54 protein-coding genes (2 of these 54 running past the window's edge) are annotated in these 56,820 nt (G+C 69.4%); 36 read left to right on the top strand and 18 right to left on the bottom strand.

Annotated features, from left to right (window positions below):
• Together prfA and ACT53O_RS00840 are read left to right on the top strand one after the other, a co-directional pair.
• On the top strand, positions 1-479 hold the end of the coding sequence (prfA, locus tag ACT53O_RS00845) for a peptide chain release factor 1 (RefSeq protein WP_112932662.1). 598 nt of this gene lie to the left of the window's left edge; the window shows 479 of its 1,077 coding nt (coding positions 599-1,077); its start codon lies beyond the left edge, outside the window; its stop codon occupies positions 477-479.
• A gap of 45 nt (positions 480-524) precedes the next feature.
• Positions 525-929 carry a hypothetical protein gene (locus tag ACT53O_RS00840; protein ID WP_476150965.1) on the top strand — a complete coding sequence of 135 codons (405 nt, stop codon included), beginning with the start codon at positions 525-527 and terminating at the stop codon, positions 927-929.
• Between the two features lie 18 nt (positions 930-947).
• On the opposite strand, the gene epsC is transcribed toward ACT53O_RS00840, so the two are convergent.
• Together epsC and cysK are read right to left on the bottom strand one after the other, a co-directional pair.
• Complete coding sequence (gene epsC / locus ACT53O_RS00835; protein ID WP_036285880.1) at positions 948-1,553, bottom strand: serine O-acetyltransferase EpsC; 606 nt, start codon at positions 1,551-1,553, stop codon at positions 948-950.
• Positions 1,554-1,561: 8 nt separating this feature from the next.
• Positions 1,562-2,500 (bottom strand): cysteine synthase A, encoded by a 939-nt coding sequence (cysK, locus tag ACT53O_RS00830; protein ID WP_476150963.1) that lies wholly within the window; start codon positions 2,498-2,500, stop codon positions 1,562-1,564.
• Between the two features lie 178 nt (positions 2,501-2,678).
• Between cysK and prmC the strand changes: the two genes are divergently transcribed.
• The 13 genes from prmC to yaaA all read left to right on the top strand — a co-directional run bounded on the left by prmC (position 2,679) and on the right by yaaA (position 13,757).
• Positions 2,679-3,560, top strand: coding sequence for a peptide chain release factor N(5)-glutamine methyltransferase (gene prmC / locus ACT53O_RS00825; protein WP_476150961.1), 882 nt, complete (start codon positions 2,679-2,681; stop codon positions 3,558-3,560).
• Positions 3,561-3,613: 53 nt separating this feature from the next.
• Entirely contained in the window at positions 3,614-4,309 is a 696-nt protein-coding gene (locus tag ACT53O_RS00820) for an L-threonylcarbamoyladenylate synthase (protein ID WP_112932664.1), read from the top strand.
• On the top strand, positions 4,306-5,487 hold the full coding sequence (locus ACT53O_RS00815) for an MraY family glycosyltransferase (protein WP_476150959.1): 1,182 nt from the start codon (positions 4,306-4,308) through the stop codon (positions 5,485-5,487). The genes ACT53O_RS00820 and ACT53O_RS00815 overlap by 4 nt, the downstream gene beginning before the upstream one ends.
• On the top strand, positions 5,484-6,020 hold the full coding sequence (locus ACT53O_RS00810; RefSeq protein WP_112932666.1) for a Cg1360 family ATP-synthase-associated protein: 537 nt from the start codon (positions 5,484-5,486) through the stop codon (positions 6,018-6,020). The genes ACT53O_RS00815 and ACT53O_RS00810 overlap by 4 nt, the downstream gene beginning before the upstream one ends.
• Before the next feature lie 45 nt (positions 6,021-6,065).
• Entirely contained in the window at positions 6,066-6,935 is an 870-nt protein-coding gene (gene atpB / locus ACT53O_RS00805; protein ID WP_112932667.1) for a F0F1 ATP synthase subunit A, read from the top strand.
• A 49-nt stretch (positions 6,936-6,984) separates the two neighbouring features.
• The gene (atpE, locus tag ACT53O_RS00800; RefSeq protein ID WP_005048632.1) at positions 6,985-7,218 is read left to right on the top strand and encodes an ATP synthase F0 subunit C; all 234 of its coding nucleotides are present in this window, start codon (positions 6,985-6,987) and stop codon (positions 7,216-7,218) included.
• A gap of 29 nt (positions 7,219-7,247) precedes the next feature.
• Complete coding sequence (locus ACT53O_RS00795) at positions 7,248-7,784, top strand: F0F1 ATP synthase subunit B (protein WP_476150957.1); 537 nt, start codon at positions 7,248-7,250, stop codon at positions 7,782-7,784.
• Positions 7,784-8,572, top strand: a complete 789-nt coding sequence (locus ACT53O_RS00790) for a F0F1 ATP synthase subunit delta (protein ID WP_036317401.1) — start codon at positions 7,784-7,786, stop codon at positions 8,570-8,572. Before ACT53O_RS00795 ends, ACT53O_RS00790 begins: the two co-directional genes overlap by 1 nt.
• A gap of 15 nt (positions 8,573-8,587) precedes the next feature.
• Positions 8,588-10,228, top strand: coding sequence for a F0F1 ATP synthase subunit alpha (gene atpA, locus ACT53O_RS00785; RefSeq protein WP_039414518.1), 1,641 nt, complete (start codon positions 8,588-8,590; stop codon positions 10,226-10,228).
• Positions 10,229-10,257: 29 nt separating this feature from the next.
• Positions 10,258-11,172, top strand: a complete 915-nt coding sequence (locus tag ACT53O_RS00780) for a F0F1 ATP synthase subunit gamma (RefSeq protein ID WP_036317403.1) — start codon at positions 10,258-10,260, stop codon at positions 11,170-11,172.
• 24 nt (positions 11,173-11,196) lie between these two features.
• Positions 11,197-12,651 carry a F0F1 ATP synthase subunit beta gene (gene atpD, locus ACT53O_RS00775; RefSeq protein ID WP_294946553.1) on the top strand — a complete coding sequence of 485 codons (1,455 nt, stop codon included), beginning with the start codon at positions 11,197-11,199 and terminating at the stop codon, positions 12,649-12,651.
• 1 nt (position 12,652) lies between these two features.
• Positions 12,653-12,913: a F0F1 ATP synthase subunit epsilon gene (locus ACT53O_RS00770; protein ID WP_039414524.1), complete on the top strand. Its 261-nt coding sequence runs from the start codon at positions 12,653-12,655 to the stop codon at positions 12,911-12,913.
• A 94-nt stretch (positions 12,914-13,007) separates the two neighbouring features.
• Positions 13,008-13,757: a peroxide stress protein YaaA gene (gene yaaA / locus ACT53O_RS00765; protein WP_294946558.1), complete on the top strand. Its 750-nt coding sequence runs from the start codon at positions 13,008-13,010 to the stop codon at positions 13,755-13,757.
• Here yaaA and ACT53O_RS00760 read toward each other — a convergent pair whose 3' ends face one another.
• Entirely contained in the window at positions 13,758-14,219 is a 462-nt protein-coding gene (locus tag ACT53O_RS00760) for a DUF4282 domain-containing protein (protein WP_036316030.1), read from the bottom strand.
• A 176-nt stretch (positions 14,220-14,395) separates the two neighbouring features.
• Here ACT53O_RS00760 and ACT53O_RS00755 point away from each other — a divergent pair, with 176 nt between their 5' ends.
• The 5 genes from ACT53O_RS00755 (at position 14,396) to ACT53O_RS00735 (ending at position 22,560) form a co-directional block, all read left to right on the top strand.
• Positions 14,396-15,097 carry a DUF5684 domain-containing protein gene (locus ACT53O_RS00755; RefSeq protein ID WP_036316033.1) on the top strand — a complete coding sequence of 234 codons (702 nt, stop codon included), beginning with the start codon at positions 14,396-14,398 and terminating at the stop codon, positions 15,095-15,097.
• Between the two features lie 120 nt (positions 15,098-15,217).
• Positions 15,218-16,948, top strand: coding sequence for an ABC transporter ATP-binding protein (locus tag ACT53O_RS00750; RefSeq protein ID WP_036316035.1), 1,731 nt, complete (start codon positions 15,218-15,220; stop codon positions 16,946-16,948).
• A 38-nt stretch (positions 16,949-16,986) separates the two neighbouring features.
• Positions 16,987-18,939: an ABC transporter ATP-binding protein gene (locus ACT53O_RS00745; protein WP_476150952.1), complete on the top strand. Its 1,953-nt coding sequence runs from the start codon at positions 16,987-16,989 to the stop codon at positions 18,937-18,939.
• A gap of 9 nt (positions 18,940-18,948) precedes the next feature.
• On the top strand, positions 18,949-19,737 hold the full coding sequence (locus ACT53O_RS00740) for a PP2C family protein-serine/threonine phosphatase (RefSeq protein ID WP_039414538.1): 789 nt from the start codon (positions 18,949-18,951) through the stop codon (positions 19,735-19,737).
• Between the two features lie 66 nt (positions 19,738-19,803).
• Positions 19,804-22,560 carry an FtsK/SpoIIIE domain-containing protein gene (locus ACT53O_RS00735; protein WP_476150950.1) on the top strand — a complete coding sequence of 919 codons (2,757 nt, stop codon included), beginning with the start codon at positions 19,804-19,806 and terminating at the stop codon, positions 22,558-22,560.
• A gap of 26 nt (positions 22,561-22,586) precedes the next feature.
• On the opposite strand, the gene ACT53O_RS00730 is transcribed toward ACT53O_RS00735, so the two are convergent.
• Entirely contained in the window at positions 22,587-23,612 is a 1,026-nt protein-coding gene (locus ACT53O_RS00730) for an asparaginase (RefSeq protein WP_476150948.1), read from the bottom strand.
• A gap of 65 nt (positions 23,613-23,677) precedes the next feature.
• Here ACT53O_RS00730 and ACT53O_RS00725 point away from each other — a divergent pair, with 65 nt between their 5' ends.
• Both ACT53O_RS00725 and ACT53O_RS00720 read left to right on the top strand, forming a co-directional pair.
• Positions 23,678-24,469 carry an MBL fold metallo-hydrolase gene (locus tag ACT53O_RS00725; RefSeq protein ID WP_295818598.1) on the top strand — a complete coding sequence of 264 codons (792 nt, stop codon included), beginning with the start codon at positions 23,678-23,680 and terminating at the stop codon, positions 24,467-24,469.
• Positions 24,466-24,978 carry an OsmC family protein gene (locus tag ACT53O_RS00720; RefSeq protein WP_112932675.1) on the top strand — a complete coding sequence of 171 codons (513 nt, stop codon included), beginning with the start codon at positions 24,466-24,468 and terminating at the stop codon, positions 24,976-24,978. Before ACT53O_RS00725 ends, ACT53O_RS00720 begins: the two co-directional genes overlap by 4 nt.
• Here the strand turns inward: ACT53O_RS00720 and ACT53O_RS00715 are convergent.
• The gene (locus ACT53O_RS00715; RefSeq protein ID WP_112932986.1) at positions 24,947-25,777 is read right to left on the bottom strand and encodes a lysophospholipid acyltransferase family protein; all 831 of its coding nucleotides are present in this window, start codon (positions 25,775-25,777) and stop codon (positions 24,947-24,949) included. The two genes, ACT53O_RS00720 and ACT53O_RS00715, sit on opposite strands and share 32 nt — an antisense overlap.
• A gap of 124 nt (positions 25,778-25,901) precedes the next feature.
• Here ACT53O_RS00715 and ACT53O_RS00710 point away from each other — a divergent pair, with 124 nt between their 5' ends.
• Positions 25,902-26,819 carry an FKBP-type peptidyl-prolyl cis-trans isomerase gene (locus ACT53O_RS00710; RefSeq protein WP_295818594.1) on the top strand — a complete coding sequence of 306 codons (918 nt, stop codon included), beginning with the start codon at positions 25,902-25,904 and terminating at the stop codon, positions 26,817-26,819.
• 24 nt (positions 26,820-26,843) lie between these two features.
• Positions 26,844-27,926 (top strand): 1-deoxy-D-xylulose-5-phosphate reductoisomerase, encoded by a 1,083-nt coding sequence (gene dxr / locus ACT53O_RS00705; RefSeq protein WP_294978884.1) that lies wholly within the window; start codon positions 26,844-26,846, stop codon positions 27,924-27,926.
• 145 nt (positions 27,927-28,071) lie between these two features.
• Here the strand turns inward: dxr and pflA are convergent, their stop codons facing one another.
• From pflA to ACT53O_RS00680, 5 genes are all read right to left on the bottom strand, one after another.
• Positions 28,072-29,010, bottom strand: coding sequence for a pyruvate formate-lyase-activating protein (gene pflA, locus ACT53O_RS00700; RefSeq protein WP_378794568.1), 939 nt, complete (start codon positions 29,008-29,010; stop codon positions 28,072-28,074).
• Between the two features lie 48 nt (positions 29,011-29,058).
• The gene (gene pflB / locus ACT53O_RS00695; protein WP_476150945.1) at positions 29,059-31,320 is read right to left on the bottom strand and encodes a formate C-acetyltransferase; all 2,262 of its coding nucleotides are present in this window, start codon (positions 31,318-31,320) and stop codon (positions 29,059-29,061) included.
• 193 nt (positions 31,321-31,513) lie between these two features.
• The gene (locus ACT53O_RS00690; RefSeq protein ID WP_476150943.1) at positions 31,514-33,151 is read right to left on the bottom strand and encodes a Mur ligase family protein; all 1,638 of its coding nucleotides are present in this window, start codon (positions 33,149-33,151) and stop codon (positions 31,514-31,516) included.
• 128 nt (positions 33,152-33,279) lie between these two features.
• Positions 33,280-33,975 (bottom strand): DUF1775 domain-containing protein, encoded by a 696-nt coding sequence (locus tag ACT53O_RS00685; protein WP_476150941.1) that lies wholly within the window; start codon positions 33,973-33,975, stop codon positions 33,280-33,282.
• A gap of 90 nt (positions 33,976-34,065) precedes the next feature.
• A complete protein-coding gene (locus ACT53O_RS00680; protein WP_476150940.1) occupies positions 34,066-34,662 on the bottom strand; it encodes a hypothetical protein in 597 nt (198 codons plus the stop codon).
• Between the two features lie 99 nt (positions 34,663-34,761).
• On the opposite strand from ACT53O_RS00680, the gene ACT53O_RS00675 reads away from it, so the two are divergent.
• Entirely contained in the window at positions 34,762-36,072 is a 1,311-nt protein-coding gene (locus tag ACT53O_RS00675) for a M50 family metallopeptidase (protein WP_135948387.1), read from the top strand.
• Position 36,073: 1 nt separating this feature from the next.
• On the opposite strand, the gene ACT53O_RS00670 is transcribed toward ACT53O_RS00675, so the two are convergent.
• Positions 36,074-37,993: an anthranilate synthase family protein gene (locus tag ACT53O_RS00670; RefSeq protein WP_476150938.1), complete on the bottom strand. Its 1,920-nt coding sequence runs from the start codon at positions 37,991-37,993 to the stop codon at positions 36,074-36,076.
• Between the two features lie 230 nt (positions 37,994-38,223).
• Here ACT53O_RS00670 and ispG point away from each other — a divergent pair, with 230 nt between their 5' ends.
• Both ispG and ACT53O_RS00660 read left to right on the top strand, forming a co-directional pair.
• Positions 38,224-39,354 (top strand): flavodoxin-dependent (E)-4-hydroxy-3-methylbut-2-enyl-diphosphate synthase, encoded by a 1,131-nt coding sequence (gene ispG, locus ACT53O_RS00665; protein WP_039414575.1) that lies wholly within the window; start codon positions 38,224-38,226, stop codon positions 39,352-39,354.
• Positions 39,355-39,461: 107 nt separating this feature from the next.
• Entirely contained in the window at positions 39,462-40,526 is a 1,065-nt protein-coding gene (locus ACT53O_RS00660; protein ID WP_476150937.1) for a hypothetical protein, read from the top strand.
• Positions 40,527-40,550: 24 nt separating this feature from the next.
• Here the strand turns inward: ACT53O_RS00660 and ACT53O_RS00655 are convergent, their stop codons facing one another.
• Entirely contained in the window at positions 40,551-41,747 is a 1,197-nt protein-coding gene (locus ACT53O_RS00655; RefSeq protein ID WP_476150935.1) for a trans-sulfuration enzyme family protein, read from the bottom strand.
• Positions 41,748-41,860: 113 nt separating this feature from the next.
• Here ACT53O_RS00655 and ACT53O_RS00650 point away from each other — a divergent pair, with 113 nt between their 5' ends.
• Complete coding sequence (locus ACT53O_RS00650) at positions 41,861-42,385, top strand: Lrp/AsnC family transcriptional regulator (RefSeq protein WP_295775073.1); 525 nt, start codon at positions 41,861-41,863, stop codon at positions 42,383-42,385.
• Here the strand turns inward: ACT53O_RS00650 and ACT53O_RS00645 are convergent.
• The 3 genes from ACT53O_RS00645 to ACT53O_RS00635 all read right to left on the bottom strand — a co-directional run bounded on the left by ACT53O_RS00645 (position 42,342) and on the right by ACT53O_RS00635 (position 45,535).
• Positions 42,342-43,376 carry a 1-aminocyclopropane-1-carboxylate deaminase gene (locus ACT53O_RS00645; RefSeq protein WP_476150934.1) on the bottom strand — a complete coding sequence of 345 codons (1,035 nt, stop codon included), beginning with the start codon at positions 43,374-43,376 and terminating at the stop codon, positions 42,342-42,344. The two genes, ACT53O_RS00650 and ACT53O_RS00645, sit on opposite strands and share 44 nt — an antisense overlap.
• Positions 43,373-44,038 carry a GntR family transcriptional regulator gene (locus ACT53O_RS00640; RefSeq protein WP_476150932.1) on the bottom strand — a complete coding sequence of 222 codons (666 nt, stop codon included), beginning with the start codon at positions 44,036-44,038 and terminating at the stop codon, positions 43,373-43,375. Before ACT53O_RS00640 ends, ACT53O_RS00645 begins: the two co-directional genes overlap by 4 nt.
• Before the next feature lie 63 nt (positions 44,039-44,101).
• Complete coding sequence (locus ACT53O_RS00635) at positions 44,102-45,535, bottom strand: RNB domain-containing ribonuclease (protein WP_476150931.1); 1,434 nt, start codon at positions 45,533-45,535, stop codon at positions 44,102-44,104.
• A 117-nt stretch (positions 45,536-45,652) separates the two neighbouring features.
• On the opposite strand from ACT53O_RS00635, the gene ACT53O_RS00630 reads away from it, so the two are divergent.
• From ACT53O_RS00630 to ACT53O_RS00610, 5 genes are all read left to right on the top strand, one after another.
• Positions 45,653-46,132, top strand: a complete 480-nt coding sequence (locus ACT53O_RS00630; protein ID WP_051039645.1) for an RNA polymerase sigma factor — start codon at positions 45,653-45,655, stop codon at positions 46,130-46,132.
• 350 nt (positions 46,133-46,482) lie between these two features.
• Positions 46,483-47,292, top strand: a complete 810-nt coding sequence (locus ACT53O_RS00625) for a hypothetical protein (RefSeq protein WP_378794586.1) — start codon at positions 46,483-46,485, stop codon at positions 47,290-47,292.
• A 31-nt stretch (positions 47,293-47,323) separates the two neighbouring features.
• Positions 47,324-49,081: a proline--tRNA ligase gene (locus ACT53O_RS00620; RefSeq protein WP_135948380.1), complete on the top strand. Its 1,758-nt coding sequence runs from the start codon at positions 47,324-47,326 to the stop codon at positions 49,079-49,081.
• A 189-nt stretch (positions 49,082-49,270) separates the two neighbouring features.
• On the top strand, positions 49,271-50,827 hold the full coding sequence (locus ACT53O_RS00615) for a cellulase family glycosylhydrolase (RefSeq protein ID WP_476150929.1): 1,557 nt from the start codon (positions 49,271-49,273) through the stop codon (positions 50,825-50,827).
• Between the two features lie 57 nt (positions 50,828-50,884).
• The gene (locus ACT53O_RS00610; RefSeq protein ID WP_347418504.1) at positions 50,885-51,940 is read left to right on the top strand and encodes an LOG family protein; all 1,056 of its coding nucleotides are present in this window, start codon (positions 50,885-50,887) and stop codon (positions 51,938-51,940) included.
• Positions 51,941-51,972: 32 nt separating this feature from the next.
• On the opposite strand, the gene ACT53O_RS00605 is transcribed toward ACT53O_RS00610, so the two are convergent.
• The 3 genes from ACT53O_RS00605 to ACT53O_RS00595 form a co-directional block, all read right to left on the bottom strand.
• Positions 51,973-52,473, bottom strand: coding sequence for a pyridoxamine 5'-phosphate oxidase family protein (locus ACT53O_RS00605; RefSeq protein ID WP_294978916.1), 501 nt, complete (start codon positions 52,471-52,473; stop codon positions 51,973-51,975).
• 64 nt (positions 52,474-52,537) lie between these two features.
• Positions 52,538-53,329 (bottom strand): DUF1206 domain-containing protein, encoded by a 792-nt coding sequence (locus tag ACT53O_RS00600; RefSeq protein WP_476150927.1) that lies wholly within the window; start codon positions 53,327-53,329, stop codon positions 52,538-52,540.
• Entirely contained in the window at positions 53,326-53,952 is a 627-nt protein-coding gene (locus tag ACT53O_RS00595; protein ID WP_135948376.1) for an acetate uptake transporter family protein, read from the bottom strand. The genes ACT53O_RS00600 and ACT53O_RS00595 overlap by 4 nt, the downstream gene beginning before the upstream one ends.
• Before the next feature lie 106 nt (positions 53,953-54,058).
• Between ACT53O_RS00595 and nusA the strand changes: the two genes are divergently transcribed.
• From nusA to infB, 3 genes are all read left to right on the top strand, one after another.
• Positions 54,059-55,045 (top strand): transcription termination factor NusA, encoded by a 987-nt coding sequence (nusA, locus tag ACT53O_RS00590; RefSeq protein ID WP_036315010.1) that lies wholly within the window; start codon positions 54,059-54,061, stop codon positions 55,043-55,045.
• A 132-nt stretch (positions 55,046-55,177) separates the two neighbouring features.
• Complete coding sequence (locus ACT53O_RS00585) at positions 55,178-55,366, top strand: YlxR family protein (protein ID WP_239639974.1); 189 nt, start codon at positions 55,178-55,180, stop codon at positions 55,364-55,366.
• Positions 55,367-55,458: 92 nt separating this feature from the next.
• Positions 55,459-56,820 carry the start of a translation initiation factor IF-2 gene (infB, locus tag ACT53O_RS00580; RefSeq protein ID WP_347418506.1) on the top strand. 1,374 nt of this gene lie beyond the right edge of the window, so only the first 1,362 of its 2,736 coding nucleotides appear in the window; it begins with the start codon at positions 55,459-55,461; the stop codon falls past the right edge of the window.

Below are 56,820 nucleotides of genomic sequence, written 5' to 3'. Positions count from 1 at the left end.
CGGGCGTGCTCGTCTTTCCCGAGGTCGACGAGCCCGAAGAGGTGCAGATCGATCCCAACGACCTGAAGATCGACGTGTTCCGCTCCTCCGGTCCCGGCGGCCAGTCGGTCAATACGACCGACTCCGCGGTGCGCATCACCCACCTGCCCACCGGCATCGTCGTGTCGATGCAGAACGAGAAGAGCCAGCTGCAGAACCGCGAGGCCGGCATGCGCGTGCTCCGCGCCCGCCTGCTCGCCAAGCAGCAGGAGGAGCGGGATGCCGCGGCATCCGATGCCCGTCGTTCTCAGATCCGGGGGATGGACCGTTCGGAGCGCATCCGCACGTACAACTTCCCCGAGAACCGCATCGCGGACCACCGCACGGGCTACAAGGCCTACAACCTCGATCAGGTGATGGACGGGGCGCTCGGCCCGCTCATCGAGTCGGCGATCGCCGCCGACGAAGAGGCGCGACTCGCGGCGCTGGGCGCCGACTGACCCCCGCGGACGGATCGAGGCTCGCAGGGGCGCTACGCTCGCGTCATGATCACGTTCCTGCTGCGAGCCGTCGTCTTTCTCGCCTCCGCTGCGGTCGGCCTCATCGTCGCCGACATCGTGCTGCCGGGCTTCACCATCGATTGGCGCAGCCCGGTGGGGTTCATTCTCGCGATCGTCATCTTCGCCGTGCTGCAGAGCGTCCTCGCGCCGTGGTTGGCCCGGGTGGCGCAGCGAAACGCTCCCGCCTTCCTCGGAGGCATCGGGATCGTCTCGACCTTCGTCGCGCTGGTGGTCACAGCGCTCATCCCCGGCGCCGGACTCACCATCGGCCTCCCGTGGTGGACCTGGATCGTCGCGCCGATGATCGTCTGGGTCGTCACCGCGATCGCGGCGTTCCTGCTGCCGGCTGTGCTGCTGAAGAAGAAGGTCCAGGACCGACGCGAGAGCTGAGGCGCCGGGTCCGGCGTCTCAGATGAAGTACTCGGGCGTCGTCAGCAGCGCGCGCGTCTCTTCCCCCGCGCGGCGGGAGCGAGCCGTGGCGGGGACGCCGACCAGCACGGAATCCGCGGGAGCATCGCGAGTGACGACGGCATTGGCGCCGACGACCGAGCCGGCGCCGATCGTGATCGGGCCGAGGATCTTCGCTCCCGCGCCGACCGCGACGCCGTCACCGAGGGTGGGGTGCCGCTTACCGGCGTCGCGTGTACGTCCGCCCAGCGTCACGCCGTGGTAGAGCATCACGTCGTCGCCGATCTCGGCGGTCTCACCGATCACCACGCCCATGCCGTGATCGATGAAGAAGCGGCGGCCGATCGTCGCGCCGGGGTGGATCTCCACTCCCGTCACCCACCGCGCCGCCTGGGAGAGAGCCCGCGCGGCGAAGCGCCACCCGCGACGCCACAGCGCGTGCGCGACGCGGTAGATCCAGATGGCGTGCAGACCGGAGTACAGAACCGCGATCTCCGCTGCGCCGCGGGCTGCGGGGTCTCTCAGCTTCGCGGCCGCGATGTCTTCACGGACGCGTGCGAAGGCCCCGAGCCGCGGCGCAGCGGTATCGGTAGAGGTGCCACTCACGCTTGGGATCAGTCCTCGCGCAGGTGCTCGTAGAGCGCGGTGGAGAGGTAGCGCTCGCCGAAGGAGGGGATGATCACGACGATGTTCTTGCCCTCGGCCTCCGGACGCGCGGCGATCTGCAGGGCTGCCCAGATGGCGGCGCCCGACGAGATGCCGACCAGGATCCCCTCGGTGGTCGCCACCTCTCGTGCCACGCGGATGGCGTCGTCGAACTCGACATCCACGACCTCGTCGATCACGCCCTGGTCGAGGATCTCCGGAATGAAGTTGGGACCGATGCCCTGGATCTTGTGGGGTCCGGGGGTTCCCTTGGTCAACAGCGGGGAGTCGGCGGGCTCGACGGCGATGACCTTCGCCTCGGGCACGCGCTCCTTGAGGACCTGGCCGACACCCGTGATGGTTCCGCCGGTGCCGATGCCGGCGACGAAGTAGCCGATCTCCCCGTCGGTGTCGCCGAGGATCTCCTCCGCCGTCGTCTTGCGGTGGATGGCGGGGTTCGCCTCGTTCGCGAACTGCTTGGCCAGGACCGCGCCCGGCGTGGCGGCGGCGATCTCCTCGGCCTTCGCGACCGCGCCCTTCATCCCGAGTGCGGGCTCGGTGAGCACGAGCTCCGCTCCGTATGCCTTCAGGAGCATGCGGCGCTCGACCGACATCGATGCCGGCATCGTGAGGATGACCTTGTAGCCGCGTGCGGCGCCGACCATCGCCAGTGCGATGCCGGTGTTGCCGCTCGTGCCCTCGACGATCGTGCCGCCGGGCTGCAGTGCACCGGAGGCTTCGGCCGCATCGACGATGGCGATGCCCAGACGGTCCTTCACGGAGGACGCGGGGTTGTAGAACTCGAGCTTGGCGAGCACCGTGCCGGGCAGGCCCTCGCTGATGCGGTTCAGGCGCACCAGTGGGGTGTTGCCGAATGCGCTCGTGATGTCGGAGTGGATGCCGGACATGGCTTGCCTTTCGTGCGGGGCGGGTGTCGCCGGGTCGCGCGTTCGTGCGCGCCCTCGTCAGCGTGTCGAACCAGCCTAAGCGTCGCCTGTATTCCCGAGTCGAATGTGACGAATCTTCACGGTGGGTGCGGGGCTCCCGCGGCGGGTCCGAGCGCTCGCGGCTAGGGTGGAGAAGCTGATGACCTCTCCGCCTGTCTCCGGCCCGCCTGCCGACCTGTCCGCGCTGCTGCGCGCCGCATCGGCGACCCTCGCCGCCGCGGGCGTCCCCACGCCCGACGTCGATGCCGAGCTGCTCGCCGCCCATGTGCTCTCCCTTACGCGGGGTGAACTGCTCGCCGCCGCTCTGCGCGGCGATCGGGCGCCGGACGATACCGCGGCGTTCGACGAGCTCATCCGCCGCCGTGCGACGAGGGAGCCTCTCCAGCACCTCATCGGCGTCGCACCGTTCCGCCATCTGGAACTGCGCGTCGGGCACGGGGTGTTCGTCCCGCGTCCCGAGACGGAGACGGTCGCCCAACTCGCGATCGACGCGTTGCGTGCCGTGCCGGATGCCGCGCCCATCGCCGTCGACCTCGGGACGGGATCCGGGGCGATCGCCCTGGCAATGGCGACCGAGGTTCCGCACGCGCGCGTGCACGCCGCAGAGAACGCCGTCGACGCGTATGTCTGGGCGAAGGAGAACTTCGCGGCCCACGCCCCCCAGGCGCGACTCGCGTTCATCGACCTCGCCGACGCCTTCCGCGAACTCGACGGCACGGTCGCGGTGCTGGTGTCCAATCCGCCCTACGTTCCCGATGCCGCCATCCCGCGTGACCCGGAGGTACGACACTGGGACCCTCCGAGCGCCCTCTACGGCGGAGCGGACGGCCTGGACGTCGTCCGAGTGCTCTCCGAGGTCGGTCTGCGCCTGCTGCGTTCCGGCGGAACGCTCGTGATCGAGCATGGCGAGTGGCAGGGAGCGCCCATCCGTGCGCTCCTGGATGCGGCCGGGTGGCGGGCCTGCGCCACACATCCCGACCTCACCCTCCGCGACCGCGCGACGACGGCCATCCGTCCCTGACCGCTCCCGTCGCTGAGCGCGTCGAGCCGCTCGAAACGTAGACTGGTGGGGATATGTCTGAGTTCTTCGACGCACGCGACGCCGAGCAGCTGCTTCCCGGGCTGCGCAAGGCGCGCCAGGCCATCGGTCGCGGCGAGCTCATCGTGATGCCGACCGACACGGTCTACGGCATCGCCGCAGACGCCTTCAGTGCGAGCGCGGTCGCCGCGCTCCTGGCCGCGAAGGGCCGCGGGAGGCAGTCGCCACCGCCGGTGCTCGTCGCCGGTCTGTCGACCATGCGCGCGCTCGTCGCAGAGGTCCCGGCCCCGGTCGAACGCCTCGTCGAGGAATTCTGGCCCGGCGGGCTGACGATCGTGCTGCCGTCGCAGCCCTCGCTGTCGTGGGATCTGGGAGACACGCACGGCACCGTCGCGGTGCGCATGCCCGCCGATCGCATCGCGCTCGAGCTGTTGGAGGACTGCGGGCCGCTCGCGGTCTCCAGCGCCAACCTCACGGGCAAGGCCGCGGCCGTCGACGCGCACAACGCCTACAACATGCTGCGTGACAGTGTCGCGGTGTATCTGGACGGCGGCCCCTCCACGCACGGCGTCGCTTCGACGATCGTGGACGCGACCGGACTGGTCGGCGCCGGCGATCGTCCCGTCCGGGTCCTGCGTGAGGGCGCCGTGTCGCGCGCGCGCCTGCGCGAGGTGCTCGGTGACCTGCTCGAACCCGATCCCGAACCGCTCGACGACGCCTCCGCGTCATGAGGTTCTATCTGCTCACCGTCCTGCTGACGGGCGCGGCGACGCTCGCCTTCACGTGGGCGGTGTGGCGGATCGGCATGCGCTTCAAGCTCTATCCCGAGATCCGCGAGCGCGACGTGCACACCACACCCAAGCCGCGCGTCGGCGGCGTCGCGATGTTCCTCGGCGTGCTCGTCGCCTTCGCGCTGTCGTCGCAGATCCCGTACTTCTCCATCTTCTGGGCCGATCCCGCCGTGATCTGGTCGCTGCTGGGCGCCTCCGCACTGATCGTCGTCGTGGGCGTCGCCGATGACCTCTTCGACCTGGACTGGATGATCAAGCTCGGGGCGCAGTTCCTGGCCGCCGGCATCGTCGTCGGCTTCGGCGGCATCCAGATCTTCTTCATCCCGTTCGGCCAGCAGTTCGTCGTGTCGAGCTTCGCCAGCTTCGCGATGTCGGTCGTGGCGATCGTCATCGTGATGAACGCGGTCAACTTCATCGACGGCCTCGACGGTCTCGTCGCCGGCGTCGCGCTCATCTCCAACGCCGTCTTCTTCGTCTACTCGTATCTCGTCGCCCGCGATACCGGCGCGTCGAGTTACTCGAGCCTGGCATCGTTCATCGCCGTCGCGCTGATCGGCGTGTGCATCGGGTTCCTTCCCCTCAACTGGAATCCGTCGAAGCTGTTCATGGGCGACTCCGGAGCGCTGCTGCTCGGCCTTCTCATGGCGTCGTCGGCGATCGTGTTCACGGGCAACCTGCCGCCGGCGCTGCTGGGCGACAACGACGTGTTCGGGCGTTCGCAGCTGCTCGGCGCGTTCATCCCGATCCTGCTGCCGGTCGTGGTGGTCCTCCTGCCGCTGCTCGACTTCGGGATGGCGATCGTGCGTCGCATGGCTCGCGGCAAGTCGCCGTTCTCGCCCGACCGCAAGCACCTGCACCACCGCATGCTCGATATGGGACACAGCGATCGTGATGCGGTGCTCATCTTCTACGCGTGGACCGCGGTCGTCTCGGTGGGCGTGCTGCTCATGTACATCGGCACGACCCAGGGGTGGCCGGGCGATTACACGGTCGGCGTGGTCTTCGTCCTCATCGGCGTCGCGGCCTGCCTCGTCGTCACCCTGCAGCCGTCCGTGCGTCCGCTCGCGTCACCGACCGGTGCCGCCACGTTGTCCGATCCGACCCCGAGGAATCCATGACCTCCCTCTCCAGCACCCCCGTCCTGCGCACCACACTGCTGTGGTCGGCCGCGGCCACGGCCGCGCTCGCGGTGGCCGGCGCGATCATCGGATTCGCCGTCGCCGGCGCCTCCGGGCTGTGGAGTGCGATCATCGCCATCGTCCTCGCCGCCGTGTTCCTCGGCTTCACCGCGGGGACCATACTGATCGCGAACCGGTGGTACGGCGACGCGCTCTACGTGCCGATCTTCTTCGGCGCCGTCATGGGCGGCTGGCTCCTGAAGTTCGTCGTCTTCCTGGTCGTGCTGTTCCTGCTGAGGGGACAGCCGTGGCTCAACCCCGGAGTCTTCTTCGTGGCGCTGGTGGTCAGTGTGGTCGCTTCCCTCGTCATCGACGCGGTCGTCATGACCCGGATGCGCATCCCCGCCGTCAGCGACGTGACGCTGCCCACCCTTGCGGATATCGCCGACGAGGCGCGTCAGCCGGCACCGCCGGAGGAGGGGGATGCCGCGAGCGGTACGTCGCACGCGGACGATAATGCCCCGCGGGGCTGATAGGCTGTCTCTGCGCCCGTTCGCGCTCCGCGAAACGCGTGCGCAGTGACGCTCACACCGACCATCGTCGCACCGGATCACTCCGGTGCCCCGAAGCTGGAGCCAGCGCTGTTTACCCAAGCTGCGACACTGATCGCCAAGACCGCCGAAGACGGCGGCTTCCACGGCCCGTCCATCGATGAGTTCTTCCCGGACGTCCTTTTCAGCGTCCTGGGTGTCCCGGTCACGCGGATCCACCTCATCCAGTTCATCGCGACGATCGGTCTCGTGCTCTTCCTGTGGCTCGGCACTCGCCGCATGCGCGTGGTTCCGGGTCGGTTCCAGAGCATCGCGGAGATGGGCCTCGACTTCGTGCGGGTCAACATCGCCGAAGACCTGCTGGGCAAGAAGGACGGCCAGCGATTCCTGCCGATCCTGACGACCATGTTCTTCATGATCCTGTTCTTCAACATCACAGGAATCATCCCGTTCATGAACCTGGCGGGTACGAGCATCATCGCCGTCCCGCTCATGCTGGCGGTCATCAGCTACGTCACGTTCATCTACGCCGGGATCAAGAAGAGCCCGAAGAACTTCTTCAAGAACGCACTGTTCCCCTCGGGCGTGCCCCCGTTCCTGTACATCATCGTCACGCCGCTCGAGTTCCTCTCGACGTTCATCATCCGACCCGTCACCCTGACGCTGCGACTGCTGATGAACATGATCGTCGGACACCTGATGCTCGTCCTGTTCTTCTCAGCGACGCAGTTCTTCCTCATCACCCTCGGTGGCTGGTGGTCGGCTCTGGCGGCGGGTTCGCTCGCCTTCGGTCTCGCCTTCACGCTGTTCGAGATCCTGGTGGCCTTCCTCCAGGCGTACGTCTTCACCATCCTCACCGCGGTCTACATCCAGCTCGCGGTCGCAGAAGAGCACTGAGCGGGAGCGGCTTCCGCCTCTCCCACCCAACCCCGAAAGGAAACACCCCGTGGACGCAATTACGGTTCTCGCCGAGCTCAAGGGCAACGTCGCGACGATGGGCTACGGCCTCGCCGCCATCGGCCCCGCCATCGGCGTGGGCATCGTCGTCGGCAAGACGATCGAGGGCGTCGCCCGTCAGCCCGAGCTGGCCGGTCGCCTGCAGGTCCTGATGTGGATCGGTATCGCCTTCACCGAGGCGCTCGCCTTCATCGGCATCGCCGCCGGCTTCATCTTCGTCTGATCGCCCGCACCAGTTCTTAAGGAGACAGGATGCGCAATCTTGTCGCGTACGCCGCGGAAGAGTCGGGTCTCAACCCGCTCATCCCCGCCTGGTACGACATCATCTGGTCGGGTGTCTGCTTCATCGTCATCCTCATCGTTGTGTGGAAGGTCGCCCTCCCCAAGATGAAGGTGCTGCTGGATCAGCGCGCCGCCGCCATCGAAGGCAACATCGCGAAGGCCGACGAGGCCCAGCGAAAGGCCGAAGCCGCTCTTGAGGAGTACACGGCGCAGCTCGCCGAGGCTCGCAAGGAGGCCGGCGAGATCCGTGACGCCGCCCGCGAGGACGGCAAGAAGATCGTCGCCGAGGCCAAAGAGACGGCATCCGCCGAGGCCGCGCGCCTCACCGCCACCGCGCACACGCAGATCGAGGCGGAGCGCCAGTCGGCGCTCGTGTCGCTGCGCAGCGAGGTCGGCACCCTGGCGCTCGACCTGGCCGGCGGGGTCATCGGCGAGTCGCTGACCGACGACGCCAAGGCGAAGGGCGTCGTGGACCGCTTCCTCGCCGACCTCGAGAAGGCGAAGTAATGGGCAGCGCGACCACTCAGGCACTGGCGACGACCACGGCGGAGCTGACGACGGCGAACGTGGGGGACCTCGCGGTCGCTCGCGAGCTGTTCTCGGCCGCGCGCGAGATCGCCGACTCGGCGCAGCTGAGCGGCGCGCTCTCCTCGTGGGGTGCGCCCGCAGAGGCGCGGGCACAGGTCGCCAAGGTCGTCTTCGCCGGGTACAGCCCCGTCGCGGTCCAGCTGCTGACCTCGGCCGTCTCGCAGCGCTGGTCGTCCACGACGGATCTGATCTCCGGCATCGAGGAACTCGCGATCCGCGCCGCTGCGATCGGCTCACCCGCGACCGACGTCGAGGGCGAGCTGTTCCAGATCGCCCGCCTGGTTGCGGCGAACCCGGAGCTCGAGCTCGCGCTCGGCAGCCGCCTGGGCGATGCCGCTGCGAAGGGCGAGCTCATCGAGAAGCTCCTCGGCGGACGCGCGGGTGAGGCGACGGTGCTCATCGCGTCCCAGCTCGTGCAGCAGCCCCGGGAGCGCCGCGTGCGCTTCCTTCTGAACCGCGCGCTGCAGCTGGTCGCCGATCAGCGTGGCAAGAAGGTCGCGACCGTGCGGGTGGCGGGCCCGCTGGATGCCGCGCAGCAGGAGCGCCTCGCGGGCGCGCTCAGCACCCGATACGGCGCCGACGTCACGGTCAACGTGGTCGTCGATCCCGAGGTGCTCGGCGGTATGCGCGTGGAGATCGGTGACGACGTCATCGACGGCACCGTCTCCTCTCGAATCAACGACTTGCGCCAGCGCCTCGCTGGCTAGAACAGAAGGAACACCATGGCAGATCTGACCATCAGCCCCGACGTCATCCGTGACGCGCTGAAAGACTTCGTCGCCGCTTACGAGCCCACCGGCGCCGCCGCCACCGAGGTCGGCACGGTCGTCGACGCCGCCGACGGCATCGCTCACGTCGAGGGTCTTCCCGGCGTCATGGCCAATGAGCTCGTGCGATTCGAGAACGGCGTCGAGGGTCTGGCGCTGAACCTGGACGAGAACGAGATCGGTGTCGTCGTCCTCGGCGAGTTCTCCGGCATCGAGGCAGGCCAGAAGGTCACCCGCACCGGCGAGGTTCTCTCCGTCGCCGTCGGCGATGGCTACCTCGGGCGCGTCGTCGACCCGCTGGGCAACCCCATCGACGGCCTCGGCGAGATCGCGACCGAGGGCCGCCGTGCCCTCGAGCTGCAGGCCCCCGGCGTCATGCAGCGTAAGAGCGTGCACGAGCCCATGCAGACCGGCATCAAGGCCATCGACGCGATGATCCCCGTCGGACGTGGCCAGCGTCAGCTGATCATCGGCGACCGCCAGACCGGCAAGACCGCGATCGCGATCGACACGATCATCAACCAGAAGGCCAACTGGGAGTCGGGCGACGTCAACAAGCAGGTGCGCTGCATCTACGTCGCGATCGGTCAGAAGGGCTCGACGATCGCCTCCGTCAAGGGAGCGCTCGAGGATGCCGGCGCGATGGAGTACACGACGATCGTCGCGGCCCCTGCATCCGACCCGGCCGGCTTCAAGTACCTCGCTCCGTACACCGGCTCGGCCATCGGTCAGCACTGGATGTACGGCGGCAAGCACGTCCTGATCATCTTCGACGACCTGTCGAAGCAGGCCGAGGCCTACCGTGCCGTGTCGCTGCTGCTGCGCCGCCCGCCGGGCCGCGAGGCGTACCCCGGTGACGTCTTCTACCTCCACTCGCGTCTGCTGGAGCGTTGCGCCAAGCTGAGCGACGAGCTGGGCGCGGGATCGATGACGGGTCTGCCCATCATCGAGACCAAGGCCAACGACGTCTCGGCGTACATCCCGACCAACGTGATCTCCATCACGGACGGCCAGATCTTCCTGCAGTCCGACCTGTTCAACGCCAACCAGCGCCCCGCGGTCGACGTGGGTATCTCGGTCTCTCGCGTCGGCGGTGACGCCCAGGTGAAGTCGATCAAGAAGGTCTCCGGAACGCTCAAGCTCGAGCTGGCCCAGTACCGCTCGCTCGAGGCCTTCGCGATGTTCGCCTCCGACCTGGACGCGGCCTCGCGCCGCCAGCTCGAGCGTGGTGCCCGTCTGACTGAGCTGCTCAAGCAGCCCCAGTACGACCCGTACCCCGTCGAGGAGCAGGTCGTGTCGATCTGGGCCGGCACCAACGGCAAGCTCGACACGATCGCGGTCGAGGATGTGCTCCGTTTCGAGCGCGACCTTCTCGACTACCTCAAGCGCAACACGACCATCCTGGACACGCTGCGTGACACCAACGTGCTCGACGACGCCACCGTCGCAGAGCTCACCAAGGTCACCGACGAGTTCATCCTGGAGTTCCAGGGCGGCAAGGGCCAGGCGATCAACAAGCCGGGTCACGAAGAGGTCGCCGCCGCGCACGAGGAGGACGTGAACCAGGAGCAGATCGTCAAGGGTCGTCGCGGCTGAGGCCGGGCGCAATCTGAGACCGAGAACTCATGGGAGCACAACTCAGGGTCTACAAGCAGAAGATCGCTTCTGCTCAGACGACCAAGAAGATCACGAAGGCGATGGAACTCATCGCGGCTTCGCGCATCCAGAAGGCGATGGCGCGCGTGCGCGCATCCTCGCCCTTCGCGCGGGCCGTGACGCGAGCCGTCTCCGCCGTGGCGACGCATTCGAACGTGCAGCACCCGCTGACGACCGAGCGCGAGACGATCCGCCGGTCGGCGGTCGTCATCTTCGCCTCGGACCGGGGCCTGGCGGGCGCGTTCAACTCGCAGATCCTGCGCGAGGGGCTGCAGCTCGGCGAGCTGCTGCGTTCGCAGGGCAAGGAGGTCGAGTACTTCCTCGTCGGGCGCAAGGCAGTGGGCTACTTCCAGTTCCGTCGGATGGCATCGGCAGGGGAGTGGGTGGGTGACACCGACACGCCGCACTTCAACACGGCGGAGCAGATCGCCGGCGCCCTTCTGGACGCCTACGACCGCGGCGGCCAGGAGCAGGGCGGCGTCGACGAGATCCACCTCGTGTTCAACCGCTTCGTCAGCATGATGACGCAGGAGCCGCAGACCGTGCGTCTGCTGCCCCTGGAAGTCGTCGAGGCCGACGAGGTCGTCGAGTCCGCCGGAGCGAGCAGTCAGGTCTATCCGCTGTACGAGTTCGAGCCCAGCCCCGAGGTCGTGCTCGATGCGCTGCTGCCGGTGTACGTGCAGAGCCGCGTGTTCAACGCGCTTCTGCAGTCGTCGGCCGCCAAGCACGCTGCGACCCAGAAGGCGATGAAGAGCGCCAGCGACAACGCCGACAAGCTCATCACCGACTACACCCGCCTGCGCAACAACGCGCGTCAGGCCGAGATCACTCAGCAGATCGCCGAGATCGTCGGCGGCGCCGACGCGCTGGCGTCCGGCAAGTAACGACCACACCGAAAGAGACAGACAATGACTGCCACCGCCACCGCCGATAAGGCCGAGACGACGGTCGTCGGGCGCGTTGCACGCGTCACCGGCCCGGTCGTCGACATCGAGTTCCCGCACGATGCGATCCCCGACATCTACAACGCGCTGAAGACGACCATCACGATCGGCGACGAGTCGACCGAGATCACGCTCGAGGTCGCACAGCACCTCGGCGACGACCTGGTGCGCGCCATCTCGCTCAAGCCCACCGACGGCATGGTCCGCGGTCAGGAAGTGCGCGACACCGGCGGCCCCATCACGGTTCCCGTCGGCGACGTCACCAAGGGCAAGGTCTTCAACGTCACCGGTGACGTGCTGAACGCCGCCCCCGGTGAGACCATCGAGGTCACCGAGCGCTGGGGCATCCACCGCCAGGCGCCGAACTTCGACCAGCTCGAGTCGAAGACCGAGATGTTCGAGACCGGCATCAAGTCCATCGACCTGCTCACCCCTTACGTCCAGGGTGGAAAGATCGGCCTGTTCGGCGGCGCCGGCGTCGGCAAGACCGTCCTGATCCAGGAGATGATCCAGCGCGTCGCTCAGGACCACGGCGGCGTGTCGGTGTTCGCCGGTGTCGGTGAGCGCACCCGTGAGGGCAACGACCTGATCGGCGAGATGGAGGAGGCGGGAGTCTTCGACAAGACGGCCCTCGTCTTCGGCCAGATGGACGAGCCGCCGGGGACGCGTCTGCGTGTCGCTCTGTCGGCCCTCACGATGGCGGAGTACTTCCGCGACGTGCAGAAGCAGGACGTGCTGCTGTTCATCGACAACATCTTCCGCTTCACCCAGGCCGGCTCGGAGGTCTCGACGCTGCTCGGCCGTATGCCGTCCGCCGTGGGCTACCAGCCCAACCTGGCCGATGAGATGGGTGTGCTCCAGGAGCGCATCACCTCGACCCGCGGTCACTCGATCACCTCGCTGCAGGCGATCTACGTCCCGGCCGACGACTACACCGACCCGGCCCCGGCGACGACGTTCGCCCACCTCGACGCGACGACCGAGCTTTCGCGCGAGATCGCGTCGAAGGGTCTGTACCCCGCCATCGACCCGCTGACGTCGACTAGCCGGATCCTCGACCCCCGTTACATCGGTGAGGACCACTACCGCGTGGCCACTGCGGTCAAGCAGATCCTCCAGAAGAACAAGGAACTGCAGGAGATCATCGCCATCCTGGGTGTCGACGAGCTCTCCGAAGAGGACAAGATCGTCGTGTCGCGCGCACGCCGCATTCAGCAGTTCCTCTCGCAGAACACCTACATGGCGAAGAAGTTCACCGGTGTGGAAGGCTCCACGGTTCCGATCAAGGAGACCATCGAGTCCTTCGACGCGATCGTGAAGGGTGACTTCGACCACGTCGCCGAGCAGGCGTTCTTCAACGTCGGCGGCATCTCCGACGTCGAGGAGAAGTGGGCGAAGATCCAGAAGGAGAACAGCTGACATGGCGCTGACCGTCACCCTCGTCTCCGCGGAGGAGGAGGTCTGGCACGGCGAGGCGAACCTCGTCGTGGCGAAGACCGTCGAGGGCGAGATCGGCTTCATGACCGGTCACGAGCCCGTCCTCGCGATCCTTGCCGAAGGCCAGGTGCGTATCACGCAGTCCGACGGTACAAAGGTCGTTGCCAGTGCGCAGGACGGCTTCCTTTCGATGGAAGGCAATGAGCTGACCATCGTGGCCGGACACGCCGCGCTCGAGTCCTGATCGCCCACGGAGAACTGTCCGTCACCACTCCCCGCTCGAGAGGCATCGCTCTCGAGCGGGGAGTGGTTTCTCGTTGTGCGCGAGGAGAGCACCCATGTTGATCCTGTTGCCGCCGTCGGAGACCAAGCGCCCGGGCGGTCGCCCGCGCGCTGTCGACATCGCCGGGTTTGCGCTTCCCGAGCTCCGCGCCGCACGCGAGTCAGCCGTGGACGCCCTTGTGGCATTGAGCGCCGACGAGGAGCGCGCTGCGCACGTGCTCAAGCTGTCGCGGCGCCAGCGCGAGGACATCGCCCACAATGCGACGCTGCGCAGCGCACCGACGTTGCCGGCGGTCGACCGCTACACGGGGGTGCTCTTCGATGCGCTGGATGCTGCCACCCTGACCGCGGCGTCGCGGCGCTGGCTGGGCGCTCACGTGCTCATCCACTCCGCGCCGTTCGGACCGGTCGCCGCGCTCGATGCGATCCCGACCTACCGGCTCGCCGCCGGAACGGCGCTCCCCGGCATCCCGCCCCTGAGGCGTCACTGGGCGGGTGAAGTCACCGAGGCTCTGCGCACGGCCGCGCCGTCGTTCGTCCTGGATCTGCGCTCCGAGGCGTACGTCGCCCTTGGCCCCGTTCCGTCGGACGTGGCGTCCGCCTACGTGCGCGTGGTGACGATCGGCGAGGACGGCGCGACACGTGCACTCAACCACTTCAACAAGCACGGCAAGGGGGCTTTGGTCAGAAGGCTCGCGGAAACCCGCCCGCGCATCGCGACGCGCGAGGCGCTCCTGGCGTGGGCCGAGACGGCGGGCGTGACGCTGCAGGACGGTGCGCCGGGGGAGATCGATCTCGTCGTGTGATCAGTCGCGCGCGGTGTGGGCGGCGGTTCGTTCTGTGTTCTCGGCAATGGCCACGAGGGCGACCCCGGACTCGATGATGAAGCGCAGCACGACGACGGCGAGGAACGCGACGACGGGAACGACGATCAACGTCGACAGGATGAGCGCGATGCCACCGCCCAGGTTCCACCACAGCGAACCGATGCCGGAGATGAGACCCCACAGGAACGTCGCGATGAAGGCGATGCCGATCGCGACGAGGCCCACGAGATAGAAGACGCTTGCCAATCTGCGAGTGATGAACCGCGTGAACGACAAGTCGAACAGGGCGGAGAGGAAGCCGCGACCGATGTCGTCGAGGTCGCCGACCAGCCGTGGAACCCCCGTGTCGTCGACACCGGCGATGCCCGCCCCGGATGCCGTGTCGCGCGCCACCTCTTCCGCGGGACGCGGCGGCAGCGGCGGGAGAGAGGACTCGGTCATCGGCGTTCCTTCCGGCGCGGACGGCAGTGCGCCCAGGCTATCGGCTGCGTCGCGGACGGGTGGGGACACGCGCGCGAAAGAGACGTCGCGCCGGTGTGCTCGCTACCAATACGATGTGAGCCGGAGCCGGCCAGGGTGGTCGCGCTCGACGGCGAGAATCGCCGGGGGAGGTACTCATGGATGATTACTCGGGCGGGAGCGCTGCCGCCGCTGCAGCTGCCCTGATCGTGTTTGCGTTCTTCGTCTTCATCTTCGCGGTGATCGGCTATGTGATCAGTGCGTTCTTCCTGATGAAGATCTTCGACAAGGCGGGAGTCCAGGGCAAGTGGCGCGCCTGGGTGCCGATCTACAACTTCATGGTGTTCGCAAAGCTCGGCGATGTCAGCCCATGGGTCATGCTGGGCGCCGTTGTGGCGTCGGGCCTGCTGAGCCAGGTCCCCGTTCTCGGTTGGATCATCGCGCTGCTCCCGATCGTCGTGGGCGCCCTGGCCGCGTGGCGCGTGGGGCAGAAGCTTCAGAAGGAGACGCCCTGGGTCATCCTCTACGTCCTGCTCGGACTCGTGTGGCTCGGCATCCTCGCCTTCGACAAGTCGCGCTGGAACCCGAACGTGCCGCCCGCGCCGTGGGCGGCGAACGGCTTCCTCGCCGACCGCACCGTCTGGCAGGGCGTTCCCGTCCAGACGTCGGCGGCGCCCGCGGGCTACACCCCTCCTGCGGGTTACCAGCCGCCGGCGGGTTACCAGCCGCCGGCGCCTCCGGCCGGATATCAGCCGCCCGCGCCGCCGGCAGCCACCGCACCGCCTGCTGCTCCCGAGCCGCCGACCACGGAACCGCCGACCGCGGAGCCGCCGACCGCTCCGGAGCCGCCGCGCTCCTGATCGTCCTCACCGCTCAACCGCCCGGGTTCGCTGACAGCGCACCCGGGCGGTTGAGCATGGCAGCCCGGCGGGCGTAGCGTCGATTCGCGCTTGTTGTGGCGGGCGCGGAAAGGCGGCGCCGTGCTCGGCAGGATCCTCGTGCGCTATCTCGCGCCCACGTGGCCGTTGCTCCTCCTGGTGGTGATCTTCCAGCTCGGCCAATCGGTCGCGTCGCTGCTGTTGCCCACGCTCAATGCCGACATCATCGACAACGGCGTGATCACGGGCGACATCGGCTACATCTGGCGGACCGGCGGCGTGATGCTCGGGATCAGCGTCGTCCAGATCGTCTGTTCGCTGGTCGCGGTGTACTTCGGTTCGCGGCTGGCGATGGGCCTCGGTCGTGCGGTGCGCGCCGATCTCTTCCACCGCGTCGTCGCCTTCTCGCAGCGCGAGGTCGGGCAGTTCGGGGCGCCGTCGCTGATCACCCGCAACACGAACGACGTCCAGCAGGTGCAGATGCTCGTTCAGATGTCGGCGACCGTGATGGTCTCCGCGCCGATGCTCGCGATCGGAGGCATCGTGATGGCGGTGCGCCAGGACGCGGGATTGTCGTGGCTGGTGGCGGTGTCGGTGCCCGTGCTGCTGGTGATCGTGTCGCTGGTGGTCGTGCGGATGGTCCCCGCCTTCACCACCATGCAGGCGCGCATCGACCGGCTCAACCAGATCATGCGCGAGCAGCTCACCGGCATCCGCGTCGTCCGCGCCTTCGTCCGAGAGAACGAGGAACGGCACCGCTTCACGCGCGCCAGCGAGGACGTGATGGAAACCGCCCTTCGCGCCGGAAACCTCATGGCCGTGATGTTCCCGGCGGTCATGCTCGTCATGAACCTGTCCTCGGTGGCGATCATCTGGTTCGGGGCCGCCGAGGTGCAGAACAACGGCGTGCAGATCGGCACGCTGTTCGCGTTCCTGAGCTACATGATGCAGATCCTCATGGGTGTCATGATGGCGACGTTCATGTTCGTGATGATCCCGCGCGCGGCGGTGTGCGCCGATCGCATCGGAGCCGTGCTGGAGACGGAGCCGTCCGTGCACGCCCCCGAGGCGCCCGTGCGAGCCGCCGGGGCCGGGGGACGCGTCGTCTTCGACGACGTCGAGTTCACCTACCCCGGTGCCGAGTCGCCAGTGCTCCAGGGCATCGCCTTCGCCGCCGAACCCGGAACCACGACGGCGATCATCGGTTCGACCGGCGCAGGAAAGTCGACGCTCGTCGGCCTCATCGCTCGGCTCTTCGACGTCACGGGGGGAGCGGTCACCGTCGACGGTGTCGACGTCCGCGAGCTCGATCCCGACGACCTCTGGGCCCGCGTCGGTCTCGTCCCCCAGCGCGCATTCCTGTTCGCCGGCACCGTCGCGTCCAACCTCCGCTACGGCGACGCCGCCGCCAGCGACGCGCAGCTCTGGGCGGCGCTGGATCTTGCGCAGGCGAAGGACTTCGTCGCGGCCCTGCCGGGCGGACTGGACGCCCCGATAGCGCAGGGCGGCACCAACGTCTCGGGTGGCCAGCGCCAGCGCCTCGCGATCGCTCGGGCATTGGCGCGGCAGCCCGAGATCTACATCTTCGACGACTCGTTCTCCGCGCTCGACCTGCGGACCGACGCCGCCCTTCGTCGCGCGCTCGATGCGCATCTTCCCGAGGCGACGCGGATCGTCGTCGCGCAGCGGGTATCGACCATCCGCCACGCGGACCAGATCGTCGTGCTCGATCACGGCCGGATGGTCGGACGCGGCACGCACGACGAGCTGGTGGAGACCAACGAGACGTACCGCGAGATCGTCGAGTCGCAGCTCGCGGCGCAGGAGGCATGATGAGCGGTCCGGGACCTCGAGGACCGCGCGGCGGTCCGATGGCGGGCGGTGCGCCCGTCCAGAAGGCGCAGAACTTCGGTCCGAGTGCGCGGCGGCTGCTGGGCACGTTGCGTGTTGATCGTGCCAGCCTGGCACTGGTGTTCCTGCTCGGTGTGCTGTCAGTGGGTCTGTCGGTGCTCGGTCCGAAAATCCTCGGCGACGGCACCAACGTCGTGTTCGCGGGCTTCATCTCGATGCAGGTGCCGGCCGGGGCCACGAAACAGCAGGTCATCGATCAGCTGATCGCCAGCGGCAACCAGCAGCAGGCCGACATGCTCTCGGCGATGGACTTCACGCCCGGAGCGGGCATCGACATGTCGCGACTGGGGGCGATCCTCATCGCGGTGCTGGCGATCTACATCTTCGCCGCGCTGTTCAACTGGCTGCAGGCGCGCCTGCTCAACGGCATCGTGCAGCGCGCGATGCACCGGCTCCGTGTGCGCGTCGAAGAGAAGGTCCATCGTCTGCCACTCGCGTACTTCGATGGCGTGCAGCGCGGGGAGCTGCTCAGTCGCGTCACCAATGACGTCGACAACATCGGCCAGTCGATGCAACAGACGCTGTCGCAGGTGATCATGTCGCTGCTGACGGTGATCGGCGTGCTCGCGATGATGTTCATCATCTCCCCGCTTCTGGCGGTCATCGCGCTCGTGACCATTCCGTTGACGGTGATCGTGACGATGCTCGTCGCGCGCCGCTCGCAGAAGCTCTTCGTCGCCCAGTGGAAGGCGACCGGCATCCTGAACGCGCGTGTGGAAGAGACCTTCTCCGGCCATGCGATCGTGAAGGTGTTCGGCCACCAGCGGGCCGTCGAGCAGGACTTCGCCGCGGAGAACGACGAGGTCTATCGCGCGAGCTTCGGCGCGCAGTTCCTCTCCGGCGTGATCATGCCGGCCATGATGTTCATCGGCAACCTGGTCTACGTCGCCATCGCGGTGGCGGGCGGCCTGCAGGTCGCCGCCGGGGTGCTGTCGATCGGCGACGTGCAGGCCTTCATCCAGTACTCGCGACAGTTCACCCAGCCGCTCAGCCAACTGGGCTCGATGGCCAACCTGCTGCAGTCCGGCGTTGCCAGCGCCGAGCGCGTCTTCGAGCTTCTCGATGAACCCGAGCAGACGCCCGATCCCACCCCGGCGGACAGCGTTCCCGCCGACACCGCAGACCTGGCCTTCGAGGACGTCTCGTTCCGCTATGCATCTGACAAGCCCCTGATCGACGGGCTGTCGATGCACGCCCGCCCGGGCAGCACCGTCGCCATCGTCGGTCCGACGGGCGCCGGCAAGACGACGCTGGTGAACCTGATCATGCGCTTCTACGACGTGGATGCCGGTGTCATCGCCCTGGGCGGGCTGGACACTCGGCGGATGACCCGGGACGACCTGCGCGCACGCACGGGCATGGTGCTGCAAGACACCTGGCTGTTCTCCGGAACCATTCGCGAGAACATCGCCTACGGCAGACCCGACGCCTCCGAGGAGGACATCGTCGAGGCAGCGACGGCCGCGTACGTCGATCGTTTCGTGCACGCCCTGCCCGACGGCTACGACACCGTGCTCGACGACGAAGCGACGAATCTGTCGGTGGGGGAGCGGCAGCTGATCACGATCGCCCGCGCGTTCCTGGCGGATCCGAGGATCCTGATCCTCGATGAGGCGACGAGTTCGGTCGACACACGCACCGAGTTGCTCATCCAGCGCGCCATGTCGCGGCTGCGGGCCGACCGCACCGCGTTCGTCATCGCGCATCGCCTGTCGACGATTCGCGACGCCGACCTCATCCTCGTCATGGAGAACGGCACGATCGTCGAACAGGGCACCCACGAGCAGCTGCTCGCCGCCCACGGCGCGTACCGCCGCCTCTACGATGCCCAGTTCGAGGCTCCGGTCGACGACGAGGCCGACGCCGCCGCTTCGCAGCCTGTCGGCGGGGTGCAGCCCCGACCCGTCCACTAGAGTGGGACCGTGCCCGAAGCCGCGACTCACTCGCGCACCATCCCGCTCGCGGACGGTGCCGTCGACCTGCAGTGGGCGGAGCTGACCCATACGGGCCGTCGGCGAGAGATCAATCAGGATGCCGTCCTCGCTCGCTATCCGCTGTTCGTGGTCGCCGACGGGATGGGTGGCCACATCGGCGGTGAGATCGCCAGCAGCAGCACGATCGCACGCCTCGAATCGATGGTCGGCAAAGGCGAGGTCAGCCCGAAGAACATCGAGAAGGCGCTTTCCAAGGCCGTCGGCGACATCGCCTCGCACCCCGAAGCCACCGATGACGGCACGGGGACGACGGTGACCGGGGTCTACCTCGACACCTCCACCCCCGAGCCCACGTGGGTGACCCTCAACATCGGCGACTCGCGGGTCTATCTCTTCCGCGACGGCGGCCTCGCCCAGGTCACGACCGATCATTCCGTCGTCCAAGAGCTCATCGCCGCGGGGCGGCTCAGCCCTGAAGAGGCCGAGAACCACCCCTACGGAAACGTGATCACACGCGCCGTCGGTCCCTCCGACGGCGTCGCGCCCGACTACGTGCGACTCGAGGTCATCGACGGCGACCGCTTCGTGATCTGCAGCGACGGCCTCACCAAGGAGCTGACGGACTACGGCATCCTGCACTTCCTCCTGCAGCACGACGATCCGGCCGCCGCAGCGGCTGACATGCTCGACGCTGCGCTGGAGAACGGCGGTCGCGACAACATCACGATCATCGTCCTGAACGTGCACCGCACCGGTTCCTCCCCAGCGACGGACTGACACCGTTCGTGCACCGGTCGCTCCGGTGCGCGTCGCACCGTGGCGCCGGCCCGCTTGACTGCCGACATGACCGATGTCGACGATCTCGACGACGAGCCGCTGCGCCTCCCGCCCGCCCCGACACCGCCGGCGCGGGCACCGCTGCCGGTCGTGACCGCCATCGTTCCCGTCGTCGGTGCGCTCGTACTGTGGCGCGTCACGGGGTCGGTCCACGCTCTCTGGTTCGCAGCTCTCGGGCCGCTCGTCGCGGTGGCATCCTTCATCGACGGACTGCGGACGACCAGGCGTGCCCGACGGCGTGCGCGCCGCGAACACCTCCGTCTGCTGGCGCACCTGGACGAAGCGGTCGACCGGCGCCACGAGGCGGAGCGGCGTCGCGCGTGGCGGCGCACGCCCGACGTGGCGACGCTGTGCGCCGATGAGGCGGAGGTATGGCGCTCGGTGCCCGGCCGCGAGGAGGTGCTGGTGGTCGGGCGTGGAGAGGGGCCGAGCAGCCTGCGGATCGAGGGTGAGCCCGCCGACGATGCCGCGCGTGAGGTGCGACGGCGAGCTCGGCGCCTCGATGATGCGCCCGTGACCGTGCCCCTGCGGGCGGGGCTGGCCGTGCGCGGTCCTCTCGCACAGAGCACGGCGGTGGTCCGGGGGCTCGTGATGCAGATCTGCCTCGTCCATGCTCCCGGCCGCGTCCGGATCGTCGACCTCGACGCCGTGGAGGCGATCGTGGGCCACGTGCCACTCCCGCACGCGCTCGCGAGTGCCGGCGATGCGCTCGTGGTCGCGGAGGGCGCGGCCCGCCTCCCTTCGGATGCGCAGATCCCGATCGTCGTGGTGGCCGGCGACGCGCCGCCACCGCCGCGCTGTCGCGCGGTTCTGACCCTCGTGGGCGGCGACGAAGCCGTCCTGGACCATGAGGGATCGACGCGGACGGTGCGCATCGAGGCGTTGTCAGCGGTGCAGGCAGCCGAGGTCGCGGGGATGCTGTCGGAACGCGCGCGTGAGCTGGGTCAGCGCGGTGACGCTCCCGTGGGGTTCGAGGAGCTCGTCGGCGGTCGCGCCGGCCCGGGACTGAGCGCCGCCATCGGTGTGAGCGCAGGAGAGGTCGTCACGGTCGACCTCGTGGCCGACGGACCCCACGCCGTCGTGGTGGGCATGACCGGCTCCGGCAAGAGCGAGCTGCTCGTCACGTGGGCGGCCGGCCTGTGTCGCGGTCGAGATGTCGGGGAGGTCTGCCTTCTTCTCATCGACTTCAAGGGCGGCCGCACCTTCGACGCCCTCACCGTTCTTCCGCACGTCACCGGCGTCGTCACCGATCTCGATGACCGTGCGGCCGTGCGGGCGGTCGAGAGCCTGCGAGCCGAGATCCGGCGCCGAGAACGCGTCCTCGCCGCTCACGATGCCCGAGATGTGGACGAGGCCCCGGGGGCGCTGCCGCGACTCGTCGTGATCGTGGACGAGTTCGCCGCACTGGTCGGCGCTCACCCCGAGATGCACGAGCTGTTCTCGGATGTCGCGGCGCGCGGGCGCGCACTCGGCATCCATACGATCCTGGCGTCCCAGCGCGCGGCCGGAGCCTTCCGTGACGGGCTGCTCGCCAATGCACCACTGCGGATCGCACTGCGTACCCTCGATGCCGCAGACTCGCGCGCCGTGATCGGCGCGGACGACGCGGCGCGATTGTCCGGCCGCGCCGATGCCCGAGGGACGGCGCTCGTGCGTCGTGCGGCCGACGTCGATCCACAGCGCGTGCGGATGGCGAGATGCTCCCCGGTGGCGCTCGCGGCGATCAGAGACGCGGCGGGAGACGAACGCGCGACGGCGCCGTGGCTGCCTCCGCTCCCGCTCGCGGTGGAGCTGGATCGGGTAGCGGTGACCGGTCGTATCGCGCTGGGACTCTCGGACGAGCCGCAGCGGCAGCGCCAAGCGCCCGTGCTGCTGCCGCGGGCGGCGACGGCGCTGGCGGTGATCGGAGCACCGGGAAGCGGCCGCTCGTCCTTGCTGCGCGCCGTCGCCCGCCAGCTGCCGCACGCGCCGACGTGGGTCCCCGGCGACCCCGAGGCCGCATGGGACGCTGTCGCCGCCGCCGTGGACCGGCGCGCGGGGACGGGCGTGGTCGTCGACGACCTCGACGCGCTCCTGGCGCGCTATCCCACCGACTATGCGGCGGAGATGATGTCGCGCATCGAGCGGCTCGTGCGTGACGCGGGGCAGACCGGAGGCCTCGTGGTCTTCTCGGCGGCGCGATGCGCAGGGCCGCTCGCCCGCCTGCTGGATCTGGTTCCGCACCGCGCCATCCTGTCGTTGGCGACGCGCGCCGACCACGTGGCGGCTGGGGGTGAGGGGGCCGACCACGACCGCGATCAGCCGCCCGGGCGGGGGCGATGGGGTCGCCTCCTGGTGCAGTTCCTCCACGACGGCGCCCGCGCGACCGCGCCAGGGCACGCCTCCCCGCCGCCGACCTGGAATCCCGGCGAAGCCGGCCCGGCCGGTCTGGTGGTCGCGCCCGGGTTCGCCCGTGACGCGCTGAATCGCGCGAGCGTGGAACGCGATGTTCCGATCGTCGGCGTCGCCGACGCCGCGACGTGCAGCGCGACCGGGGGACGGGCACTCGTCGTCGGCACGCCCGAGGAGTGGCTCGCCCACTGGAAGCTCCTGGGCGAACTGCGCACGCGTCACGAGCTGGTCGTCGCCGCAGAGTGCATCGCGGACTATCGTGCCCTCACGGGCCGACGGGACCTGCCCGTCTACGCCGCTGCGGGTGCCGGCCGCGCCTGGCGACTCGCGCCGGACGGCGTCGCTCAGCGCGTCCTGCTGCCCCGGCCGTGAGCGGCCGTGGACCGGAACGCGAGGGATCAGACGGTGGGACGGATGCGTCCCACCTCGCGCCCTCCACCGGTGATCTCCAGCGGCAGCTGGTCGAGCGTCGCGGCGACGTCCGCCGACGACAGGGCGCCGACGCGCTCCAGCAGACGGATCGCGACGGCCGTCGCGACGCGGCCACTGCCGTCCAGCGTCTTCAGGGCCACCGTCGCGCCGTTGGGGGCCGTCATGATCATGATCCCCTCGGCGCCCCCCTTGGCGAAGACGCCGAGCCGCTCGATCGCGATGGTGTCCGGGCGGCCCGGCCCGTCGATCGCCCACGGGTTCTCGCGGACCGCGCGCACCAGCGCTCCGGCCAGACGGTGCAGGGCGAAGGGGGAGCGCTCCGAGGCGGTGCCGATCCGATGCGCGGCGCGGGCGAGGGCGGTCAGGCTCATGGCGTACACCGGTGCTCCGCAGCCGTCGATCGCGGTCGTGGAGATCTTCGTCCCCGTGAGCCGTTCGATGACCTCACGGATATGCACCTGCAGCGGATGCTGCGGGTCGAGGTAGCTCTCGATGTCCCACCCGTTCGCGGTGCAGGCCAGCAGCATCGTCGCATGCTTTCCGGAACAGTTCATGCGAATACGCGCCGGCTGTCCGAGTTCGCGCACGAGCTCATCGCGCGTCGCCGTGTCGCCGGGCCACGCGGGCGGGCACTGAAGGTGGTCCTCGCCGAGACCGGCGGTCGCGAGGATCTCCCGGACGACGGCGGCGTGGCGGTCGGTTCCGCTGTGGCTGGCGGTGGACAGCGCGAGCTGCTCGCCTTCCAGGGAGACACCCGCGGTCAGGCAGCCGAGTGCCTGCAACGGCTTCATGCTCGAGCGGGGCAGGATCGGCGTATCGACGTCGCCGAGGCTCAGTTGGACGACGCCCTCGGGGTCCAGCACGATCGCTGCTCCGGCGTGCCGCGACTCGATGAAGCCGCTGCGCTCGACGACGGCGAGTTCCACCGCATCGGCGACAGCGATGGTGCCGGAGGGTGCGGAGGGACGGGACACGGTGAGAGGATCTGACACGCACAAGAGCCTACTTTCTTCGCGGGCCGCGGAACGGGTCGGCGGGGACCACCGAGGAGACGGGGATGCGCCAGCTGGACGAGGTCGCCGATGGGATCTGGGTCGCGACGAGCCGGCGCATGGCCACCACGAGCACCGTCATCGTGGGTGGAGCCGAGGCTCTGCTCGTCGATCCCGCGTGGGACCCGGACGAGCTCGACGCACTGGCAGCCACGCTGAACGCCCGCGGGCTGCACGTTCGCGCGGGCTTTGCGACCCACGCCCATCACGACCATCTGCTGTGGCACCCGGCGTTCGGGGACGTCTCGCGCTGGGCCTCCGACACCACTGCCGCGCTCACCGTCTCGCAGCGCGCTGAACTCGTCGCTGCGCTGGACGACGAGGCGCCGCCGTGGTTCGCCGAGCTCATGGGCCGTGTCAACGGCATCGGAGACCGCTTCCCCGCCGACGGTCTGCCGAAGGGGGTGCACATCGTGCCGGTCGTCCACGACGGTCACGCGCCGGGACACACGGCGCTGTGGCTGCCGGAGCGGCGCGTGCTGATCGCCGGCGACATGCTCAGCGACGTCGAACTGCCGCTGCCGTTCTCTCCCGACGACCTGCCGGCCTACCTCGACGCTCTCGACCGGCTCGCGCCGTTCGCGGCGCGCGCCGCGGTGATCGTTCCCGGTCACGGAAACGTGGGCGCGGACGCGCGTGCTCGCCTCGACGCGGACCGACGCTACCTCGATGACATGATCCGCCGAGGACGCTCCGACGATCCACGTATCGCCAACCCCGGCATGGCCGAAGAGCACGCGCATCTGGCGGAACTGGCGGCCGCGTACCGCGCTGCGGGTGGCAGACTGGCGAGATGATCGGTGAACACCGTTACGCACTGCAGGCGCGGTGGACAGGAAATCGCGGCACCGGAACGAGCGGGTACCGCGACTACGACCGCTCGGTGACGCTGTCGATCGACGGCAAGCCGGCTCTGGAGGCTTCGAGCGATCGTCCCTTCCGCGGCGATCCTTCGAAGTGGAACCCCGAGGACATGCTGCTGGCCGCGCTGTCGGAGTGTCATCTGCTGTCCTACCTCCACGCCTGCGTGCAGGCCGGTGTCGTCGTCGTGTCCTACACCGACGACGCGACGGGGCGGATGACCGAGGACGGTCGAGGCGGCGGCGCCTTCACCGAGGTCGTGCTGCGACCGCGGGTCGAGGTCGCCGCAGCGTCCATGGTCGCCGCGGCTGAGGCCGCACACGCGCAGGCGCACGAGTGGTGCTTCATCGCGAACTCGGTCAACTTCCCGGTTCGTCACGACGCCGTCGTCACGGTGGCCCCGGATGCCGCAGTCAGCGGCGTTCGTGCGGAAGGACCTGCTTGAGGCGTTCGACGGGATTGGACGCTGGAGCCTCGTTGTAGGCGTTTGCCAGCTCCTGGCCGGAGAGCGCGTGGATCGCGGCCATGATCTCATCGGTCGCCTGACGGCGGGCGCGCCCGGAGTCGGCGGAGCCGTGATGAGAGAGGTCGAGGGGTTCGCCGAAGCGCACCGTCACCCGCGGGCGCAGGCGGGGAAACTTCGCTCCGACGGGCATGATCTCGTTGGTTCCGACCAACCCCACGGGAATCACGGGTGCGCCGGTCTGCAGCGCGAGGAACGCGACACCGGTGCGGCCTTTGTACAGACGCCCGTCGAGGGAGCGCGTCCCCTCCGGATAGAGCGCGGTCGACCACCCCGCGTCGAGCATCCGTCGCTGCTGCTCGAGAGCATCCAACGCCGCCTGGCCCGCTCCGCGCTGAACGGGGAACGCGCCGACGGCGTAGAAGAACTGTCGGGAGAACCACCCCTTCAACCCGGCGCCGTCGAAGTAGCTCGACTTGGCGAGGAAGCGCACCGGCCGCGGAGCGGCCATGGGGATGACGAAGGAGTCGATGAACGACAGGTGGTTGCTGGCGAGGATCACCGCGCCCTTGCGGGGGAAGTTCTTGCGTCCCTCGATGCGCGGACGGTACAGCAGCCGCGCGAGCGGGGCCACGACCCATCTGCCGATGACGTAGGTGGGGCCGATGCCGGTGACGTCATGGGCGTCGGCCGAGGCCTGCAGCTCGCCGGCGGCGTCGGGGGCGGGCTCTGCGGATGTCACCAGACGAGGGTACTCCCGATCGCATGCCGCCATGAGCATGGCGAGAGCGTGGCGCTCCCAGCGCACGCAGAACAAAGTAGGGGAGGATGGGTGTGAATCCGTCTTCCATCTGTGAGGTCCTATCGTGCGCCTGCGCCCGCTCGTCGCTGTTTCCGTCGCCGCTGTGTCCGTCATCCTGCTTGCGGGCTGTTCCGGCTCCAACGGCGCCACCGCGTCCGGGAGCCCGACCGCCGCGCCGGCGGCGGATCTCTGCGACGCGCAGGTCTCGTCCGGTGCCGCGGCCGACGCGGTCACGGTCAGCGGAGACGCGGGAGCAGCTCCCACCCTGTCGTTCACGGCGCCGATCCAGATCGACAAGCTGCAGGCGAAGACCATCGACAAGGGGTCGGGTACCCCGGTGGCGGCGGGGCAGTTCATCTCCTACGCCATGACGGCCTACGACGCCGAGACGGGCCAGAAACTCGGCGATATCGGCTACAAGCCCGGTCAGCTCCTGCCCGCGCAGATCTCGGCATCCAGCCCCCTCGGCCAGGTCCTCGGTTGTGGCGCGCCCGGCGAGCGCGTCGTCGCGACCTTCCCGGCGAGCGAGCAGGGTGCGGCCCAGGTGTACGTGGTCGACCTGCTCGGAATCGTCCCGAGCGCCGCCTGGGGCGCCGAGCAGGCTCCTGTGGCGGGGATGCCGACGGTGTCGCTGGCCGACAACGGCGCGCCGACGATCACGCTTCCCGGCGGCAACCCGCCCACCGAGACGCAGATCGCCACCCTGAAGAAGGGCGACGGCGCCACTGTCCAGAGCGGCGACCAGGTGCTGGTGCAGTACACCGGCGTGCGCTGGTCGGACGGCAAGACCTTCGACTCGACGTGGGACAAGGGCGGCGTGCCGACGAGCTTCACCACCACCGGTGTCGTCCCCGGCTTCCGCAAGGCCCTGGAAGGCCAGACCGTCGGCTCGCAGGTGCTCGTGACGATGCCCCCGGCGGACGGCTACGGCGAGGGCGAGATCAACACGAACGACCTCAAGGGCGAGACCCTGGTGTTCGTCGTCGACATCCTGGGCGCCCAGACCTCCGCGGCCCAGTAACCGGCCCGCCGGTAGGCTGGCCGCATGCGGCGCATCCTGATCCTCGGTTCGACCGGTTCCATCGGCACCCAGGCTCTGGATGTGATCCGCACCCGCCGTGATCAGTTCGAGGTGGTGGGACTCGCCGCCGGACGCGACGCGGCGGGCGTCGCCGCGCAGGCGATCGAATTCGGGGTCGAGCACACCGCGCTGGGCGCGGTCGAAGCCGAGCAGCTCGTGCGGGATGTGGAGGCCGATGTCGTGCTCAACGGCATCACCGGATCGGTCGGCCTCGGCCCGACGCTCGCCGCGCTCGAGACGGGGCGTACCCTTGCGCTGGCCAACAAAGAGTCGCTCATCGTCGGTGGTGATCTGGTCACCGCCCTCGCTGCGCCGGGTCAGATCGTCCCGGTCGACTCCGAGCACTCTGCGATCGCGCAGGCCCTGCGCGCCGGGACGAGCGACGAGGTGCGTCGGCTCGTGCTGACCGCCTCGGGAGGGCCGTTTCGCGGTCGCACCCGCGCCGAGCTCGAACGGGTGACGCCAGCCCAGGCGCTGGCTCATCCGACCTGGGACATGGGACGTGTGGTCACCACGAACTCGGCGACGCTGGTCAACAAGGGGCTCGAGGTGATCGAGGCCCATCTGCTGTTCGACGTCGACTACGACCGCATCGACGTCGTCGTGCACCCTCAGTCGATCGTCCACTCGATGGTCGAGTTCATCGACGGGTCGACGATTGCACAGGCGTCTCCGCCGGATATGCGGCTGCCGATCTCGTTGGGCCTCGACTGGCCACACCGCATCGGCGGCGTCGGTGCGCCCCTGGACTGGACTCGGGCGAGCTCGTGGGGCTTCGAGCCCCTCGACGAGGAGGCCTTCCCGGCGGTCATGCTCGCCAAGCAGGTGGGGCGCGCCGGCGCGACCTACCCCGCCGTGTTCAACGCGGCCAACGAGCAGGCTGTCGATGCGTTCCACGAGGGACGCCTGAGCTTTCCCGGCATCCTGGACACCGTCCAGCGGATCGTCGATATGCACGAGGCGCCGTCCACGCTTTCGCGCGAGACCCTCGCCGCCGCGGAGGCCTGGGCACGTGCTGCCGCCGATGAGGCGATCGCCGCCGCCTGACATCGATGCGCCCCGCGCCGGCAGAGGGGACCGGACCGCCCGCAGAGGATGGGGAGGGCGGTCCGGTCAGCGCCCGATTCGGGGGACGATCGGGGCGCGAGGCCGCGGGGGAAGCGGCGGCCGAGACGAGGGAGAGCAGGGAAGGTCAGTACGTAAGCAGGCCGTGTGCGCGGAACTGATCGCGGACGCGGTCGACGAGTTCCACCGAGGGCGGTTCGGTCTCGGCCAGACGGTAGTCGCGTCCGAGGGTGTCCCACTTGTCGCGACCCATCTGGTGGAACGGCAGCACCTCGACGCGGGTGACCGTCCCGGAGCGGATCTCGTTGAGTGACGCGGCGTACGCGGCGACGGCCTCGACGTTGTCCACGTCGTCGGTCAGACCGGGGACGAGGACGAACCGGATCCACACCTCGGGACCGTCGGGTCGTGTCGCCAGGCGGCGGCCGAAGGTGAGCGTGGGCTCGAGTTCTCGTCCCGTCACCTCGCGGTACGTTTCGGGGTCGCCGCTCTTGACGTCCAGAAGGACGAGGTCGACGTCGTCGAGCATGGCGTCGGAGGCCGCGGCGCCGAGGTAGCCGGACGTGTCGATGGCGGTGTGGATGCCGAGCTCCTTCGCGCCGCGCAGGATCCGCGCCGCGAAGGCGGGTTGCATGAGCACCTCTCCGCCGGAGAGGGTGATGCCGCCGCCGGTCGCCCGGAACACCGCGGTGTAACGCTCGATCCGTGAGAGCAGCTCGTCGCTCGTGACGGGCTGTCCATCCTTCATCGCGAGGGTGTCGGGGTTGTGGCAGTAGAGGCACTGCAGCGGGCACCCGCTGAGGAACGTGGTCAGCCGCGTTCCCGGCCCGTCGACGGCGGTGACGAGCTCCCAGGAGTGCACGGAGCCGAGTCGCCCCTCGCGCATCGCGGTAAGGCGCTCATGACGGTCGACGTCCGAGACGGCGAGACCGTCGAGGCCGGCGCCGGTGCGCCGATGGGCGGGCGCCTGGAGGGGGACCTCCAGGCGCACCGCGTCATCGGGCAGGGCGGGGAGGGCGGACGGCACCGCGTTGCACGGGTGGCGGCGGAGCATCGCCCTGGCCATTGTCCTCAGCTTCTCTCTGCGTGTCGGTTCGTGTGCCGGGGATGCGGATCACATGGAGCCGTGGAACGTACGCGACAGGACGTCGAGCTGCTGCTCGCGTGTGAGGCGGACGAAGTTCACGGCGTAGCCGGAGACCCGGATGGTCAGCTGCGGGTAGTTCTCCGGGTGCTCCATGGCATCCTCGAGCGTCTCGCGGTTCAGCACGTTGACGTTCATGTGATAGCCGTGCGAGCCCACGTAGGCGTCGAGCAGACCGGCGAGGTTGCGCACCTGCTCCTCGGCGGTGCGCCCGAGGCCGCTCGGGACGACGGTGTTGGTCAGCGAGATGCCGTCCTGCGATTGGGCGTAGGGGATCTTGGCGACCGACAGCGCCGAGGCGAGCATGCCGTGCGTGTCACGACCGTTCATGGGGTTGGCACCCGGGGCGAACGGCTCGCCGGCGCGGCGACCGTCGGGCGTGTTGCCCGTCGCCTTGCCGTAGACGACGTTCGAGGTGATCGTGAGCACCGACTGCGTGGGCAGGGCACCCCGGTACATCGGGTGACGGCGGATCTTCGACATGAAGCTCTCCACCAGGCCCACGGCGATCTGGTCGGCGCGGTCGTCGTCGTTGCCGTAGCTCGGGAACTCGCCCTCGGTGAGGTAGTCCACCACGATGCCGCGTTCGTCGCGCACCGGGGTCACGGTGGCGTACTTGATGGCCGACAGCGAATCCGCCGCCACCGAGAGCCCCGCGATTCCGCAGGCCATCGTGCGCAGCACATCCTTGTCGTGCAGAGCCATCTCGATGCGCTCGTACGCGTACTTGTCGTGCGACCAGTGGATGCAGTTGAGGGCCTCGACATAGGTCTCGGCCAGCCAGTCCATCGTCTTGTCGAAGCGTTCCATGACGTCGTCGAAGTCCAGCGGTCCGTCGCCGACGGGCGCGGTGGCGGGCGAGACCTGCTTGCCGGTGACCTCGTCACGTCCGCCGTTGATGGCGTACAGCAGCGTCTTGGCGAGGTTGACGCGAGCACCGAAGAACTGCATCTGCTTGCCGACACGCATCGGGCTCACGCAGCACGCGATCGCGGCGTCATCGCCCCAGGCGGGGCGGATGATCTCGTCCGACTCGTACTGCACGGCCGACGTGTCGATCGACACGCGCGCGCAGTAGTCCTTGAACCCCTGCGGCAGCTCCGGGCTCCAGAAGACGGTCATGTTGGGCTCGGGTGCCGGCCCCAGGTTGTAGAGGGTCTGCAGGAAGCGGAACGAGTTCTTCGTCACGAGGGGGCGACCGTCCTCGCCCATGCCGCCGATCGTCTCGGTGACCCAGGTCGGGTCGCCGGAGAACAGGCTGTCGTACTCGGGGGTGCGCAGGAAGCGGACGATGCGCAGCTTGATGACGAAGTCGTCGATGATCTCCTGCGCCTCGGTCTCGGTGATCAGGCCCGCCTGCAGGTCGCGCTCGATGAAGACGTCGAGGAACGTCGAGGTGCGTCCGAGCGACATCGCGGCGCCGTTCTGCTCCTTCACGGCGGCGAGGTAGCCGAAGTACAGCCACTGCACGGCTTCACGCGCGGTGGTCGCCGGCCCGGAGATGTCGAAGCCGTACGCCGCTGCCATCTGCTTCAGTTCGCCGAGCGCGCGGATCTGTTCCGCGTGCTCTTCGCGCATGCGCACGACCTCTTCGGTGAAGGGCGTCGTGTCCAGACCGAGCTTGTCGACCTTCTTGGCGGCGATCAGCTGGTCGATGCCGTACAGCGCGACGCGGCGGTAGTCGCCGATGATGCGGCCGCGGCCGTAGGCGTCCGGGAGTCCGGTGATGACGTGCGAGCTGCGCGCGGCGCGGACGTTCGGCGAGTACACGTCGAAGACGGCCTCGTTGTGCGTCTTGCGGTAGCTCGTGAAGATCTCCTTGAGGGTCTGGTCGACCTCGTAGCCGTAGGTCTCGAGCGCGCCCTCGACCATGCGCCAGCCGCCGTTGGGCATGATCGCGCGCTTCAGCGGCGCGTCGGTCTGCAGGCCGACGATGAGCTCGTCGTCCTTCGCGATGTACCCGGGGCCGTGGGCGGTGATGCCGGCGGGCGTGTGCGCGTCGACGTCGTAGATGCCCTTCTCGCGCTCGGTCGGGAACATCGCCGACAGCGTGCTCCAGATGCGCGTGGTGCGGGCCGTGGCGCCGGTCAGGAACGAGGCGTCGCCGAGGTACGGCGTGTAGTTGCGCTGAATGAAGTCGCGCACATCGATCGCGTCCTGCCACGGGCCGGCGGTGAAGCCGTTCCAGGCGACGGGCTGCATGTCCTGTGCGGAGGGGGTGACGGTGGTCATGATTCGCTTCCTCAAATCCTCGTGGGAGCGGCCCGTCCACCCATCCGTGGGCGAGTCGTTGAGGTCAGCCTAGCGCTTGTGGTCAGACCACAAAGAGAGCATGGATGCCGCCGACAATCGACTCTCCGGAAAGACGGACGCCCCTTGTGGTCAGTCCACAAGGGGCGTCGCGGGGTCGCGGGTGTCGCTGGTCTCAGGCGGGGCGCGTCGGATCGGAGTCCGGCGTGGAATCCCGCGGGTAGGGCACCACCCACGACGGTGCCGGCGGGGCCCATCCGGCTGCGGCGAGGGCTCGGCGTGCGAGCTCTCGCGCCGAGTACGGCACACGAGCGCCTCGAATGTCGCGATAGTCCTGGTGGCCGGGGCCCGCCCAGAGAATCGCGTCGCCGTCGCCGACGCGCGAGATCGCCTCGACGATCGCCCGTTCCGGCGGCGAGATCTCGAGGATCTCGGTGGCCGACACGGCGGCGCGAGCGCCGGTGAGCAGTTCGGCGCGGATGTCGTCGGGGTTCTCGTGTCGCGGATGGTGATCGGTGATGATGAGGACGTCGCTGCCGAGCGCGGCAGTGCGTCCCATATCGAATCTCTTGGTCGTGTCGCGGTCGCCGTCGGCGCCGAACAGCATCAGAACGCGTCCCGGGGTGATGCGCCGCACGGCGGCAAGTGTCTTCTCGAACGCGTCGGGGGAGTGGCCGAAGTCGACGTAGACCGCCGGGCCGCTCTCTCCGGACACGCGCTGTGTCCGCCCCGGGACAGCCGCCTCGATCCGGCGGCCGTCGAGGGCCGCGGCCAGCCGCTCCCACGCGTAGCCCGCCTCTCGGAGCATCACGATGGCGAGCGCCGCGTTGGAGGCCATGTGCGGGCCGATCACCGGAACAGTGGTCGTCAGCGACTGCCCATCGGGGCCGTGAAGAGCGAAGGTGGTGCCGTGTTGTCGCTCGGCGACGATGTCCACGGTCCAATCCGCCGCGACCGGCTCCACGGCCAGGGCCGGGGTGATGATCGTCGTGGTGGGAACCCTCGCCGCCGCGACGACCTCGGCGCCGTATTCGGAGTCGAGGCTCACCACCGCCCGACGACTGCGTTCGGGGGTGAACAGCGGCAGCTTCGCGCGGAGGTAGGTGCCCATGTCGCCGAAGTCGTCGAGATGGTCGTGCGTGAGGTTGGTGAAGCCCGCGACATCGAAGACGATCCCGTCGACCCGGTGACGTGCCAGCGCCTGCGCGCTCACTTCGTCGGCCACCGCCTCCACCCCGCGCTCGCGCATGTGCGCGAGCAGAGCGTGGAACTCGGGCGCCTCCGGCGTCGTGAGCCGTGAGGTGATCACCTCGGAGCCGATGTGGCGCTCCGCCGTCGACGACAGACCCGCGACGACGCCCAGCTGCTCCAGAACCGCCTTGAGGAGATGCGCGACGCTCGTCTTGCCGTTCGTTCCCGTGACGCCGAGCATGATCGGCACGTTCTGGTCCGTGCCGTAGATCCAGGCCGAGATCTCACCGAGGATGCCGCGCGGGTCGTCCACCACGGCGATCGGCACGCCCGCGCCGGCTGACAGCTCCGCGCCCGCACGGTCGGTGATCACGGCTGCCGCCCCCGCCGCGACGGCAGCCCCCACGAACTGCGCGCCGTGATGGTTGCGGCCGGGGAGCGCGACGAACAGATCGCCGGGACGCACGTCGTCCGTTGCCAGCGTCACTCCGGAGACGATGACATCGCCGTCTCCCTCGCCCTGTTCGCCCCCGAAACGGCGCACCAGATCTCCGAGTCGGACGTGGGGCGCACGCAAAGGACGGACGGTAGGCGGGAGATTACTGTCAGCGTCGGAAGTCATAGTTCTCTCATGCTTTCGCATATATCTATGCGAGAGCTATGACCAGGCTACCTCGTTCATTTCGGCACGCGGCCCGGTCGCCGCATGAGCGGCGGCCGGGCCGCGTGCCGGGACGAGCCGGGTATCCGTCAGGCGCGGCGTCGACGCACCAGCGCGACGACGAGCGCTGCGATCGCGGCGGCGAGGGCGCCACCGCTCAACCAGCGTGCGACCGGGTCGGCATCCGACGCGGCCGCGGCGGTCGTGGCGGCGTGTGCATCTGCATCGCCGTCGGTCGTCGACGCGTGCTCGTGGTCGCCGGAAGCGGTCGACACCGCGCCCACCGCGACGACGGGGGCGGGCGACGTCAGGTCGTCTTCCGTCTGCCCCTCTGCAGCGACCTCAGACCAGTCGGTCGACCCCGTCTCGCACGTCTGGAGCACGGGGAAAGCGACCGAGGTGTTCGCGGCGCTCGACGAGAAGATCACGTCGAGCGCGACCGAGGCCGCCACACCGGAGTCGACGGGCGTGACCGCCGTGAAGGTGACGGACGACGGGATGCCGTCGGTGTTGAGCTCACGGGAGATCTTCCAGGCGCCGTCGAGCACTGGCTTCACGCCGTCGATGCCTTGGGGGATGGTGATCTTCACTGCGGTGGTCGGCGAGTCCTCGCAGCCGTGGCTGAACGAGAACGCGAGCCGTGTGCTCGATCCGGCATCCGACGCGTCCGGCGTGACGTGCACGTGGGCCGACGCGGCGAGCGGCGCCGCGAGCACGAGCGCCGCGCCGGCGAGAACGCCGGCGATCGTGCGAGCGCGGCGGCGGGAGGGGGAGGTGACAGTCATCAGGGTGCTCTTTCTGTTCGTTCGGTGCGCGGCGGATGCCGCGATGACGGGTGCGGCGACGCCGCGGGGTGCCGCGGAATGCGGCGGTGCTCAGCGTGCGAACGCCGGCGGACCCCGTCGAGTGAGAACGGACAGGTGGGCCTCGTCACGCGCGACGCGTGGTGCGAAGGACGGAAGGACGACCCACGGGAAGGCGGGCGGCGCCACCGCGCGCGGGCGGCTCAGGACGCGCCGGATACCGCGACCCAGCACCGCCAGAAGCTGCTCGCCGTAGGAGACGAGTGCGACGGTGATGACCGCGGCCAGGACGTGGGCGATCAGCATGCCGAGGGTGAAGTGCGCGGCATGGTGCCCTGCGTCGGGCGCGGTCGGCCCGACCGTGAGCGCGCCGTGCACGTGCCCGGTGCCGGCCGCGGGCAGCGACGCGGGGCCAACCTCGGCGAACACCGTGTGCAGCGCGATCTGAGCCGCCGCGATGGCCGCGGCCGTCCTCGGCAGACTGCGTCGCCGGCCGACCAGCGCGACGGCCACCGGCGACGCGAGGATCGTGACAGCGACGATCAGCCACAGCGGGGGCGCGTCCGCGCCGCCGAAGGTGTGCCCGGTCGAAGCGATCGTGGTGGCGATCGCGGCGGCGCTCGTGCCGCGCAGAGCACGCACGCGGCGGCTCATCGATCGCTGGGGCACCTGACGAGCCTATCGGGGCCGGGGACGTGCGCGCCGCGGGGACGGAGCGCACTCGAGCGCTGAGCGAACTCAAAGCGGCGACCGGTACCCTCTTGGCTCGTGACCCTCATCGCCTTCATCGTCGGCGTCGTGCTGCTGGTCGTGGGGCTCGCGGCATCCATCGCTCTCCACGAGGTCGGGCATCTCGTGCCCGCCAAGCTCTTCGGCGTGCGAGTCGGTCGCTACATGGTGGGTCTCGGGCCCACGCTGTGGTCACGTCGGATCGGCGAGACCGAGTACGGCGTGAAGGCGCTGCCGCTCGGTGGCTACATCTCCATGGCGGGTATGTATCCGCCGGTCCCGCAGACGGTCGCGGCCGCGGCATCGTCGCAGCGGCGCGCCGGCTTCTTCGCGTCGATGGTGCAGGACGCGCGGGCCGCCAACGAGGAGACCCTCGACGGTGAGGACCGCGCCGGCACCTTCTACGGACTCCCGGTGTGGCGGCGGATCGTCATCATGCTCGGCGGGCCCGTGATGAACCTTCTGCTGGCGATGCTCCTCTTCGCGATCGTCTTCAGCGGCATCGGTGTGCAGACCGCGACGACCACCATCGCGGCTGTCAACCAGTGCGTGCTGCCCGCAGGATCGACCCAGACCGCGTGCGCGGCGGACGATCCCGTCTCACCCGCGGCGGCCGCCGGCATCCAGCCCGGTGACGTGATCGTCTCCGTGGACAGCACATCGGTGTCGACGTTCGAGGAGGCGTCGGCGATCATCCAGGCCTCGCCCAACCGTGCCATCGCTGTCGTCGTTCGCCGCGACGGTGTCGAGCAGACCCTCCAGGTCACCCCGATGCTCGCCCAGCGTCAGATCGCGGGGCCTGACGGCACCACCGTCACCGCCGACGTCGGCTTCGTCGGAATGACGGCGACGACGGACTACGTGCACCAGCCGCTGTGGGCAGGTCCCGCCGCCGCGGTGCAACAGGCCGGTCAGGTCGTCGGGATCATGTGGCAACTGCCGGCGCGGGTCTACCAGACAGCGTCCGACATGATCACCGGGGCTCCGCGCGATCCGAACGGGCCGCTGTCGGTGGTCGGCGTCGGCCGGCTCGCCGGCGAGGCCGCGGCCACCGATGCGCCGGTGCTCAACCGCGTCGCCACCATTCTCGGGCTGTTGGGCTCGCTCAACCTGGCACTGTTCGTCTTCAACCTCATCCCGCTGCTGCCGCTGGACGGTGGCCACGTGGTGATCGCCCTCTGGGAGGGCGTGAAGCGCGCCTGGGCCCGGCTGTGGCGCCGCCCGCCGCCGCGCCCCGTCGATGCGACCACGCTCGTCCCGGTGACGTTCGTCGTGGTCGTCGCGATCGTCGTGATGGGCGGCATCCTGATCCTGGCGGACATCGTGAATCCGCTCAAGATCTTCGGCTGAGTCAGTCGAGAGCCCAGGACACCAGTCGTTCGAGCGTGGCGAGGCCGTCGCGCGAGAGGATCGACTCCAGGTGCCCCTGCACCGAGGCGTAGCCCGGTCCGCGCAGGGCGTAGACGTCACCGGAGGCCCCATCCGCCGAGATCTCCGTGCGCCCGAGGCGGGCCGTTCCCGGTTTCACGCGGGCCGTGAACGTGTTGTAGAACCCGATCGACGATGGTTCTCCGAAGACGTCCACGGTCTTCTGCAGGCCCTGATGGGGCGTCGCCAGGGGAGCGAGGTCCAGGCCGAGCCGGTCGGCGAGGATCTGGTGGCTCAGACAGACCGCCAGGAGGGGCCGGCCGCCGTCGAGGCGGGCGGCGACGACGTCGCGCATGGCGCGGATGCGTGCGCTGCCGTCGTCCCGCGGATCGCCCGGGCCGGGTCCGGCGACGACGATGTCGGCCGCCGCGAGAGCGTCGGCTTCGGCCGCGGCGCGGCTCCAGGGCACGATCGAGGTGGCGAAGCCGAGGTGACGCAGCTGGTGGGCGAGCATCGTGGTGAAACGGTCCTCGGCATCCACCACCACCGCCGTGCGGCCGCCCGAGGGACCCGCAGCAGCGGTCTGCTGCGGGTTCAGCCAGAAGGGGGCGAGCCGCTCGTTGCGCGCCGCGAGCAGCGCGGCGATCGACGGGTCGTCGGCCAGGCGGGGCGCCGTCGATGCCGGGGCGTCCTCGTCGAGGAGCGTGTCGGGGGCCGCATCGCGTGCCACGGCGCCGATGGCCCCGAGCACGCCGGCCGCTTTGCCGTGGGTCTCTCCGACTTCGCCCTCGGGGTCGGAGTGGCGCACGAGCGTGGCGCCCACGGGAACGCGCAGGGTGCCGTCGACCAGGTAGGCGGTGCGAATGAGGATGGGCGCATCCAGGTCGTGGCGACCGTCGGCGGTGGGGGTGAACAGTGCCGCGACGCCGGAGTAGTAGCCGCGGGGCTCGCGTTCGTGCCGCTGGATGACCGTGCACGCGTTCTGCATGGGCGATCCGGTGACCGTCGGTGCGAACATCGTCTCGCGCAGGATGTCCCGCGGGTCCATCGTGCTCGTGCCACGCAGCATGTACTCGGTGTGCGTCAACCGCGACATCTCTTTGAGATGCGGGCCGGTGATGCGGCCCCCGTCGCTGCAGACGGCGCTCATCATCTTGAGTTCCTCGTCGACGACCATGAAGAGCTCTTCGGTCTCCTTCGTCGACGACAGGAACGCGGTGAGCGTCTCGGCCGTGGCTCCTCCGACGGGGTGGCGGAAGGTGCCCGAGATCGGGTTCATCGTGACGACGCTGGTGCCCGCGATCGTCGCGCCGGCGCGCCGCGCGCTGACGTGGGCCTCCGGGCTCGCGCCGACCGCGAGATGACCGGGCGTGGACACGAGGAAGGTCCAGTAGGCGCCGCGTTCGTGCTCCAGCAGGGCGCGGAACCAGGTGAGTCCCGCGGTGACCGCGTCGGTGTCGACGGATGCCGTGAAGTCACGGCGGATGACGAAGTTCGCGCCTTCGCCGCGGCCGATCTCGTCGGCGATGACGCGGCGGACGATCGTCGCATACTCGTCATCGCTGACGTCGAATCCGGCGTCGGCCAGCGGAACGGTCTCGGACGGCAGGGTCGACAGCAGCGCGGCGCGCTCGAGTGTCACGTGCTCGTCGACCACGAGACAGCGCAGCGGCGCGCCGTCGTCGTGGCACGCGAAGCCCCGCTCGACGACCTGCCGATAGGGCACGAGCGCCAGCACCTCTCGCGGGGTGCCCGTCGCATCCGTCAGCGGGATGTCGGACAGCAGGGGGACGTCGACCACCTCGCCGACGAGGAGCTCGACGGTGCCGGCATCGCGGGCGATCAGGGCGAACGGACGTTCCGCGCGCAGCACGGACTCCAGCGGGGAGGGGCTCGGGGTCATCGCCGGGCCTTTCTTCAGGTCGGGCGGGCTGCATTCGTCCGGGAACGAAAAGACCGCCTCGAGGGCGGTCTGTGTCGTGGGTCGCGAGCACACCGCCTCAGCGGGTGGGCCACCAGGAGGTGTTCGCGAACATGCGGTCACGATATCAGAACGATCGATGAGGATCGCCGCGCCGCCCTCGCGCAGCGTGTGCGGCGTAGTCTGGTGCAGTGCCAGCAGTGAACATCGGGATGCCGCGTGTGCCGGACGTCCTCGCCCCCCGCCGCAAGAGCCGTCAGATCAAGGTCGGGAAGGTGCTCGTCGGTGGCGACGCCCCTGTGAGCGTGCAGTCGATGACCACGACGCCGACGACCAACATCAACGCGACCCTTCAGCAGATCGCCGAGTTGACGGCATCCGGCTGTGAGATCGTGCGTGTGGCCGTCCCCAGCCAGGATGACGCCGACGTGCTGCACATCATCGCCAAGAAGAGCCAGATCCCCGTGATCGCGGACATCCACTTCCAGCCCAAGTACGTCTTCCAGGCCATCGACGCCGGGTGCGGCGCGGTGCGCGTGAACCCGGGCAACATCCGCAAGTTCGACGACCAGGTCGGCGCCATCGCCAAGGCGGCGAAGGATGCCGGGGTCTCGCTGCGCATCGGCGTGAACGCGGGTTCGCTCGACAAGCGTCTGCTCGAGAAGTACGGCAAGGCGACCCCGGAGGCACTGGTGGAGAGCGCCGTCTGGGAGGCGTCGCTGTTCGAGGAGCACGACTTCCACGACTTCAAGATCTCCGTCAAGCACAACGACCCGGTCGTGATGGTGAAGGCGTACCGCATGCTCGCCGAGCGGGGCGACTGGCCCCTGCACCTCGGTGTGACTGAGGCAGGTCCCGCGTTCCAGGGCACGATCAAGAGCGCCACCGCCTTCGGCATCCTCCTCGGTGAGGGCATCGGCGACACGATCCGCGTCTCCCTGTCGGCGCCGCCGGCGGAAGAGGTCAAGGTCGGCCACCAGATCCTGCAGTCGCTGAACCTCCGCGAGCGCAAGCTCGAGATCGTGTCGTGCCCGTCGTGCGGCCGTGCGCAGGTGGACGTGTACACGCTCGCCAACGACGTCACCGAGGGTCTCAAGGACATGACGGTGCCCCTGCGCGTCGCTGTGATGGGATGCGTCGTCAACGGACCGGGTGAGGCGCGGGAAGCCGATCTGGGCGTCGCCTCGGGCAACGGCAAGGGCCAGATCTTCGTCAAGGGCGAGGTGATCAAGACCGTTCCCGAGGCCGAGATCGTCGCCACTCTGATCGAAGAAGCCAACCGCATCGCCGACGAGATGGGCCCCGACGCCCCGCTCGGCACGGCGCAGGTCGTCACCGCCTGAGCCGCGTTCTTCGTGGACGGCCTCGTATGCCGTCGGCGGCATGGGCGTGATCAGATCGTTGCCCCGGGCGAGAGTGCTCAGGGGCTGGGGGCTGACACGATGGTGGGATGTCGCCTCGACTTCGATTCGGCCTGATCGCCGCCGCCATATCCTTCGTCGCGGTGGTCTCGGGATGCGCTGCGACGGCGGTCTCCGTCGAACCCGACGTATCGACGACGCCGACGGTGACACCGACGGCCAGCCCGACGCTCGAGCCGCCGTCGCGGGTTGTCGCTTTCGGCGGCGAATGCGACACCATGCTTTCCCCGTCCCAGCGGTCGGCCATCCTCGGCGCGGACACGATCGATGCCGATGTCCAGCGCGCCGAGTATCGGAAGCAGTTCGACACCGTCGCCTTCCCGGACAAGACGCCGGGCCCGGAGGGCACCGCCGGAGGTCTGTCCTGCGGCTGGACCGTGGAAGGAGGCAACGGCCGGTGGTGGAGCGTTCTTGCGCTTCCCGTCGCGCTGGCCGCCCCGCAGACAGTGGCGGCGCTCGCGGAGCCGGCCTGCGCCTGGAGCTACGACACGCGCGTGTGCCGCGTCGGTGTCGCTGTCGGCGGCCTCTGGTTCCTCGCCTCGGCATCCCCGATGGGAGAGTCCGAAGCGGCACGCGTCGACACGATGAACGCGTTGATCGCGGCTGCCGCGGATAATGCCGCCGCCGCGCCGAAGGCGGTGCCGGCCCCGGCCACCGCCCAACGCTGGCCGGTCGTCGCCTGCACCGAGCTCGGCGAGCGGATGAAGCTGGCGGACGTGCTCGGCGATGGCTACTGGTCCGGCTACTGGGAGGGCTCACGGCAAGCCGAGGACGACCTGTTCGAGTTTGCCGGAGTCCAGCAGTTCTGCCAGTACGGCACCCGCGATGTGTCGAAGGATGGCACCTATTACATCGTCTCCGTCACTTCCCAGCCCGGCGGGGCGTGGATGTGGGGCACGGACGACGATGCCGTCGGCGAGAGCGTGACCGTGACCGGGGCTCAGAAGGCACTGCGCATCCTGAAGGTCGACCCGGAGCGTGGAGACGACGTCCTCGCCAGCGACGGGACGAACCTGATCCGCGTGCATGTCAACGCGGGTCAGATCGCACCGGACGTCGCAGAGCGAGCGATCGCTGCTCTCGCCCAGGAATGAGTATCGCGGGTCGATACCCGCGAATCAGTGCGCCGCGTTTGCCTTCGGCGCGCCCTCGCGCGTGAGTGCCAGCGCCTGCGTCACATCGGCGATGAGGTCGTCGACGTGCTCGAGTCCGATCGACAGGCGGAGGATGTCGGCGTCCGGGCGGGCGTCGGGCGCCACGGGGCGGTGAGTGAGGGCTGCGGGATGCTGGATGAGCGAGTCGACGCCGCCCAGAGAGACCGCGTGGGTGAACAGGCGAGTGGATGCCGCGACCTGCGCGGCGGCGTCATAGCCGCCGCGCAGGCGGAGTGACACCATCGCGCCGGTCCCGTGCTGCTGGCGGGCGAGCAGCCCCGTCGGGTCGCCGTGCAGTCCCGGGTAGAACACCTCCGCGATCGCATCGTGCTCGAGCAGGCGCCGGGCGATCTTCGCGGCCGTCTCCTGCTGCGCACGCATCCGCAGGGGCAGGGTCGGGAGGCCACGATGCAGCAGATACGCGCCGAGAGGGTGAAGGATGCCGCCGGTGATCGCCCGGACGCGGCGAAGAGCAGCGGCGGATTCCGCGCCACAGGCGATGACGCCGCCGACGACGTCGCCGTGGCCACCGAGGTACTTCGTCGCGCTGTGCAGCGACATCGTCGCCCCGTGGGCGAGTGGGTGCTGGAGCACGGGCGTGGCGAACGTGTTGTCGACGAGAACCGGAACGCCGTCGGCCTCGGCGACCACGGCGGCGATGTCGACGAGCTCGAGCGTGGGGTTCGCGGGCGTCTCCACGACGATCAGTCCGCTGTCCGGCCGCAGCGAGGCGGCGACCTCGTCCGGACCGCAGAAGGTCACCTCCGTGCCCAGCAGTCCGGTCGCGAGCAGGTGATCGCTGCCGCCGTAGAGCGGGCGCACCGCCACGACGTGGGGGCGACCGATCGAGACCGTGTGGGAGAGGATCGCTGCCGTCAACGCCGCCATTCCGGACGCGAAGGCGACGGCGGCCTCGGCTGCCTCGAGCGCGGCCAGGGCCTCCTCGAACCGAGCCACGGTCGGATTCCACAGGCGTGCGTACACGTGGCTGCCGCCCGGAATCGGCGTGCCACCGGTCGCGAGCGCCTCGTAGGAGTCGCCGCCGCGCTCCACATCCGGCAGCGGAGAGGTGGATGACAGGTCGAGAGGCGGGGTGTGCACCCCGAGCGAGGCGAAGTCGGCGCGTCCGGCGTGCACGGCGAGCGTGTCGAGATGTTCCATGCCGCGAGTATGGAGGAAGGCGCAGCGAAAGTCGTGAACGGTTGGGTATACCGCAATCAACTGGCGAGGCAGCTGTAGGACGAGCAGAATGACATCGACGTCAGGAGGCGCACTTGTCTGAATCGCAAGCCACGGCATCCGCCCTCGATGAGCTCGACCTGCGGATTCTCGCGGCCGTGGTCCGCGCGCCCGGCCGGTCCAACAAAGCGCTCGCCGAAGAACTCGGCGTCGCGGAGTCGACCTGCGCGTACCGCATTCGCTCCCTCCGCGTTCGCGGGGTGCTGGCCGGCGTCCGCGTCCTCGTCGACCCGGCATCCCTCGGTCTTCCGCTGCAAGCTGTCATCCGCGTGCGTCTCGGTCGACACACTCGCGAGGGGGTCGGGCAGCTGTTCGACGCGATCGTGGCGACGCCCGGCGTGATCGAGGCCTTTCACGTGGCAGGCGAGGACGACTTCCTCGTGCATGTGGCCGTGGAGGATGCCGCGGCGCTGCGCGACATCGTCCTCCAGCACATCACGGTGCACGAGGCCGTACTCACCACCGAAACCCACCTCGTCTTCGAGCGGCGCGAGGGAGTGGGGCCGCTCGCCCGCGTCACCGGGAGGCGCTCGGGTCCCAGAGCGAGTGATACGCGTTGATCGTCGGCTGCCCACCGAGGTGCGCGTACAACACGGTGGACGATGCCGGTATGTCGCGCGAGCCGACGAGGTCGATCAGCCCGGCCAGGGACTTCCCCTCGTAGACGGGGTCCGTGATCATCGCTTCCAGCCGTGCGCCGAGTTCGATGGCCTCCATCGTGGAGTCGACGGGGATGCCGTACAGCTCACCCGCCCACCCCTCCAGAACCTGGATCTCGTCATCGCGCAGATCGCGGCCGAGCTCGATGAGCTGCGCCGTGTGCCGAGCGATGCGCGCGACCTGATCGCGAGTCTTCTGGAGGGTCGCGGAAGCGTCGATTCCCAGCACGCGACGTCGGACGCCGGTCGCCTCTTCGAGCGCGGCGAATCCCGCGATCATTCCGGCATGGGTCGATCCGGTGACGGTGCAGACGATGATCGTGTCGAAGAAGACGCCGAGCTGCTTCTCCTGCTCGGCGACTTCGAACGCCCAGTTGGCGAAGCCCAGACCTCCGAGCGGGTGCTCGCTCGCTCCGGCGGGGATGGGGTAGGGCGTACCGCCGCCGGCTTCGACCTCGGCCAGCGCCTGCTTCCACGAGTCGCGGATGCCGATGTCGAAGCCGGCATCGTCGAGGCGCGAATCCGCGCCCATCATGCGCGAGAGCAGGATGTTGCCGACCTTGTCGTTGGTGGGGTCGTCCCACGGAACCCACTTCTCCTGGACGAGTCGCGCTTTCAGCCCGAGGTGCGCCGCGACGGCCGCGACCTGGCGCGTGTGGTTGGACTGGTAGCCGCCGATCGACACGATCGTGTCGGCGCCGGAGGCGAGGATGTCGGGGACGATGTACTCGAGCTTGCGCACCTTGTTGCCGCCGAACGCGAGGCCGCTGTTCACATCCTCGCGTTTCGCCCAGATCTGCGCGCCCCCGAGGTGGTCGCTGAGTCGCGCCAGGTGCTGCAACGGGCTGGGGCCGAAGGTGAGCGGGTGGCGCGGGAACTCGTGGAGCTTCATGCGGGGTCCTGTTCGGTCGGAGCGGGCGAGATGATGAGGGATTGCCACGTGCTTTCGGCGAGGCGGGCGGCGCCGTCGGCGTCGCCCGCCTCGCACAGCGCCACCAGGCGGTCATGCCGCTCAGCGGAGGCGGCCGCTTCGTCGGAGGCGAACCTCAGCCGCTCCACGCGGCGCAGGACCGGCTCATAGCGGGCGATGACGGCCGCGGCTGCCGCATTCGCGCACACGTCGAGGGCGACGCGGTGAAAGCGCGCATCCGCCTCGAGGGCGCCGTCGAGGTCGCCGGCGCTCAGCGCGGCACGAAACGCCGCGTTCGCCGCGCGCATCGCGTCGAGGTCGCGGGCCGTCATGCGCGGTGTCGCCGTGCGGACGGCAAGGGCATGCAGGGCGCCAACGACGGCCTGCGCGTCGCGGAGGGCGCCGGGGTCGATCGGGGCGACGACGGTGGAGCGCCCGGGTGTCGCCTGCACGAGCCCGGCCTGAGCGAGTTCGAGCAGCGCCTCTCGCACGGGCGTGCGACTGACGCCGAGTCGCTCGGCCAGTTCTGCGTCGCGCAGTTGCTCACCGGGGGCGAGGCTGCCGTCGACGATCGCCTCCTGCAGGCGCGCGTGCACGTCGTCGCGAAGAAGGGCGCGGGGCACGGGGACGGCAGCGAGCGGCACGATATGCAATATATCGCAGGTGGGACGCGACGCCCGTCGCGCATCCGTCTCGGGCGGAGGCCGTCAGACGACGCTGAACCGGACGGTTCCCTCGTCAACGGACGCCGCATCCAGCCGCAGACGTACGAGGGTGCCGGGCGCAGCCGCCACGCGCGCCTCGACGGCTGGTTGCATGAGCTGGATGCGTGCCCCGTCCCCGCGTCTGCTGAGCACGAGTGCGTCGAACTCGTCCCCGACGTGTCCGGCCAGCAGCGCCGCCTCGACGCGATCGATCGCCCCGGAGCTGAGCTGGGCGGCGATCGACGAACTGCGCGCCATGATCGCGGGGAGGACGGGAAGTGATGCGCGCGCCCACCCGGGAACCTCTTCACCGTTCACGAGAGCATGGCAGATCACCAGCGACCATCTGTCGACCAAGCGTCGCAGGGGAGCGGTCGTGTGGGCGTACGGGGCGCCGATCGCAGCCTGCGTTCGCTGTTCAGGCAGCTCGCCGTCGAAGGTCGCGTAGCCCGCTCCGCGGAACAGGCCCGCCGCGTATTCGCGAACAGCGAGAGCGGCGGGCGAACGGTCGAGGCTGCGCAGATAGTCGCCGTAGGCGACGTCGGTGGTCCACGGCAGTCCCAACGCCACCGTCTGCGACCGGAACTCTTCGACGTCGGTCGACGCGGCCGGAGGCATGGTCCGCAGGATGCCGACGCGACCGTCGATCATGATCTGCGCCGCCGCCATGCCGGTGAGCAACGAGACATCGGCGTTCCAATCCTCCAACGCCACCCCGTCGGCGCGCTCGAGACCGTAGGCGTCGCCCTCCGTCGCCGTGACGATACGCGTCTCCGGCAGGTTCAGGCTCGCGCCCCCGCGCTCGCGCTCCCGTTCGGCCCGGGCGGCGCCGAACCATGACAGCGCGGCGAGGGTGGCGGGGGCAGTGCCGGCGTCGATCGCTGCCTGCGCCTCGGAGTAGGACCATTGGCGCCGCGACCGCACGATCGCGCGGGTGATGGTCGTCTCCGTCGGGCGGGCGCCCTCGTCCAGCACGAACCGCCACACGTACGCGCGTCGGTCCACGCCCGGCAGCAGGGACGCGTGGTCCTCGCTGATCACCGCCGGGTGCAGGGGGATCCGTCCGTCCGGCGCGTACAGCGTCTGCCCGCGACGGCGGGTCTCGGCATCCAGCGCGCCGTCGGGTGCCACGAATGCAGGAACGTCCGCGATCGCGTAGTGCAGGACGGCGCCCGTCGAGGTGCGCTCCAGGTGCAGCGCCTGGTCGAGGTCGGTCGATCCGGCCGGGTCGACCGTAAGGAAGGCGATATCGCGGAGATCGGCGAGGCCGGGGGTCGAGGGCGCGACCGGCACGGAGCCGGCGGCACGCTCGACCTCGGCCTGAGCATCGGCGGGGTAGCCCTCCGGGAGATCGAGGGCCTGGCGCAGGGCCCGCAGTGACGCAGCGAGCTGACCACCGATGGAACTGCCGATGAGTCTGGAGCGACGCTGAGCCACGCGCCCAGTGTAGGTGGACAGCGGCGCGAACCTTTTGGCCCATGCTGGACACTACAGAGTGTGAGCAATGACGATGCGGACGCATGGCGAAGGCTATGCGCCGGTGACGATGCGGCTATGCGCGACCTGTTCGATCTCCACGAGGCCCGTCTCTTCCGTCAGGCGTGTCGTCTGCTCGCTGATCGGGAGGACGCCAAGGATGCCGTGGCGATCGCATTTCTCGAGGCATGGCGGAAGAAGGCCGCGGTGCGTCTCGTCGATGGCTCTCCGCTGCCCTGGCTGTTGACCACTGTCGTCAACGCCTCCCGAAATGTGGAGCGATCTCGTCGGCGCTACCGTGCCTTGCTGTCGCGGACGCCCGCGGCGGCGGCTGTCGGTCCACCCGTGGCGCCGGACGAGAGCGGCCTGCTCGCCTCGCTCACACAGCTCCCGGATGTGGAGCGCAGCGTCGTGGTTCTCGTGGTGCTGGAGGGCTACTCGGAGCGTGAGGCGGCGGATGCGCTCGGCATCCCCGTCGGCACCGTCAAATCGAGGCTGTCTCGCGCGAAAGGCCGACTGCGGGACGGGATGGCGGCACTGGAGGCATCGTGGACCTGAACGAAGAACTCACCCCGCGGGAGCACGCCGAGCTTCGCGAAAGTGTGGTCACCGGCGTCGGTCGCCTGCGGGCAGCACGTGCGCGGCGGTCGCGCATCGTGGCTGGCGTCGCCGCCGCCGCTCTGGTTGCCGTCGTCGTGACGGCGGTCGTGTTCACGACGTTGCGACAGCCCGACCGGATCGCCACCCCGATCGAGACGCCTGGGCCAACCGCAACGCGCGCGTCATCACCGACGAACACGCCTTCCGCTACGCCGACGCCCGTGACGCCGAGCCGTCCGAGTATTGCCTTCCAGGATTCCTGCGACGCCGTCGCATCGTCATCGGATCTCGAGGGTCTGTGGGGTTCGATGGCGTCTTTCGACACATTGCCGCAACCGAACATCGGAGTGCGCACCGTCGGCGGGCTCTCCTGCAACTGGAGGTTCGCCGACGGGACGACGCTGAACACCTCGGCGTTCCCCGCATCGTCGGTCGCGTCGTCGTTCGTTGACTCCTACACATCGGTGCGATGCGAATCGCTTCCGTCTCTGGGCAGCGGCTGCCGTCAGGCCGTGCAGGACAGCCGCACCTGGCTCCTGATCACCGTCGGCGGTGATGTGTACCAGGGCAGTGACGGGTTCGACGAAGCCGCTGTGAAGAGTCGACTCGCCGATGCGGTCGTGTTCTTCCGATCCGCGCTCGACCGGGCCGGCACGAGCGCTGCCGCGGTCGCGACCGCTGGATGGTGGCCACCGCAGGACTGCACGAACCTGGCTGAACGCCTGCCCCTCGAGGATCTCCTCGGCTCTTCGTCGTTCGAGGTGGGATATCCCGGAGATTCCCGTCCCGATGTGGACGTCAACATAGCCCAGGCGCAGGGACAAGGCACGGAATGCCGCTGGTGGGTGCCGGGCGCTTCGCCGACCAGGGCGATGATGATCATGATCTACCCGGGCGGTGCCTGGGACTGGGATCGGGTCGCGACCAGGACGCCTCTCGAGTGGGAGACTCGCACGCCGGTCGCCGTCGACGGTGCTGTCGACGCCTTCGGTTTGACGAGCACATATGCCGACGGCGTGCACGACGTCCACGCTACGGACGGCGTGAACATCGTGCGTGTGCACGACGCGCCCGATCCCGTCGTGGTGGCGGCGGCCGTCTTGGCGGCCCTGCACTGAGCCGAGTGGCTGCGGACTAGGCTTGACGCTCGTGGTCACCCGTCTGTCGAACTTCTTCCTCCGCACGCTTCGCGAAGACCCTTCGGATGCCGAGGTCACGAGCCATCGCCTGCTCGTGCGCGCCGGCTACATCCGCCGCCAGGCACCGGGAATCTTCGCGTGGCTGCCGCTGGGGCTGCGGGTCAAGTCGCGGATCGAGAACATCATCCGCGAGGAGATGGCGGCCGCCGGCGCACAGGAAGTGCACTTCCCGGCACTGATGCCGCGCGACCCCTATGAGGCGACCGGGCGCTGGGAGGAGTACGGCGACGGCATCTTCCGTCTGAAGGACCGCAAGGGCGCCGACTACCTGCTCGCCCCGACGCACGAAGAGGCGTTCACGCTGCTGGTCAAGGACCTGTACGGCTCGTACAAGGATCTGCCCCTGACGATCTACCAGATTCAGGACAAGTACCGCGACGAGGCACGTCCGCGCGCGGGACTCCTGCGCGGCCGCGAGTTCACGATGAAGGACGCGTACTCCTTCGACTACACCGACGCCGGGCTCGACACCAGCTACATGGCTCAGCGCGACGCCTACGAGCGCATCTTCCAGCGGCTGGGCCTGGAGTACGTCATCGTCCAGGCGGATGCCGGGGCGATGGGCGGCTCGCGCAGCGAGGAGTTCCTGCACCCGACGGCGATCGGCGAGGACACGTTCGTGCGCTCGGCCGGCGGCTATGCGGCCAACGTGGAGGCGTTCGAGACCCTGGCTCCCGAGCCCATCGCGTTCGACGGGTTCGGCGAGCCGGTGATCTTCGACTCCCCGAACACGCCCACGATCGAGACGCTCGTGGCGCACACCAACGCCGTGCTCGACGGCGAGTACACCGCCGCCGACACCCTCAAGAACGTCGTCCTCGCGCTCACACACCTCGACGGCAGCCGCGAGCTCGTCGTCGTCGGTCTCCCCGGCGATCGCGACGTCGACGAGAAGCGCGTCGAGGTGGCGTTCGCGCCCGCCGAGGTCGAGCCCGCCACGCCCGAGGACTTCGAGAAGCACCCGCTGCTGGTCAAGGGGTACATCGGGCCGTGGTCTCCCCAGGGCGCGATCCTGGGCGAGGAGTCGGCCACCGGCATCCGCTACGTCCTCGACCCCCGCGTCGTGGACGGCACGCGCTGGATCACGGGTGCGAACGTCGATCAGAAGCACGTGCACTCGCTCGTCGCCGGACGCGACTTCGCCGCCGACGGCTACGTCGAGGTCGCAACGGTGCGGCCGGGCGATCCGGCGCCCGATGGTTCGGGACCTGTCGAGCTTGCGCGCGGCATGGAGATCGGCCACGTCTTCCAGCTGGGGCGCAAGTATGCGGACGCGCTGGGGCTGAAGGTGCTCGACGAGAACGGCAAGCTCGTGACCGTCACGATGGGCTCCTACGGCATCGGCGTCACCCGCATCCTCGCGATCATCGCCGAGCTCAACAACGACGACAAGGGTCTCATCTGGCCCGCGTCGGTCGCGCCCTTCGACGTTCAGGTCGTCGCCACGGGGCGCGATGCCGCGGCCTTCGAGCTCGCGGAGAAGCTGTCGGCGGATCTGGACGGGGCCGGGCTGGACGTGCTCTACGACGACCGCCCCAAGGTCTCCCCGGGTGTGAAGTTCGGCGATGCCGAGCTCGTGGGAGTGCCGCAGATCGTGATCGTCGGGCGGGGTGCCGCCGACGGCGAGGTGGAGCTCTGGGACCGCCGTTCCGGCGAACGCACGCTCGTCTCGGCCGCCGAGGCCGTCGCCCGCCTCGCCGCGCGCTGAGCGCGGGCGCGTCGGCCCGGCCGTCGTTCTCCGCACGGTACTGCTCGAACGGGAGTGGCGGAACCAGGACGAGACGACCGGCGACGCGACGGCAGCCGTATCGCTACTCTGGTGGCGGCGAGATCGTCGACGATGCCACCTGTCGCGAGACGCCGAGCGTCCCCGCAGCCGGCATCGAAAGGAATGCGCATGAACGATCGTCGTCGTCTCGGCATCCAGCGCCTCGTGAGCATGGCGGCGCTCGCCGTCAGCGCTTTGCTGGCCGTCAGCACGGTCGCCCCGCTGTCGGCGCAGGCGGCGGCGGACGGCTGGTGGCACACCTCGGGCTCGCGCATCGTCGCCGCGGACGGAACCACCGTCACCATCAAGGCGGCGAACTGGTTCGGGCTGGAGACTCCCAACTGCGCGCCGCACGGACTGTGGTCGATCACTCTCGACGAGGGCCTCGCGCAGATTGCGGCGATGGGCTTCAACACGGTGCGACTGCCGTACTCGAATCAGTGCCTCGCGGCATCCACGACATCGTCGATCGACGCCTCGCGCAATCCCGATCTGGTCTCGCTGACGCCGTTGCAGCTGATGGACGCGGTCATCGCCAAAGCGCGCGCGCACGGGCTCCGCGTCATCCTCGATCGTCACCGCATCGAGTCGTCCGGCCAGTCCGAGCTCTGGTACACCTCCACGTACAGCGAGAAGCGCTGGATCGACGACTGGGTCATGCTCGCGAACCGCTATCGCGATGACCCGACGGTGGTCGGCGCCGACCTCCACAACGAGCCGCACGGCCCCGCGTGCTGGGGCTGCGGCGACGCCTCCCGCGATTGGCAGGCGGCGGCGACGCGCGCCGGCAACGCCCTGCTCGCCGCCAACCCGCGACTGCTGATCATCGTCGAAGGCGTGGAACGCCAGAACGATGCCAGCACGACCTGGTGGGGAGGCGGGCTGAAGGATGCCGGCGCCAAGCCCGTGGTCCTCGCGACCCCGAACCGGGTCGTGTACTCGCCGCATGATTATCCCGCGTCGGTGTACGGGCAGCCCTGGTTCTCGGCGTCGAACTATCCCACCAACCTGCCGTCAGTCTGGGACGCGAACTGGGGATATCTGGCCCGCACCGGCTCCGCGCCGATCTTCGTCGGGGAGTTCGGCACGAAGCTCGAGACGACGAGTGACGCCCAATGGTTGAGGGCTCTGGTGTCCTACCTGGGGACGAACGGCCTGAGCTTCGGCTACTGGTCGTTCAACCCGAACAGCGGCGATACCGGCGGGCTCGTCGCGGACGACTGGAAGACGCCGCAGACAGCAAAGCTCGCCGCGCTCGCGCCGCTGCTGGGAACGCAGCCGGCTCCTTCCCCAACGCCAACGCCGACGCCGACACCGAAGCCGACTCCGACCGTCACCCCGACTCCGACGCCGAAGCCGACCGCGACTCCGACACCGACCCCGGGTCTCGCCCCGGTCTCCGCCACCTGGATGCTGCAGAGCGCCTGGCAGGACGGCTACGTGGCCGAGTTCACCGTCACCGCTTCCCGCGCGGTGGGCGGCTGGACGATCTCCTGGTCGAGCCCGGGGGCGACGCAGGTCGTCAACGCCTGGGGCATGACGTGCGCGGTCGCCTCGGGAACGATCACCTGCACCGGAAAGGACTGGGCCGGTCCGCTGGCGGCAGGTCAATCCGTGAGAGTCGGCCTGCAGGTCGCCGCCACCGCGGCGCCGTCGAGTCCGCGCTTGACGGTGACGACGAACTAACGACCCGCGTTCGGCGATCGTTCACCCGATGCTGCTCGAGGATGCGAGGGTGGGGACATGGTAGAAAGCTCCACTCTTCCCCCCGCCGTGACCGACGGCATCCGACACCTCCTGGATGAGGCCGGCGTCGTCGCCGATGCCGACCTCATCGCACGCATCCTGGCGACCGGGGTCGGCATGGGCCTCGACCACAGCGATCGCCTCGACCTCAAGATCACCTCGGCCGCTCTCACCGAGATGCGCGCCGCGTTCCGCCTGTTCGCTCCGTTTCGGGGCGTGCCCAAGGTCACCGTGTTCGGATCGGCCCGCACCGCCCCCGACTCCGAGCTGTATCGGCTGACGGTGCAGCTGACCGCGGCGCTCGCCGCCCGCGGCTGGATGACGGTCACCGGAGCGGGACCGGGAATCATGCAAGCCGCCGCCGAGGGCGCCGGAGCCACGCACTCCCTCGGCGTCTCGATCCGCCTGCCGTTCGAGGAGAAGCCGAACGCGATTATCGCCGCGCACGAGCGCAACGTCGCGATGAAGTACTTCTTCACCCGCAAGCTCATGCTCGTGAAGGAATCCAGTGGCTTCGTCTGCTTGCCGGGAGGCTTCGGCACGCTCGACGAGATGTTTGAGCTGCTGACGCTGCAGCAGACGGGAAAAGCCGTTCCCACGCCGATCGTGCTGCTCGATCGCCCGGGAGGCGCCTTCTGGGCGGGGCTCCGCCGCTTCGCCGATGAACAGCTCATTCCCGACGGCGTGATCTCCGCCGACGATCTCGATCGCGTCGTGATGACGGACTCGGTCGATGCCGCCGTCGAGGAGATCACGGGCTTCTATCGCAATTACGTCTCGTTGCGATGGGTCGGGCGACGCCTCGTGCTGCGGCTGCGCTCCGAACCGACGGATGCCGAGGTGTCGGCACTCAACGACAGGTTCGCGGATCTGCTCGCCGACGGTGCGATCGAGCGCCGCGGCCCGCTGAAAGCAGAGCGCGAGGACGAGGACGACCTCGCGGCACCGCGCCTCGTCATGACGTTCGCACAGCGCCGCGTCGGTGATCTGCATCACCTGATCCGCGCTGTCAATGCCCTGCCGAGCGTGCCTGCCGAAGCGCGTCCCGCCTGATCAGGCCGACGGGAGCCGGCCCGATGCGGGCCTCAGCACATCAGCTTGCCGTGGTTCATCGTGTCGTCGGGGGCGTCGCGAGTGACCAGAGCCTTGAGCATGCCGGCCGCCATGACGAGCCTGCCGTGGGCGGGCTCCCAGAACTCCGTCTCGACCGGTGTGACTTTCAGCAGTGCGATGTCGGGCGTGTCGAGTCCATCCTCGAACCAGATGTCCAGTGACGGCGACCACAATTGCTCCATGCGTGCGCGGTCGTGCACGAGGGCGGCTCGGCCGGCCACCGACACGTAGCGCATGCCCTTGGCGTCGCAGTACGCCAGGTTGACGTCGCGGTCGGCCTCGACCTCCTCCGCCTTCTTCGTCTCGTCGGACGTGAAGAACCAGATGTCGCCGTTCTCGTCCATCTCGCGCGTGCTCATCGGCCGGCTGACGAGCCGTCCCGCGGCATCCACGGTCGTGAGCATGGTGATGTCGATGTCCTCGACGAGAGCTTTCACACGATCGCGGGCTTCGGTTCCAGTGATTTCGGTCATGGTCCGAGCCTGCCGCTCGGCCGGCGGCTGCCCCAGGGCCTTGACAGCGCACGCCCCCAAGGGTTCAGAGCCGCGCGTAGCGCGCGCAGAACCCGCAGAAGACGCCGTAGGCCATCAACCCGACCCCGAGGGCTGTGGCGATCGCCCTCCCGGCTGGCAGCGTGAGCAGTCCGTCGACGGCGCTGTCGAGCCCGCCCGCGCGGGCGGCATCCGTGTGCACGGCGGCCACGATGAGCAGAACACCCAGGATTCCCAGCGCCGTTCCCTTGGCAATGAAGCCCGCGATTCCCAGTGCGCGCGCCACCGCGCCGGCGGCGGATCGCGGGATGGACATGCGCTTTTCGAACGAGCGCCGCACGCCCATCACGACGAAGACCACACCGGCCACCGCGATGCCCACTCCGACGGCGGCCAGGACGAACGGCCCACCCGTCATCGCGAGGATGCCGCGACTGGCCACCCGCGCGCTCCCATCGGCATCGGGCGCCGCACCGAGGGCGATCGACGCGGCGAGGGTGCCGACGGCGGCGAAGACGACGCCCTGGCTCCACTCCGAGGCCCGCCGCCCCCAGCGCCCGTCGCCCCGAGACGTGGCGCCCGCGGCCAGATGCCAGAGTGCGAGGCCCCAGAGTCCGACCGCGATCGCCCACACCACCACGGCGCCCCAGGGCACCGCGGCCACGGCCCGCAGCGCGCCGACCTGGTCGGCCTCGCCGCGACCGCCGGCCGAGATGGCGACGACCAGCACCCCGATCAAGGCGTGCACGACGCCGTTGGCGGCGAAGCCGGCTCGCGCGAGAGCCTGCACCAGCGGATGGCGCCGCGTCGCGGCAGCCGCGCGGCGGGCGTCGTTCACGGGTGTTCGGCGGGCACGTCGCCCCGGCGGATCCACGGCGGCCCGAGGGGGACGATGTGGCGACCCATCGTGCGCCAGGCGAACTTGTCCACGAGCATGTAGAACGCCAGCGCCGACGCGCCGATCAGCAGCCATGCTCCGAGGGTGCCCAGCGTCGCCGCGCCGGCAAAGGCGGCGACCGCTTCCAGTGCCAGGCCTCCCGCCACGAGCAGCAGTGTCAGGGGCAGTGCCGAATTGTGAGTGGCGCCGGCGAAGGTGAACCCGAGCGCCAGCACCGCGAACATCATCGAGAACAGGGGGCGCGCCGGGCCCGACACCTCGAAGAAACCGAGCTCCCCGCCGAGGAGGAATCCGGGCATGCAGATCCAGTACCACCCGAAGGCGTTGTAGACGATGAAATGGAAGTCGTCGCCGACGAAGTAGGAGAGCATTCCCGCGATCACCTGGACGACACCCCCGAACACCGCGCCCACCCAGAACACCGCGCTCTCGTTCTGCACACCCAGATGCGCCAGCTGAGCGGTGAGGGTCGCGATCACGAACCCCAGCAGGCCGATCAGACCGGGGTCGGCGCGCCGCGGCTCCGGGACCACGTGTGCGCGGGCGGGGACTGCGGCATCCATCCCGCCAGTATGCACGCCGGCGCCGCCGAGCAGCGAAGGCCATCGGGTAAAATCGGGCAGGTGACCGAGGGTGACCTCGCGTCGAGAGCTGAATAGGGAGGCACCTGTGGACATCGATCTGGGACTGCTGCGGACGGTCGAGCGTGAGAAGGAGATCCCGTTCGACGAACTGGTCGGGATCATCGAGCAGGCGATTCTCACCGCCTACGCCAAGCACACCTCTCCCGACGGGGAGCTTCCCGAGGGTGCACGGGCGCTCCTCGACCGCAAGACCGGCCACGTCGCCGTCTACGTTCCGCTACGTGACGAGGACGGCGCGATCATCGGCGAGGAGGAGTCGACTCCCGAGGACTTCGGTCGCATCGCCGCCTACGCCGCCAAGCAGGTCATCGGCCAGCGACTGCGCGACATCGCCGATGACGCCATCCTCGGTGAGTTCCGCGGCAAGGAGGGCGACATCGTCGCCGGTGTCATCCAGCAGGGACCGAACCCGCGCATGGTCCACGTCGACCTCGGCACCGTCGAGGCCATCCTCCCGCCCGAGGAGCAGGTGGCCGGCGAGCAGTACGCTCACGGCTCCCGTCTGCGCGTCTACGTCACCTCGGTGTCGAAGGGCACGAAGGGGCCGCAGATCACCGTCTCGCGTACCCACCCCGGCCTCGTCCGCAAGCTCTTCGCCCTCGAAGTGCCGGAGATCGCGTCGGGACTCGTGGAGATCACCTCCCTGGCGCGCGAGGCCGGTCACCGCACCAAGATCGCGGTCACGGCCAAGGACCCGGCGATCAACGCCAAGGGGGCCTGCATCGGCGAACTCGGACGACGCGTGCGCGCCGTGACGGAAGAACTGGGCGGAGAGAAGATCGACATCGTCGACTACGACCCGGAGCTCGCGAAGTTCGTCGCCAACGCCCTGTCGCCCGCCAAAGTGACATCCAGTTTCGTGCTCGACGCGGGGACCAAAGCGGTGCGCGCGCTGGTTCCGGATTATCAGCTGTCGCTCGCCATCGGCAAGGAGGGGCAGAACGCCCGCCTGGCCGCGAAGCTCACCGGTGCCAAGATCGACATTCAGCCCGACTCGATCCTCGAGTCGTGACGGAGCGATCCGGCCCCGCTGGTCGCGTTCGTCCCGCGACGCCATCTCCGTGCGGCGAGTGGGGGTAAGATGGATCCCGTTCGAACGTGCGTGGGATGCCGCGCGCGCGTCTCCCGGTCCTCCCTCCTGCGAGTGGTGGAGCGAGACGGCGTCCTCGTCGCCGACGAGAAGGCCGTCCTTCCCGGGCGGGGCGCGTGGGTGCATGACACGGATGCGTGTGTGGATGCCGCGATCCGGCGCCGCGCCTTCGGACGAGCACTGCGTGTGTCGGGACCACTCGACACGCAGACCTTTCAGAACACCCACCAGCGAAACGGCTGAACGGCTATGGACACAAAGTGAACGGCTCGAAATGAGACCCGTCCGCAAGTAACGGTCTGCCCTGTCCGGGGGAGACCTCAGACAGGAGAATTGTGGCAAACCCACGCGTGCACGAGATCGCTTCGGAGATCGGCGTCGACAGTAAAGTCGCCCTCGCGAAGCTGAAGGAGCTCGGCGAATACGTCAAGAGCCCCTCATCGACCATTGCGCCCCCCGTGGCGCGCAAGCTGCGAGCGGCCCTCGAGGCCGACGGCGCGGCCAAGAAGCCGGCCGACTCCGCCGCCACCCCGGCGGCGAATGCCGCTCCCAAGGCCCCGACTCCGGGCGCACGCCCGGCAGCGCGTCCCGGGCCGGCGAAGCCCGCGGCCCCGGCCGCGCCCGCACCGGCCGCGCCGGCCGCGGCCGCGACGCCGTCCGCACCTGCGGCGTCGGCCGCTCCGGCGGCACCGGCCGCTCCGGCGAGCCCCGGTGCTGCGACCCCGCAGGCTCCGCGCCCCGGTGGTGCCCCGCGCCCGGGCAACAACCCCTTCTCGTCGGCGCAGGGCATGGGCCAGCGTCCCGCTGGCCCGCGTCCGGGCAACAACCCGTTCGCGTCGGCGCAGGGCATGGGCCAGCGCCCGACCCCGGGCAACATTCCGCGTCCGCAGGCCCCGCGCCCCGGCGCCCCGCGTCCCGGCGCGCCGCGTCCCGGTGGCGCCGGCCGTCCCGGCGGCGGAGGCCGTCCCGGCGCGCCGTTCCAGCAGCGTCCGGGCGGTCCGGGTCGTCCCGGCGGCGCCGGAGGCTTCCAGCGCCCCGGCGGTACGGGCGGACCCGGAGCTCCGGGTGGGTTCGCGGGTCGTCCCGCGGGTGGCGGCGGCCGTGGTCGCGGCCCCGGCGGCGGCACTGCAGGTGCCTTCGGCAAGGGCGGCGGCAAGAGCAAGCAGCGCAAGTCGCGTCGGGCGAAGCGGCAGGAGTTCGAGATGCGGTCGGCGCCGGTCGTCGGCGGCGTCAACGTCCAGAAGGGCAACGGCGAGATCATTCGCCTCCGCCGCGGCGCATCCATCGCCGACTTCGCCGACAAGCTCGAGGCCCTGCGCGGCTACACCGTGCAGCCCGGCACGCTCGTGACGATCCTCTTCAACCTGGGCGAGATGGCCACGGCGACCGAGTCGCTCGATGAGGCCACCTTCGAGGTCTTGGGCGCTGAGCTCGGCTATAAGATCCAGATGGTCTCGCCCGAGGACGAGGACAAGGAGCTCCTCGAGGGCTTCGGTCTCGACCTGGAGGCCGAACTGGAGGCGGAGAGCGAGGACGACCTCGAGATCCGTCCTCCGGTGGTGACCGTCATGGGCCACGTCGACCACGGTAAGACGCGACTGCTCGACGCGATCCGTCAGACCAACGTCGTGGCGGGCGAAGCCGGTGGCATCACCCAGCACATCGGTGCCTACCAGGTGTGGACCGAGCATGAAGGC

This window comes from Microbacterium sp. DMC48 (assembly GCF_056313825.1).
Note: the sequence above shows the minus strand (reverse complement) of the source record. Positions and strands in the feature narration are given on the sequence as shown.

Excerpts from the sequence above, each read along its gene's own strand:
- ACT53O_RS00840 (WP_476150965.1), top strand. The coding sequence starts at position 525 with ATGATCACGTTCCTGCTGCGAGCCGTCGTCTTTCTCGCCTCCGCTGCG.
- cysK (WP_476150963.1), bottom strand. The coding sequence starts at position 2,500 with ATGTCCGGCATCCACTCCGACATCACGAGCGCATTCGGCAACACCCCA.
- prmC (WP_476150961.1), top strand. The coding sequence starts at position 2,679 with ATGACCTCTCCGCCTGTCTCCGGCCCGCCTGCCGACCTGTCCGCGCTG.
- ACT53O_RS00820 (WP_112932664.1), top strand. The coding sequence starts at position 3,614 with ATGTCTGAGTTCTTCGACGCACGCGACGCCGAGCAGCTGCTTCCCGGG.
- ACT53O_RS00815 (WP_476150959.1), top strand. The coding sequence starts at position 4,306 with ATGAGGTTCTATCTGCTCACCGTCCTGCTGACGGGCGCGGCGACGCTC.
- ACT53O_RS00810 (WP_112932666.1), top strand. The coding sequence starts at position 5,484 with ATGACCTCCCTCTCCAGCACCCCCGTCCTGCGCACCACACTGCTGTGG.
- ACT53O_RS00795 (WP_476150957.1), top strand. The coding sequence starts at position 7,248 with ATGCGCAATCTTGTCGCGTACGCCGCGGAAGAGTCGGGTCTCAACCCG.
- ACT53O_RS00790 (WP_036317401.1), top strand. The coding sequence starts at position 7,784 with ATGGGCAGCGCGACCACTCAGGCACTGGCGACGACCACGGCGGAGCTG.
- atpA (WP_039414518.1), top strand. The coding sequence starts at position 8,588 with ATGGCAGATCTGACCATCAGCCCCGACGTCATCCGTGACGCGCTGAAA.
- ACT53O_RS00780 (WP_036317403.1), top strand. The coding sequence starts at position 10,258 with ATGGGAGCACAACTCAGGGTCTACAAGCAGAAGATCGCTTCTGCTCAG.
- atpD (WP_294946553.1), top strand. The coding sequence starts at position 11,197 with ATGACTGCCACCGCCACCGCCGATAAGGCCGAGACGACGGTCGTCGGG.
- ACT53O_RS00770 (WP_039414524.1), top strand. The coding sequence starts at position 12,653 with ATGGCGCTGACCGTCACCCTCGTCTCCGCGGAGGAGGAGGTCTGGCAC.
- yaaA (WP_294946558.1), top strand. The coding sequence starts at position 13,008 with ATGTTGATCCTGTTGCCGCCGTCGGAGACCAAGCGCCCGGGCGGTCGC.
- ACT53O_RS00760 (WP_036316030.1), bottom strand. The coding sequence starts at position 14,219 with ATGACCGAGTCCTCTCTCCCGCCGCTGCCGCCGCGTCCCGCGGAAGAG.
- ACT53O_RS00755 (WP_036316033.1), top strand. The coding sequence starts at position 14,396 with ATGGATGATTACTCGGGCGGGAGCGCTGCCGCCGCTGCAGCTGCCCTG.
- ACT53O_RS00745 (WP_476150952.1), top strand. The coding sequence starts at position 16,987 with ATGGCGGGCGGTGCGCCCGTCCAGAAGGCGCAGAACTTCGGTCCGAGT.
- ACT53O_RS00735 (WP_476150950.1), top strand. The coding sequence starts at position 19,804 with ATGACCGATGTCGACGATCTCGACGACGAGCCGCTGCGCCTCCCGCCC.
- ACT53O_RS00725 (WP_295818598.1), top strand. The coding sequence starts at position 23,678 with ATGCGCCAGCTGGACGAGGTCGCCGATGGGATCTGGGTCGCGACGAGC.
- ACT53O_RS00720 (WP_112932675.1), top strand. The coding sequence starts at position 24,466 with ATGATCGGTGAACACCGTTACGCACTGCAGGCGCGGTGGACAGGAAAT.
- ACT53O_RS00715 (WP_112932986.1), bottom strand. The coding sequence starts at position 25,777 with ATGCTCATGGCGGCATGCGATCGGGAGTACCCTCGTCTGGTGACATCC.
- dxr (WP_294978884.1), top strand. The coding sequence starts at position 26,844 with ATGCGGCGCATCCTGATCCTCGGTTCGACCGGTTCCATCGGCACCCAG.
- pflA (WP_378794568.1), bottom strand. The coding sequence starts at position 29,010 with ATGGCCAGGGCGATGCTCCGCCGCCACCCGTGCAACGCGGTGCCGTCC.
- pflB (WP_476150945.1), bottom strand. The coding sequence starts at position 31,320 with ATGACCACCGTCACCCCCTCCGCACAGGACATGCAGCCCGTCGCCTGG.
- ACT53O_RS00690 (WP_476150943.1), bottom strand. The coding sequence starts at position 33,151 with ATGACTTCCGACGCTGACAGTAATCTCCCGCCTACCGTCCGTCCTTTG.
- ACT53O_RS00685 (WP_476150941.1), bottom strand. The coding sequence starts at position 33,975 with ATGACTGTCACCTCCCCCTCCCGCCGCCGCGCTCGCACGATCGCCGGC.
- ACT53O_RS00670 (WP_476150938.1), bottom strand. The coding sequence starts at position 37,993 with ATGACCCCGAGCCCCTCCCCGCTGGAGTCCGTGCTGCGCGCGGAACGT.
- ispG (WP_039414575.1), top strand. The coding sequence starts at position 38,224 with ATGCCGCGTGTGCCGGACGTCCTCGCCCCCCGCCGCAAGAGCCGTCAG.
- ACT53O_RS00660 (WP_476150937.1), top strand. The coding sequence starts at position 39,462 with ATGTCGCCTCGACTTCGATTCGGCCTGATCGCCGCCGCCATATCCTTC.
- ACT53O_RS00655 (WP_476150935.1), bottom strand. The coding sequence starts at position 41,747 with ATGGAACATCTCGACACGCTCGCCGTGCACGCCGGACGCGCCGACTTC.
- ACT53O_RS00645 (WP_476150934.1), bottom strand. The coding sequence starts at position 43,376 with ATGAAGCTCCACGAGTTCCCGCGCCACCCGCTCACCTTCGGCCCCAGC.
- ACT53O_RS00630 (WP_051039645.1), top strand. The coding sequence starts at position 45,653 with ATGCGCGACCTGTTCGATCTCCACGAGGCCCGTCTCTTCCGTCAGGCG.
- ACT53O_RS00625 (WP_378794586.1), top strand. The coding sequence starts at position 46,483 with ATGGCGTCTTTCGACACATTGCCGCAACCGAACATCGGAGTGCGCACC.
- ACT53O_RS00615 (WP_476150929.1), top strand. The coding sequence starts at position 49,271 with ATGAACGATCGTCGTCGTCTCGGCATCCAGCGCCTCGTGAGCATGGCG.
- ACT53O_RS00610 (WP_347418504.1), top strand. The coding sequence starts at position 50,885 with ATGGTAGAAAGCTCCACTCTTCCCCCCGCCGTGACCGACGGCATCCGA.
- ACT53O_RS00605 (WP_294978916.1), bottom strand. The coding sequence starts at position 52,473 with ATGACCGAAATCACTGGAACCGAAGCCCGCGATCGTGTGAAAGCTCTC.
- ACT53O_RS00595 (WP_135948376.1), bottom strand. The coding sequence starts at position 53,952 with ATGGATGCCGCAGTCCCCGCCCGCGCACACGTGGTCCCGGAGCCGCGG.